Source organism: Dolichospermum sp. LEGE 00240 (genome assembly GCF_015207875.1).
In the GTDB taxonomy this organism is placed as follows: Bacteria; Cyanobacteriota; Cyanobacteriia; order Cyanobacteriales; family Nostocaceae; genus Dolichospermum; species Dolichospermum gracile.
Window position 1 is genome coordinate 1 of record NZ_JADEVZ010000017.1, and the last position, 57671, is coordinate 57671.

The 57671-nt window shown below is 37.7% G+C and carries 57 protein-coding genes and 1 pseudogene (1 of these 58 running past the window's edge); 30 read left to right on the forward strand and 28 right to left on the reverse strand.

All coding sequences use genetic code 11. The features are described from left to right. The 3 genes from IQ226_RS07825 to IQ226_RS07835 form a co-directional block, all read right to left on the reverse strand. On the reverse strand, nucleotides 1-239 hold a 239-nt coding region (locus IQ226_RS07825), incomplete at its 3' end, for a transposase (protein WP_193894234.1). A gap of 100 nt (nucleotides 240-339) precedes the next feature. Then, nucleotides 340-1299: a sulfurtransferase gene (locus tag IQ226_RS07830; protein WP_193894237.1), complete on the reverse strand. Its 960-nt coding sequence runs from the start codon at nucleotides 1297-1299 to the stop codon at nucleotides 340-342. A gap of 92 nt (nucleotides 1300-1391) precedes the next feature. Beyond that, nucleotides 1392-2063 (reverse strand): glutathione S-transferase family protein, encoded by a 672-nt coding sequence (locus IQ226_RS07835; protein WP_193894240.1) that lies wholly within the window; start codon nucleotides 2061-2063, stop codon nucleotides 1392-1394. Nucleotides 2064-2295: 232 nt separating this feature from the next. Between IQ226_RS07835 and IQ226_RS07840 the strand changes: the two genes are divergently transcribed. Together IQ226_RS07840 and IQ226_RS07845 are read left to right on the forward strand one after the other, a co-directional pair. Beyond that, nucleotides 2296-3072: a sulfite exporter TauE/SafE family protein gene (locus tag IQ226_RS07840; protein ID WP_193894243.1), complete on the forward strand. Its 777-nt coding sequence runs from the start codon at nucleotides 2296-2298 to the stop codon at nucleotides 3070-3072. A gap of 103 nt (nucleotides 3073-3175) precedes the next feature. After that, nucleotides 3176-3598, forward strand: a complete 423-nt coding sequence (locus IQ226_RS07845) for a hypothetical protein (protein WP_370567103.1) — start codon at nucleotides 3176-3178, stop codon at nucleotides 3596-3598. 26 nt (nucleotides 3599-3624) lie between these two features. Here the strand turns inward: IQ226_RS07845 and IQ226_RS07850 are convergent, their stop codons facing one another. After that, nucleotides 3625-4611, reverse strand: coding sequence for a site-specific DNA-methyltransferase (locus IQ226_RS07850; RefSeq protein WP_193894246.1), 987 nt, complete (start codon nucleotides 4609-4611; stop codon nucleotides 3625-3627). A gap of 101 nt (nucleotides 4612-4712) precedes the next feature. Here IQ226_RS07850 and IQ226_RS07855 point away from each other — a divergent pair, with 101 nt between their 5' ends. The 3 genes from IQ226_RS07855 to IQ226_RS07865 all read left to right on the forward strand — a co-directional run bounded on the left by IQ226_RS07855 (nucleotide 4713) and on the right by IQ226_RS07865 (nucleotide 5994). Continuing rightward, entirely contained in the window at nucleotides 4713-5027 is a 315-nt protein-coding gene (locus tag IQ226_RS07855) for a helix-turn-helix transcriptional regulator (RefSeq protein WP_193894396.1), read from the forward strand. Between the two features lie 256 nt (nucleotides 5028-5283). Continuing rightward, nucleotides 5284-5583, forward strand: coding sequence for a type II toxin-antitoxin system HigB family toxin (locus tag IQ226_RS07860; protein ID WP_193894248.1), 300 nt, complete (start codon nucleotides 5284-5286; stop codon nucleotides 5581-5583). A 12-nt stretch (nucleotides 5584-5595) separates the two neighbouring features. Further along, entirely contained in the window at nucleotides 5596-5994 is a 399-nt protein-coding gene (locus IQ226_RS07865; RefSeq protein ID WP_193894251.1) for a type II toxin-antitoxin system HigA family antitoxin, read from the forward strand. A 49-nt stretch (nucleotides 5995-6043) separates the two neighbouring features. Here IQ226_RS07865 and IQ226_RS07870 read toward each other — a convergent pair whose 3' ends face one another. From IQ226_RS07870 to IQ226_RS07895, 6 genes and pseudogenes are all read right to left on the reverse strand, one after another. Beyond that, nucleotides 6044-6553, reverse strand: coding sequence for a GNAT family N-acetyltransferase (locus IQ226_RS07870; RefSeq protein WP_193894254.1), 510 nt, complete (start codon nucleotides 6551-6553; stop codon nucleotides 6044-6046). Continuing rightward, nucleotides 6553-6840, reverse strand: a complete 288-nt coding sequence (locus tag IQ226_RS07875) for a DUF1778 domain-containing protein (protein WP_193894257.1) — start codon at nucleotides 6838-6840, stop codon at nucleotides 6553-6555. Before IQ226_RS07875 ends, IQ226_RS07870 begins: the two co-directional genes overlap by 1 nt. Nucleotides 6841-6966: 126 nt before the next feature. Continuing rightward, nucleotides 6967-8799, reverse strand: a complete 1833-nt coding sequence (locus tag IQ226_RS07880) for an ABC transporter ATP-binding protein (protein ID WP_193894261.1) — start codon at nucleotides 8797-8799, stop codon at nucleotides 6967-6969. Nucleotides 8800-9286: 487 nt separating this feature from the next. Continuing rightward, nucleotides 9287-10825: an amidohydrolase family protein gene (locus tag IQ226_RS07885; protein ID WP_193894264.1), complete on the reverse strand. Its 1539-nt coding sequence runs from the start codon at nucleotides 10823-10825 to the stop codon at nucleotides 9287-9289. Nucleotides 10826-11096: 271 nt separating this feature from the next. Then, a pseudogene (locus IQ226_RS07890) lies at nucleotides 11097-11303 on the reverse strand (nitrilotriacetate monooxygenase); the annotation flags it as partial. A gap of 83 nt (nucleotides 11304-11386) precedes the next feature. Continuing rightward, nucleotides 11387-12730, reverse strand: coding sequence for an LLM class flavin-dependent oxidoreductase (locus IQ226_RS07895; protein WP_193894267.1), 1344 nt, complete (start codon nucleotides 12728-12730; stop codon nucleotides 11387-11389). 647 nt (nucleotides 12731-13377) lie between these two features. On the opposite strand from IQ226_RS07895, the gene IQ226_RS07900 reads away from it, so the two are divergent. Then, complete coding sequence (locus tag IQ226_RS07900) at nucleotides 13378-13860, forward strand: Rrf2 family transcriptional regulator (RefSeq protein ID WP_193894270.1); 483 nt, start codon at nucleotides 13378-13380, stop codon at nucleotides 13858-13860. Between the two features lie 18 nt (nucleotides 13861-13878). Next, nucleotides 13879-14841: a cysteine synthase A gene (gene cysK / locus IQ226_RS07905; RefSeq protein ID WP_193894272.1), complete on the forward strand. Its 963-nt coding sequence runs from the start codon at nucleotides 13879-13881 to the stop codon at nucleotides 14839-14841. Nucleotides 14842-15213: 372 nt separating this feature from the next. Here the strand turns inward: cysK and IQ226_RS07910 are convergent, their stop codons facing one another. Beyond that, on the reverse strand, nucleotides 15214-15864 hold the full coding sequence (locus IQ226_RS07910) for a cadmium resistance transporter (RefSeq protein WP_193894275.1): 651 nt from the start codon (nucleotides 15862-15864) through the stop codon (nucleotides 15214-15216). Nucleotides 15865-16171: 307 nt separating this feature from the next. Here IQ226_RS07910 and IQ226_RS07915 point away from each other — a divergent pair, with 307 nt between their 5' ends. Then, nucleotides 16172-16810, forward strand: a complete 639-nt coding sequence (locus IQ226_RS07915) for a cadmium resistance transporter (RefSeq protein ID WP_193894278.1) — start codon at nucleotides 16172-16174, stop codon at nucleotides 16808-16810. Between the two features lie 32 nt (nucleotides 16811-16842). Here the strand turns inward: IQ226_RS07915 and IQ226_RS07920 are convergent, their stop codons facing one another. After that, entirely contained in the window at nucleotides 16843-17640 is a 798-nt protein-coding gene (locus tag IQ226_RS07920; protein WP_027401191.1) for a sulfite exporter TauE/SafE family protein, read from the reverse strand. Between the two features lie 531 nt (nucleotides 17641-18171). Between IQ226_RS07920 and IQ226_RS07925 the strand changes: the two genes are divergently transcribed. After that, nucleotides 18172-18951 (forward strand): phosphatase PAP2 family protein, encoded by a 780-nt coding sequence (locus IQ226_RS07925; RefSeq protein ID WP_193894281.1) that lies wholly within the window; start codon nucleotides 18172-18174, stop codon nucleotides 18949-18951. A 168-nt stretch (nucleotides 18952-19119) separates the two neighbouring features. Here the strand turns inward: IQ226_RS07925 and IQ226_RS07930 are convergent, their stop codons facing one another. Beyond that, a complete protein-coding gene (locus IQ226_RS07930; protein WP_370567104.1) occupies nucleotides 19120-19902 on the reverse strand; it encodes a hypothetical protein in 783 nt (260 codons plus the stop codon). Between the two features lie 692 nt (nucleotides 19903-20594). Between IQ226_RS07930 and IQ226_RS07935 the strand changes: the two genes are divergently transcribed. The 5 genes from IQ226_RS07935 to IQ226_RS07955 all read left to right on the forward strand — a co-directional run bounded on the left by IQ226_RS07935 (nucleotide 20595) and on the right by IQ226_RS07955 (nucleotide 25051). Beyond that, nucleotides 20595-22049 (forward strand): APC family permease, encoded by a 1455-nt coding sequence (locus IQ226_RS07935; protein ID WP_193894284.1) that lies wholly within the window; start codon nucleotides 20595-20597, stop codon nucleotides 22047-22049. Nucleotides 22050-22185: 136 nt separating this feature from the next. After that, complete coding sequence (locus IQ226_RS07940; RefSeq protein ID WP_193894287.1) at nucleotides 22186-22818, forward strand: cadmium resistance transporter; 633 nt, start codon at nucleotides 22186-22188, stop codon at nucleotides 22816-22818. A gap of 314 nt (nucleotides 22819-23132) precedes the next feature. After that, nucleotides 23133-23969, forward strand: coding sequence for a sulfite exporter TauE/SafE family protein (locus tag IQ226_RS07945; RefSeq protein WP_193894290.1), 837 nt, complete (start codon nucleotides 23133-23135; stop codon nucleotides 23967-23969). Between the two features lie 2 nt (nucleotides 23970-23971). Further along, entirely contained in the window at nucleotides 23972-24511 is a 540-nt protein-coding gene (locus IQ226_RS07950) for a DUF1634 domain-containing protein (RefSeq protein WP_193894293.1), read from the forward strand. A gap of 129 nt (nucleotides 24512-24640) precedes the next feature. Beyond that, nucleotides 24641-25051: a hypothetical protein gene (locus tag IQ226_RS07955; RefSeq protein WP_228039319.1), complete on the forward strand. Its 411-nt coding sequence runs from the start codon at nucleotides 24641-24643 to the stop codon at nucleotides 25049-25051. 30 nt (nucleotides 25052-25081) lie between these two features. On the opposite strand, the gene IQ226_RS07960 is transcribed toward IQ226_RS07955, so the two are convergent. Further along, nucleotides 25082-25891 (reverse strand): prohibitin family protein, encoded by an 810-nt coding sequence (locus IQ226_RS07960; protein ID WP_193894296.1) that lies wholly within the window; start codon nucleotides 25889-25891, stop codon nucleotides 25082-25084. Nucleotides 25892-26209: 318 nt separating this feature from the next. On the opposite strand from IQ226_RS07960, the gene IQ226_RS25885 reads away from it, so the two are divergent. Then, nucleotides 26210-26329, forward strand: a complete 120-nt coding sequence (locus tag IQ226_RS25885; protein WP_370567105.1) for a hypothetical protein — start codon at nucleotides 26210-26212, stop codon at nucleotides 26327-26329. Between the two features lie 100 nt (nucleotides 26330-26429). Here the strand turns inward: IQ226_RS25885 and IQ226_RS07970 are convergent, their stop codons facing one another. The 10 genes from IQ226_RS07970 to IQ226_RS08015 form a co-directional block, all read right to left on the reverse strand. Continuing rightward, entirely contained in the window at nucleotides 26430-26675 is a 246-nt protein-coding gene (locus IQ226_RS07970; RefSeq protein ID WP_193894298.1) for a hypothetical protein, read from the reverse strand. Between the two features lie 8 nt (nucleotides 26676-26683). Continuing rightward, nucleotides 26684-27250 carry an NADPH-dependent FMN reductase gene (ssuE, locus tag IQ226_RS07975; RefSeq protein WP_193894301.1) on the reverse strand — a complete coding sequence of 189 codons (567 nt, stop codon included), beginning with the start codon at nucleotides 27248-27250 and terminating at the stop codon, nucleotides 26684-26686. Between the two features lie 34 nt (nucleotides 27251-27284). Further along, on the reverse strand, nucleotides 27285-28442 hold the full coding sequence (ssuD, locus tag IQ226_RS07980) for an FMNH2-dependent alkanesulfonate monooxygenase (protein ID WP_193894304.1): 1158 nt from the start codon (nucleotides 28440-28442) through the stop codon (nucleotides 27285-27287). A 153-nt stretch (nucleotides 28443-28595) separates the two neighbouring features. After that, a complete protein-coding gene (gene ssuC / locus IQ226_RS07985) occupies nucleotides 28596-29396 on the reverse strand; it encodes an aliphatic sulfonate ABC transporter permease SsuC (protein ID WP_193894307.1) in 801 nt (266 codons plus the stop codon). 178 nt (nucleotides 29397-29574) lie between these two features. After that, nucleotides 29575-30612: a sulfonate ABC transporter substrate-binding protein gene (locus IQ226_RS07990; protein ID WP_193894310.1), complete on the reverse strand. Its 1038-nt coding sequence runs from the start codon at nucleotides 30610-30612 to the stop codon at nucleotides 29575-29577. Between the two features lie 49 nt (nucleotides 30613-30661). Then, nucleotides 30662-31525 carry a TauD/TfdA family dioxygenase gene (locus IQ226_RS07995; RefSeq protein ID WP_193894313.1) on the reverse strand — a complete coding sequence of 288 codons (864 nt, stop codon included), beginning with the start codon at nucleotides 31523-31525 and terminating at the stop codon, nucleotides 30662-30664. 106 nt (nucleotides 31526-31631) lie between these two features. Next, complete coding sequence (locus IQ226_RS08000; protein ID WP_193894317.1) at nucleotides 31632-32747, reverse strand: aliphatic sulfonate ABC transporter substrate-binding protein; 1116 nt, start codon at nucleotides 32745-32747, stop codon at nucleotides 31632-31634. A 435-nt stretch (nucleotides 32748-33182) separates the two neighbouring features. Then, nucleotides 33183-33992, reverse strand: coding sequence for an ATP-binding cassette domain-containing protein (locus tag IQ226_RS08005; protein WP_193894320.1), 810 nt, complete (start codon nucleotides 33990-33992; stop codon nucleotides 33183-33185). 519 nt (nucleotides 33993-34511) lie between these two features. Further along, nucleotides 34512-35333, reverse strand: coding sequence for an NADPH-dependent oxidoreductase (locus IQ226_RS08010; protein WP_193894323.1), 822 nt, complete (start codon nucleotides 35331-35333; stop codon nucleotides 34512-34514). Nucleotides 35334-35455: 122 nt separating this feature from the next. Next, nucleotides 35456-37168 (reverse strand): iron uptake porin, encoded by a 1713-nt coding sequence (locus IQ226_RS08015; RefSeq protein WP_193894326.1) that lies wholly within the window; start codon nucleotides 37166-37168, stop codon nucleotides 35456-35458. A 449-nt stretch (nucleotides 37169-37617) separates the two neighbouring features. On the opposite strand from IQ226_RS08015, the gene IQ226_RS08020 reads away from it, so the two are divergent. The 11 genes from IQ226_RS08020 (at nucleotide 37618) to IQ226_RS08070 (ending at nucleotide 47719) form a co-directional block, all read left to right on the forward strand. Continuing rightward, a complete protein-coding gene (locus IQ226_RS08020; RefSeq protein WP_193894329.1) occupies nucleotides 37618-38658 on the forward strand; it encodes an NADP(H)-dependent aldo-keto reductase in 1041 nt (346 codons plus the stop codon). Between the two features lie 216 nt (nucleotides 38659-38874). Further along, the gene (locus tag IQ226_RS08025) at nucleotides 38875-39888 is read left to right on the forward strand and encodes a threo-3-hydroxy-L-aspartate ammonia-lyase (protein ID WP_193894332.1); all 1014 of its coding nucleotides are present in this window, start codon (nucleotides 38875-38877) and stop codon (nucleotides 39886-39888) included. 159 nt (nucleotides 39889-40047) lie between these two features. Then, nucleotides 40048-40704 (forward strand): class I SAM-dependent methyltransferase family protein, encoded by a 657-nt coding sequence (locus IQ226_RS08030; RefSeq protein WP_193894336.1) that lies wholly within the window; start codon nucleotides 40048-40050, stop codon nucleotides 40702-40704. A gap of 3 nt (nucleotides 40705-40707) precedes the next feature. After that, nucleotides 40708-41919, forward strand: a complete 1212-nt coding sequence (locus IQ226_RS08035; RefSeq protein WP_193894339.1) for a glutathione S-transferase family protein — start codon at nucleotides 40708-40710, stop codon at nucleotides 41917-41919. A gap of 27 nt (nucleotides 41920-41946) precedes the next feature. Next, nucleotides 41947-42387, forward strand: a complete 441-nt coding sequence (locus IQ226_RS08040; protein ID WP_193894342.1) for a beta-lactamase hydrolase domain-containing protein — start codon at nucleotides 41947-41949, stop codon at nucleotides 42385-42387. A 210-nt stretch (nucleotides 42388-42597) separates the two neighbouring features. Continuing rightward, on the forward strand, nucleotides 42598-43398 hold the full coding sequence (locus IQ226_RS08045) for an SDR family oxidoreductase (RefSeq protein WP_193894344.1): 801 nt from the start codon (nucleotides 42598-42600) through the stop codon (nucleotides 43396-43398). Nucleotides 43399-43487: 89 nt separating this feature from the next. Continuing rightward, entirely contained in the window at nucleotides 43488-45113 is a 1626-nt protein-coding gene (locus IQ226_RS08050) for an FAD-dependent oxidoreductase (RefSeq protein ID WP_193894346.1), read from the forward strand. Between the two features lie 177 nt (nucleotides 45114-45290). Next, nucleotides 45291-45620, forward strand: a complete 330-nt coding sequence (locus IQ226_RS08055) for a ferredoxin family protein (RefSeq protein ID WP_193894348.1) — start codon at nucleotides 45291-45293, stop codon at nucleotides 45618-45620. Nucleotides 45621-45649: 29 nt separating this feature from the next. Next, a complete protein-coding gene (locus IQ226_RS08060; protein WP_193894350.1) occupies nucleotides 45650-46597 on the forward strand; it encodes a D-2-hydroxyacid dehydrogenase in 948 nt (315 codons plus the stop codon). Between the two features lie 106 nt (nucleotides 46598-46703). Further along, nucleotides 46704-46934 (forward strand): hypothetical protein, encoded by a 231-nt coding sequence (locus IQ226_RS08065; protein ID WP_193894352.1) that lies wholly within the window; start codon nucleotides 46704-46706, stop codon nucleotides 46932-46934. Nucleotides 46935-46942: 8 nt separating this feature from the next. Further along, the gene (locus tag IQ226_RS08070; RefSeq protein ID WP_193894354.1) at nucleotides 46943-47719 is read left to right on the forward strand and encodes a phosphate/phosphite/phosphonate ABC transporter substrate-binding protein; all 777 of its coding nucleotides are present in this window, start codon (nucleotides 46943-46945) and stop codon (nucleotides 47717-47719) included. 58 nt (nucleotides 47720-47777) lie between these two features. Here the strand turns inward: IQ226_RS08070 and IQ226_RS08075 are convergent, their stop codons facing one another. Next, nucleotides 47778-49028, reverse strand: a complete 1251-nt coding sequence (locus IQ226_RS08075) for a tetratricopeptide repeat protein (protein ID WP_193894357.1) — start codon at nucleotides 49026-49028, stop codon at nucleotides 47778-47780. A 582-nt stretch (nucleotides 49029-49610) separates the two neighbouring features. Here IQ226_RS08075 and chrA point away from each other — a divergent pair. Further along, nucleotides 49611-50816: a chromate efflux transporter gene (chrA, locus tag IQ226_RS08080; RefSeq protein ID WP_193894360.1), complete on the forward strand. Its 1206-nt coding sequence runs from the start codon at nucleotides 49611-49613 to the stop codon at nucleotides 50814-50816. A gap of 117 nt (nucleotides 50817-50933) precedes the next feature. Here chrA and IQ226_RS08085 read toward each other — a convergent pair whose 3' ends face one another. From IQ226_RS08085 to IQ226_RS08095, 3 genes are all read right to left on the reverse strand, one after another. Then, a complete protein-coding gene (locus tag IQ226_RS08085) occupies nucleotides 50934-52241 on the reverse strand; it encodes an MFS transporter (RefSeq protein WP_193894363.1) in 1308 nt (435 codons plus the stop codon). A 28-nt stretch (nucleotides 52242-52269) separates the two neighbouring features. Then, nucleotides 52270-53019, reverse strand: coding sequence for an SDR family NAD(P)-dependent oxidoreductase (locus IQ226_RS08090; protein WP_027401224.1), 750 nt, complete (start codon nucleotides 53017-53019; stop codon nucleotides 52270-52272). A 70-nt stretch (nucleotides 53020-53089) separates the two neighbouring features. Beyond that, nucleotides 53090-54160, reverse strand: coding sequence for an Mrp/NBP35 family ATP-binding protein (locus IQ226_RS08095; protein WP_051424233.1), 1071 nt, complete (start codon nucleotides 54158-54160; stop codon nucleotides 53090-53092). Between the two features lie 304 nt (nucleotides 54161-54464). Here IQ226_RS08095 and IQ226_RS08100 point away from each other — a divergent pair, with 304 nt between their 5' ends. The 3 genes from IQ226_RS08100 to IQ226_RS08110 all read left to right on the forward strand — a co-directional run. After that, nucleotides 54465-55481, forward strand: coding sequence for a sulfonate ABC transporter substrate-binding protein (locus IQ226_RS08100; protein ID WP_193894366.1), 1017 nt, complete (start codon nucleotides 54465-54467; stop codon nucleotides 55479-55481). 240 nt (nucleotides 55482-55721) lie between these two features. Further along, the gene (locus tag IQ226_RS08105) at nucleotides 55722-57437 is read left to right on the forward strand and encodes a fumarate reductase/succinate dehydrogenase flavoprotein subunit (RefSeq protein WP_193894369.1); all 1716 of its coding nucleotides are present in this window, start codon (nucleotides 55722-55724) and stop codon (nucleotides 57435-57437) included. 115 nt (nucleotides 57438-57552) lie between these two features. After that, nucleotides 57553-57671, forward strand: the beginning of a protein-coding gene (locus tag IQ226_RS08110) for a dienelactone hydrolase family protein (protein ID WP_193894400.1). It continues 712 nt past the right edge of the window; the window shows 119 of its 831 coding nt (coding positions 1-119); it begins with the start codon at nucleotides 57553-57555; the stop codon falls past the right edge of the window.

Sequence of the window (57671 nt, forward strand, 5' to 3'; positions counted from 1 at the left end):
CTAATCCATGTCCCATCTTGTCGCCAATTGCGGAAATATGTATATACAGTTTGCCATGGGGGAAAGTCTCCGGGTAAGTTTCGCCATGTACATCCTTGAGTTAATACATAAAAGATGGCATTAAGTATGCACCAAATATCTACTTCTCGTTTTCTACCACCAGTTTTAGCTGCTGGAATTAAATGTTCTATTAGTTCCCACTGTTCTCTAGTTAAGTTGCTGGAGTATACTTTACTCATTGCTCTCTACGGTTCTGTATCTTTGTATTTACAGATTATACCCGGAGAGCTTTTTTTACTCAACTTCTAACTTTTCAAACACCCTCTAACCTGTGTTCTTCTAAGTTAGTTTTTCCTCTCCTGTAGCCACTGGCAAATCTTTTTGAGTGCTATATTCTGTCCAAGAACCTTCATAGATTCTGACTTTGGGATAATTAAGCAGATGCTTTAAAACCACATATTGTAATGTAGCTTCTCGTCCTGTACTACAAGAAACAATAATGTCATTTTCAGGAGTAATCTTTTTATCTGCCAGAATTTTCTTAATCTCATCTAATGACTTTAGTTTATGAGGATTTTTAGCATCTGTAAATGTTACCCAAGGAATATTCCGCGCACCAGGAATATGTCCATTGCGTATCCAAATATTTTCCTCACCCCGGAACAATTTTTCTGGTCTAGGATCAATAAAGGTAACTCCTGGCTTACCAATAAATTTTCTCACATCATTTAAACTCACACGCACTGAAGGGTTATCCCGAACTGTGAATTTACTGACTGAGTATTTAGGAAATTCTTTTGTGACAACTTGATCAGTTTTATAACCAGTATAACCACCATCTAATACGGCAATATCTTTCAATCCAGAACGTTCTAGTAAATAAGCAACCATTGTCGCACCTAAAACATCTCTACCATCTGAATATACGAGTACACGACTATTATTTGTTACTCCTGAATTGGCAAATATTTCGCCTAGTTTTTGATTGTCCCAATATTGTACTGGTAATCCTTCTTTTGGTCCTCTAAAAGCCGTATCAGCAATGTTTACAGCATTGGTAAGATGTCCTTCTATATAGTCGAGAGGAAAATTACGTACATCTAAAATTCTGAGGTTGGGATCTTTGGCGTTTTCAGCTACCCAATTTGACGAAACAAACTGAATGTTAGCGCGAGAATCAACTGATAATACTGGCAAAGGTAATAAGGGAATACTTACTACAAAGGCAAAAAACACTGTCACCAAAGCAAATAACTTAGGTTTTTTCAAACTTTTGAAAGAGAAACTTTTAAACGTCATTTTTACCCTTCTTTGTATTTAATCAAACTATTTATTATTAGTGAACTTACTTTAATTAGCAGTAATATTAAAGTAATTTCAAAAACTTTATTTCACGCAGTTATGACTGTTAAACCAAGAATTTTAGCAAATCGCTCTATGTAAAATTCTGTAGGATTAGCAACTTGTTGAATGGATTCCCGTTGACGTAAATTTTCCCACCATTGATGCAAACGGGGTGTTTCTGATGGCAGTGTAAAATTACGGAACTTTTCTAAAACTGGTAATCTTTCAAACCAAGGATAGAAACTAATATCAACTAAACTCAAATTTTCCCCTAACCAGTAAGGACCATTACCAGAAAGTTTACCTAATCCTTCTTCCTCAATATACAAAAGAGACTCTAAAAACTCTCTCCGTCCTTGTTCTTGTTCCTGGGTATCTTTACCCCGCAGCAATTTATTAAAGGCTGGGACTAAACGAGTATTAGCATAATCGCCCCAAATTCTCGCAACTGCTTTTTTAGCAGGATCATGAGGTAACAAAGCGGGTTCAGGAAATACTTCTTCTAAATACTCATTGATAATTGCAGACTCGTATAGTTCTACATCTCCATGCTTAATCGCAGGAACTTTACCGTAACGAGAAATATCGGTAAAACCTTCTGGTTTGTGCTGTAAATCAATTTCAATTGGTGTGAAATCAATTCCTTTTTCTAGTAATACCACACGGGTTCTTTGGGAGAAGGTAGAACCTTTAGCGTAATAAAGTTGAATGTTACTCATTTTGTTGATTAAGATTTGTGGGAATTTTTAGTTAATTGCCAAAATCGGCAGTTGCATGACAAAAACATAGAAGTGAAGCAATTTCACTCCTGTTTTGACAGGTAAACTACCAGGGTTTAGCATTAACTACAGTTTATTGGTCGGATTGTCGTATTATATTAGGAGTATTCCATAGTTTTTACTAAAAAACAAGTCTTTTAGCAAACATTCTTCTCAAAATTTACCAGCCAAAATGCCCAACAATTTAACACTTGTCCATAGCTTGCTTCTCTTTAGTACCGCGTTTATTGCCGGGTCACTTAATGCTGTAGCGGGCGGTGGTAGTTTTATTACATTTCCCACCTTAATATTTACTGGTATATCGCCAATTACCGCCAATGCTACAAATAATACTGCTTTATGGATTGCAGCTATGGCCAGTGCAGGAGCATATCGTCACAATTTGCATATTCCACGACGACAACTGTTGATACTATGTGTTACCAGTTTAATTGGTGGAGGAATTGGCTCTGTTATTTTGCTATATACATCAGCGGATATGTTTAAACAGCTACTTCCTTATCTGTTACTCTCAGCCACGCTGATATTTACATTTAGCGAACCCTTGAAAATGTGGTTACAATTTCAAAGCCAGAAATCATCATCAGAATCTCCACCTTTATTAATTCTCGTGATTGCACAATTAGCAATATCTATTTATGGAGGTTTTTTTGGTGCAGGTTTAGGAATTTTAATGTTAGCAACTTTAAGTTTTTTAGGTATTAAAAATATTCACACCATGAATGCTTTTAAATCCTTTCTTGGTAGTTGTATCAACGGTATCGCTATTTTTCCTTTTATGTTCGCTGGTTTAATTGCTTGGCATCAAGCTATTTTAATGGCTGTGGGTGGTTCTCTTGGTGGTTATTTGTGCGCTCATTATGCCCGGAGATTAGACCCTCGTTTTGTGCGGATATTCGTGATTGTTGTTGGTTTTAGTATGACTACTTACTTTTTTATTCGGGGATAAAATTGATAACTATCTTCAGCTATTTATCCATTCAAGAAAAGAATGCCACAGATGCATAGGTGGCGTTGAATAGAGTGAACTCCAACATATACAAGACTTTCGGGTGTTGGTTTACTCTTTGCTTCACAATGCTACCGCGAACGAGAAGCCGCTTTGCGTCTACGTTCCTCAACCTACCATAGATCCAAGAGGTAATTTCAATAAAAACGTACTTTCAGTTCGTGAATATGAATTAAAAACAATTAATAAACTTTTGAGTAAAAGTGTCACCACAAATCATCATCTTAACCTTGATATCCTAGCTAAATATCGTGCTGTAAAAGCTTGGTACATTGCTGTGTATGAAGGAATAGTGTTAAAAGCTATATACAGAGTTGACCCTACTTCACTTGAGACTAAGTTCAGTTATTGGGAATCTAGAATACGTGGAGGAATGGAATCTATTAATAACCCTAAAATCCCTTTAAGTTTAATAGAAAAAGAAGGTGAATTAGTTTATCCTAAACCAAATGAACAAACACTTTAAGGAAATTTGCCACTTTGAAGTAACCTTCATAATGTTAGAGATAATTGCTTTGAAGTAGTTAAACAAACTGATTCTTTCTGAGTAAGAAGACATTCATAAAGAGTCATAGCATCCTTCGGGTTTTGAGATTTATCTAGAAATCGAAAAGCTGAGGATGCTAAATAAGATGGCTCTTGTTCAAAAGCCATCCAACTTCTTTCTAGCTGTTCAGCGGCAAAACCTGTAGTATTTGATCCTGCAAATATATCTAGAACTTTATCTCCAGTATCAGTCAAAAATTTAATGAAAAACATGGGCAACTTTTGAGGAAATCTCGCTGGATGAGGAGGTATAGAAATAGATTTACATAATTGAATATAACTAGAGTTACTTTCAGTATTTGCAATTTCTAACAAATTTGATGGTATAGCACCACCGTTATCAGTAGCAAAATTCTTACTAATATCATGGACTGAAGGTCTTTCTTTCGGTGTATAGTATTTTTGAGGATTTGCCTGTAGTTTCTTCATTCGCTCAGAGTAAGGCACTAAAACATTACTAACATTTGCTTTAGGATGATCAGTTTTTGAGAGCCACCAGACGGTATTTACAGAGTCCTTTGCCCGAATTTTTCGCTTATTAACCCACTCAATTGGTGAAGGTAGTTTAGCTGGGTTATACCAAAAAAATTCTTCAGCCAGCCTAAATCCCAATTCATCACAAAGTTTAATTAAAACTCGATAGTTATAGAGAGAGCGAACTGGACGTTTACTTTCATAAGCCCCACCTAAATCAAGTACGAAACTACCAGTTGAATTCAGAACCCGATAAACTTTTTTAGAAAACTCAAGCAACCAATCAACATAATCTTCCTGCTCTACGTTACCATAAGATTTCTTGCGTTGTAACGCAAAAGGTGGTGATGTCAGCACTAAATCTATTGAGTCAGATTCTAGTTGATCTAGCAATTGAAGGGAATCACCAAGATAAGCTGCACCGCAGTCTGTAGTATATAGTGGATTTGGAAGAATCATTGTCAGACGCACTAAAAGTTAGTTATATAAATATATAATACTACAGTACCAAAGAGATATATTTTTTATATTAGTCTTTGCAAAGAGTTATGAGTAATGTGATGGATCAAGCTAAGAAAGAACGTTTAGAATCTAAAGGCTGGAAAATTGGCACAGTTTCCGATTTTTTGGAGTTAACAACTGAAGAAAGTATCTTTGTGGAAATTAAACTAGCTCTCAGTAAAAACTTGAAGGAAAGTCGCCAAAAATTGATGACTCAAAGTGAACTTGCTGCTAAAATTAGCTCCAGCCAACCTCGAATTGCTAAAGCTGAAAATGGCGATGCTTCAGTTTCAATTGAATTATTAGTTCGGGCAATTTTAGCCACTGGTGCAACTCCTCAAGATATTGGCCAGGTTATTTCAGGTGTGAAGTAAAAGAAATCATGAAAATGTGTTGGTTTGTGTTTCTTAACTCAAGCAACAAGATGAGCGATCGCCATGTTCAAACTTTTATTTGAAAACAGAAGTAGCGATCGCTCTATCCCTCAACCCCTCTTACCTTTGTGTCCTTTGTTCATAAAACCATGAATTAATACTCAGAAGTCGGGGATTTGGATAATATTGACAAATTGTTCTCATTTAGAGAACATATAGAAAATCAACATTTGTATTTCCAGATGAAAAACAAAATATGCACTTAATCAGCATTCGTAACTTACGTGCTGATGCTGATAAATACCCAGATGCAGTAGAATCGGTTAACTCCTGGTATCGAATGATAAAATCTGCATCATGGCAAAATTTTAATGAACTTAGACAATTTTATCCCACAGCAGATGCAGTAGGCAATTTTATTGTATTCAACATCAAAGGTAATTCTTATCGTTTAATTGTTAGTATTGATTATGCCATCCAAACAGTCTACTACAAATATTTTTTAACCCATGCTGAGTATGATAAAGAAAAATGGAAAAATGATCCTTTCTTTTAACAGGAGTTAACCATGACCATTTCCTTAGATAAAACCACCTACAGTCAATTATTAGTAGAATATCAACCCAAAGTCATCACCACCGAAGCAGAATATGATCAAGCATTAGAAACTGTGGAAAAATTAATGGCTGAACAACAACGTACACCCGAACAAACTGCCATCTTACAATTATTAGTCACTCTCATTGAAGAATTTGAAACTAAACACTACCCTATTGAACCATCATCTCCCCATGCAATGCTAGAACATTTAATGGATGCTAGGGGAATTAAACAATCTGATTTAGTAGGAATTATTGGTTCTAAAGGTGTGGTTTCTGAGATTGTGAATAGGAAAAGAGCAATTAGTAAAGCTCAAGCAAAAGCTTTAGGAGAATTTTTTAATGTTTCTCCAGCATTGTTTATTTAATAGTAAAACTTGCTATTAGCTTCTCCATTTCATAACTTGAATTTAAGTTCTAATCCTGAACAAGCTCTTCAACTGATTGCATCGGCATATAAAGTTTCATCGGATTTTGCTTAAATTGCCCAAAGCCATACTTTATATAAAAATTTACAACCTCCTCATCTAAGGCTTCGGCTACCACAGCTAGAGAACCAACCTGTCTAGAGGCATTAAACGCCCTTTTCAGAGCATCCACCAACATTAGCTCACCAAATCCCTGCCCTTTTTGTCTATTATCAACAGCAAGACGACCTAACAGCGTAGCTGGTAGATAAGGATAACGAGGCAATCGTTTCGCAGAAGCTTCATGCAGAACTGTAATATCAACAGTATATGCAGAGAGCGTGTAGTAAGCTAAAACATGGGAATCAGGCTCATCAATCAAAACAAATACAGTTGCAACTCTTTTTTTGAGATCCTGAGATGCTTGTTTATATAGATAATTATCTAAACTATCTTGCCCACAGCAAAATTCAGTGCGGATATGCCTACGACTATCTAAAACTTCGATCTTGAGAACCATTACACTGAAATTACTTGCTTATATCTTAGTGCCGCTGCTTTTAGGGCATCATTCGGCTTGGGAGGATTGAGTAAAGCATCAACAAAAGCTTCAGCATCACCCATACTCAGCTTGAGGGTTTGGTGTCGTTCGATGACTCGCAAAGCCTCTGCCTGAACACTGGCAATCACAAAATCCGTTAGGGTACGTCCTTCTAAATCGGCTGCTTTCTGCAACAAAGCTTTAGTTTCTGGAGTGATACGAGCTTCAAGTCTCGCTATCTGTTTTGGAATAGGTGCAACATCCATATCAATCTAGTTTTAGATGGACTCTTAAACTATAATTATATACGGCAATATGCCGTAGGTCAAACCATTAGGAAATCCATATTTTTGTATTCTAAAAAGCCTTACACTAAAATCTTTTTAACTCTGTCAACTGTCACCTGCTATAGCTGCTACTGGTAAAAATCCACCAGCTTGCATTTGCCATAATCTGTGATAAGCACCACCCTTAGCCAATAACTTAGAGTGAGTACCATCTTCAATAATGCGACCGTGATCAAACACCAAAATCCTGTCTAAATGAGCGATAGTAGATAAACGATGGGCTACCACAATGACTGTTTTTCCATTCATTGCTGTGTCTAGAGTATCTTGAATGGCTTTTTCAGTAATGGAATCGAGGCTAGAAGTGGCTTCATCTAAAATTAAGATGGGTGCATTTTTGAGGATAACACGGGCGATAGCAATTCGTTGTCTTTGTCCCCCAGAAAGTTTAACACCACGTTCTCCCACCAAAGAATCATAACCTTCCTTTATCTGGGTAATAAAATCGTCAGCATAAGCTTTTCGTGATGCTTCTATCAATTCTGCTTCTGAAGCTTCTAAACGTCCATAGAGAATATTTTCTAACAAAGTTCGATGGAATAGAGAAGGATCTTGAGGAATCAAGCTAATTTGCGAATGTAGGGCTTCCTGAGTCATATCTTTAATATCCAACCCATCAATTAATATTTGTCCTGATTGGGGGTCAAATAAACGCAAAATCAGATTAACAAAAGTAGATTTCCCAGAACCAGAAAAACCCACCAATCCGACTCTTTCACCTGGTTGAATAGTGACAGAAAGATTATTAAATACAGTCTTTTCTAATGAGTAGCCAAAATGCACCTGCCGAAACTCAATGCTACCCTTCGTGATGGCGTGATCTATAGCATTATCCCGATCAATAATTTCATGGGGTTGAATAATAGTATGAACACCATTAGCGACATTACCGATATGTTCAAACAATTCCAGAAACCGTTTGCTTAAATTGCGGGCTTCACTAATGATTAACAACGATAAACTAGTAGCAACAACGAAGTCAGCCGCAGTAATCTTTCCTTGACTCCACAGAGAGAGTGAGTAATATAGAGTACCGATTTTCAGAATTGCTGCTGAGATAAACTGAAACCAGCGAATTCGTTCAGAATACCAGTTAGACTTTCTCACCTCTTTGAGTTCGCGCTTTAATTGGTCATTCAAATAGCGGCGTTCAAAACCCAAACGGGCAAACAGTCGGCTACTGGTGAGATTTGTCACCGAATCTACAATAATGCCAGTGGTTTCACTTCTAGCCGCTGCGGCTTTCCGGGCATAAATTCGGCAACGAGTCGCCAACCAGAAGGAAATACTGATAAATAAAACTGCCCAAATGCCCACAAATGCAGCCAGAGGAGGATAGGCGCGATAGAGTAAAATTGTAGAGACGATATAAACGATAATTACTGGCATAAATTCAGTAATCGTCATTTGCATGGTTTGGGTGACACCCAGGGAAGTTTCCGCAATGCGATGGGCTAATGCGCCAGCAAAACTACTGCTGAGATAACGATGGGAATGTTGCTGTAAATACGCATATAGCGATCGCACAATATGCTGTCGGTGGATAGGATGGAGGATAGTCTGTAACAGTCCAGCAGAACGCCCGAATACTACCTCACCTATACTCAAGGACGTGAACAGGATTAGAGGTTGCCTCAAGCTATCAAAAATGAGTTTGCTGTCTCCTGTGGAGCGTGTGACACTGCGGATCATCTCACCGATAGCATAAGGTAACATAATTCCACAAGTGGCGTGTATGATCTCCAGAGACACCATTAACACATACCACCAGCGGAACTGATTAACGAAATAACAAATAAATTGAAAAGGAGTATCTGGTAATTCTGGCGCATTGGGAGCGCGTTGAAAAGATTTAGAAAGTTTGATTTTTTTCATCATTTTATCTACTGTAAAAAATAAAAATAGACGGCTGGAACAACCGTCCGGTAAAGTTTAATAAAATCATCGAAAAGCCACCTAACGCAGAGAATCTCCCCGACGATATTCTGCGGTGATATCGTCTAATTTTTGTTTCAAATTGTCATCAAGTGTTACTTCCAAAGCCTTGAGACTTTCAAAAAGTTGTTCTGGACGACTAGCACCAATGATGGGGGCTGTAATAATCGGATTAGCCAGAACCCAAGTTTGGTTGTTGGTAATGTCATATTAGTTGTAGAATTTTTGTCTCACGCAGAGGCGCAAAGGAATAGAGATGCAAGAGTATGGTCTAAATATATTAGAGTTACTCATAATTCACTAATCTTCTCTTTTCTTAATTTCTCTGCGTCCTCTGCGCCTCTGCGGTTCATTTTCTTCATTATTTGATGTAGAGACGTTATGTATAACGTCTCTATGGGATTTATTTGGCGTAACCTCACAAGGTCATTTACACACCTACCAAGGTTTTGTTCTCTACTTGAGATTCGGTTTTAGGTAGTTTGGATTCTACTGCCGTACCTTTGAAGAAATCGGGGTTGGCTTCGGTGTAGAATTTATAAGGATTACCGAACACATAGGCTTTGAAGTCAGCTTCAGAAATCACGCCTTCTCTGACCAAATCCCAGCTTTCCGCTAAAGGTGCGGTAAGATCCGGTACATCCCAGTGACCAACATCAGAGGAGTAAATGGCGTTGAGTTTGACTCCCAAGGGGTTGGCTTTGTCGTTGAATGCGGCTGCAATGGTGCGATCATCGGACTCAGAACCAAAGAAGAAACTGTTCACCCAGCGATCGCGGATATCTTCAATTGATTGAATCCCTGCTGCACCAAAATCTTCTAGTTCCCTACCCACTGGTGAACGGCTATGACGGTTGAAGGAAGAACCCAATACACTCTTGGTTAACTCTTCTTTGCTGAGGGAATGTCCTTGAGTAATGTCACCACCGTACTGTTCAAACAACTCAAACAACTCATCAGGATTAGCTAAATCTGGGTTGTAGTTTTGCAGCCCTTCTAAACTCCGTTTGGAGAAACGGTCTACTAAATGAATGTAAACATGAGCGCCCCAGTCTGCACCACCTTCAAGCATCCCCACACGCAATTGTGGGAAACGTCTAGTTACACCACCGAAGAATAAGGCTTTGGCAAAGGCTTGAGAACCATCGGCAAAGTGACCGATATGGTTGTTCATGTAGTTACTAATGGAAGAGCGTCCTGTCCATCCTTGACTACCGTAATGGGTGGTGAGAGGTACACCTAATTCGACGGCTTTAGCCCAAAAGGGATCATAGTCGTATTCACTATCTAGTCCGAAAAAGTCAATGTAAGAGGCATATTTGCCGATTTCGGGGAATTGATCGGCTGGGTATTTATCTGTGATCGCCTTAATTGGCCGTCTCACACCACCAGGAATATTTGCAACTTTCAACCCTAGTGTATTTACTGCAAATTCTAACTCTTCAATCGCTTCTTGGGGAGTAGTCATGGGGATACCAGCTACCACAGTTAAGCGATCGCTATATTTGCGGTAAATATCGGCATGATAGTGATTAATTGCCCGTTGCAATAATTGCCGATTCTCCTTACTTGCACCAGCCGCAGCTAAGGCATTATTGGGAAATAATACCGAATAATCTGATCCTTGCTCCCCTTGACGTTCATAGAGTAATGCGGGGAGGGTATAGGTAGCCAAATCTAAAGTATTACGGGTAACTCTAGCCCACCAAGGCGATCGCAATGTCCGATTATATTGGCGTTCTTCTGGAGTTTGTTGATACCAGTCTTTATTTTCACTCTTAGGATTAAGACGAGAAGATTCAGCCTTGCGTAATTCATCTACCAGTTTCACACCGCCGTAGTCAGCAATATAATCCTCAAGGGCAGGAGTAAAGTCATTAGTGTGAACATCAGTATCAATGACAGGATAATCGAGATTGGCTCTAACTGCGGCGGAGGGGAAGCTCTTCAATTTGCTATATTTACTCATATTTTCCTTAGAAAAGTTACAAGACGTTTTAGAAACCAGACTTCTCAAACAATTGCAGAATCTAAAAGTTATGAATTTTCAAGAAATCGGGGATCTGTGGGAGATCGTGCTGTTGATTTTGACTTGAGTTTGATACATGAGATTAAGGATTCTTGTTTTTTGGACAAGCCTAACTTTCCGATAGTTTGAAATCCCGGTAGGCTTTTAACGTCTGTGCTGACGGGATGGTTTAGATACCCGACTTCTTTGAGAAGTCGGGTATCTGTATAAATCACGCAAATGCCAATATTTTTTCCTGTTGTTTAGCAGCAAAACGATTAACTGGACGACGTAAACCAAGGTTTTCACGCAACGTACTACCCTCGTATTCACTACGAAATAGTCCGCGTTTTTGCAGAACAGGAACAACTAAATTCACAAACTCATCCAACCCTGTCGGTAGTATCGGTGGCATAATATTAAAACCATCCGCCGCACCACAGAGGCACAGAGTTCACAGAGACATGAGGTTTTGAGAGATATTTTGCGTAAGTCCTGAAATTTTTGTGTAATGGCAATTATTTAAACTGCCGCTAATACCTTTTGATATTGATTAACTGGACGAGATAAGCCCAAATTTTCCCGCAGAGTCTTTCCTTCATACTCAGTACGGAACAATCCCCGCCGCTGTAATTCAGGAATTACTAAATCCACAAAATCATCTAGTCCACCGGGAAGATAAGGAGGCATAATATTGAAGCCGTCAGCAGCATGGTTAAGAAACCAGCTTTCTAGTTGATCTGCTATTTGTACCGGTGAGCCGATAATTGTCCAGTGGCCACGCGCTCCCGCAATCCATTGATAAAGTTCTCTAATGGTAAAATTGTGTCTACGAGCAATATCAATTAATAATGCTTGGCGGCTTTTGTTATCATTGGTTTCTGGTAAATCTGGTAGTGGTCCATCGAGAGGATAACTGGAAAGATCCGTGCCTATGAGTCCCTGTAATAGAGCCAAACCAACCTGGGGATGTATTAGGTCTTGCAGTTCTTGATATTTGGCTTTTGCGTCTGCTTCTGTTAGTCCCACGACTGGAAAAACACCGGGCATAACCTTGAGTTGATCCGGGGTGCGTCCATATTTTGCTAATCTACCTTTAACATCTGCATAGAAGGCTTGACCATCTTCTAGGGTTTGTTGAGCAGTAAATATAACTTCCGCAGTTCTACCAGCCAGTTCTTTACCATCTTCAGAAGAACCTGCTTGGACAATTACAGGATAACCTTGGGGTGGACGGGCAATATTCAATGGTCCGCGCACGGAGAAGAATCTACCTTTATGGTTCAGTTCATGTATTTTATTGGGGTCGTAATAAAAAGCTGTTTCCTTATCACGGACAAAAGCGTCGTCTTCCCAGCTATCCCAAAGACCTTTGGCTACATCAATAAATTCATGGGCGCGGATGTAGCGTTCGGCGTGAATAGGATGGGCTTCTAGACCGAAATTTCCGGCGGCTTCACTACTACCAGTTGTGACGACATTCCAACCTGCTCTTCCCCCGGAAATATGATCTAAGGAAGCAAATTTGCGTGCCAGAATATACGGATCTTCATAAGTAGTAGAGGCGGTGGCGATAAAACCAATTCTTTCTGTCACCGCAGACAAGGCTGAAAATAGAGTAACGGGTTCAAAGTCTCCACCGAAGGCAGTCCGGCCTTCAGCACCAGGACGATGTTGTAAGGCTAAACCGTCAGCGAGAAAAAATGCGTCGAATTTACCGCGCTCGGCTGTCTGGGCTATCTGCTGATAATGCTCAAAGTTAAGAGCGCCATTACTCCGTGCTTGGGGATGTCGCCAAGCTGCAACGTGCTGACCTGCACCAGGTAAAAATGCACCAAGTCTTAGTTGTTTTTTTTGTTTGCTCATATCAGACTCCTGGTAATATTTTTTACTAAATGAATATAAGATAATGAAAATTTTCTGGTATGGCAGTTGTCGCATATATCAATGTGATCACCGCATAAGGCATTAGGGTTAGTGGTAGGTTTTCGATAAAACTACTGTATCTCGACTGATTTATTGTAGATTAATAGTAGAATCTCACAACTCTCATGAAAAAGCAAGTACCTTTTTGTGGAAAATATGGTGAACTAAATTTATTGTCAGCTAATTGTTAGATATTCTAAATATTTGATGACTCTAGAGTGTGCAAATTGGGCGATCGCCCACTCTAACCTGAGTTCGGTGTTAGGAGTTTCTCCTTCGGAGACGCTACGCGAACGGAGTTATGATTTTTTCAACGAGATCATAAGGGTTTGAGACTCATGGCGAGGTTTCCACAAATTATCTTATGTCGAACTCAGGTACTCTACACAGAATGTATGGAACAAATGTACTTACATTTGCCACAGTATTGGGTAATTTCTAGAAAATATTCAGCAATTTTAAGAATCTTGCATACAATCACTCTAAAGCCGATAGAGTTATGGTATTTTACTTATTGTAGGTGTGGTACTATCACATCTGACACCCAAAATTAAAATAATTGCGGTTAACAGCCGATAAATCTATCAATGTACAGTAGTATTCTGAATACAGATCCGAATAGTCAAAACTACGCCCTTCTGGATCTTTCTGCGAAAGTGGAATACGCGCTCCTAGCACTGTTAGAACTAGCCAGACATCACGATAAGAAAGTGCCTTTGACCATGAACGAGATTGCGGTCAAGCAACCCATACCGGAACGCTATCTCGAACAGATTCTCACTCAAGTGCGGCGTGCGGGTTTGGTACAGAGTCAACGTGGCTCAAAAGGCGGTTTCGTGTTAGTGCGTGAGCCTTGGCAAATTACTTTGCTAGAAATTGTCACCTTGGTGGAAGGTGAACGGAAAGAGAAAGAAAGCTCTGAGACTCCGACGATAGAAAAAACTTTAGTTGTAGAAATCTGGGAACAAGCTAACGCGGCTGCAATTGAGGTTTTGCGTAGCTATACACTCCAAGATTTGTGTCAGGAAAGAGAGACTCGCGCTCAAAATAATCCCATGTATTACATTTAGTTACTAGGAGGTCTAGCAATGCGAATAGCGAAAAATATCACTGAATTAGTGGGTAAAACGCCCTTAGTGCAGTTAAACAAAATTCCTCAAGATTCAGGAGCATTGGCGCAAATTGTTGTCAAACTAGAAAGTATGAATCCGGCAGCTTCTGTAAAAGATAGAATTGGCGTGAGTATGATTCAAACGGCAGAGGAACAAGGCTTAATTATTCCCGGTCAAACTACTTTAGTTGAGGCAACTTCTGGAAATACAGGCATTGCTTTAGCAATGGTTGCAGCCGCTAAAGGCTATAGGCTGATTTTGACGATGCCGGATACGATGAGCCAGGAAAGAAGACTTATGCTAAGAGCCTATGGGGCGCAATTAGAGTTAACACCAGGGGTAGAGGGAATGCGGGGAGCGATCGCTAAAGCTACAGAAATAGTCGCCATCACCCCTAATGCTTATATGTTGCAACAATTCAGCAATCCTGCTAACCCCCAAATTCACGCTCGCACCACCGCTGAAGAAATTTGGCATGATACGGATGGGGAAGTTGACATCCTCGTATCAGGAGTAGGAACTGGAGGAACAATTACGGGCGTATCCAAAGTAATTAAACAGCGCAAATCCAGTTTTCAAGCAGTTGCAGTTGAACCAGTTAATAGCCCAGTGTTATCAGGAGGAAAAGCCGGTCCACACAAGATTCAAGGTATCGGACCCGGATTTATTCCCGCCATTTACCGTTCTGAACTGATAGATGAAGTCATTCCAGTCTCAGATGACCAAGCGATTATCTACAGTCGGCGGTTAGCAAAAGAAGAAGGACTGCTATCAGGAATTTCTGCTGGTGCGGCTTTATATGCAGCGTTGCAACTAGCTAAACGTCCAGAGAATGCCAATAAATTGATAGTTATGGTCCAGCCTAGCTTTGGTGAACGCTACCTCAGTACCTCGTTGTTTAAAGATGCGGATGAGAATGAATGGTTAACTAAACTTTGAAAATTTAATCATTGGTGATAGAAATAATTATTTTTTTATCTCCTGTCTTTCCTGTTAATTAACCCTCTTCTGTCATTCTCGCCAAATCAAAATCTGAAACCATTATTTATAAAGGCTTTTGGTGATTTATTAATCTTTCAAAATACTCGCCATATTTTGTTAGTAATAACCGGTTCAAACCTTTAAGATATATGGATTTTAAAATTAGGAAATTATTTTTTGATTCCCAGTTTGACAGAAGAGAGTTAAGTAGGTTGGCGTTGAGAATCGTCGTTATAGCAAGGCAAGAGACAAGAGGCAAGAGTAAAGAATTTTTCAGAGATTTTACGTTTCTTTACACAGTTTGGTTTTATTGTGTTCACCTACTTACTATCATTTTTTCACCAAAAAAAATAAACAAATACAACTACCAAAAAGTTTTAACGGACTTAAAGCTTGACCTTTCCAGACAATTACAACCCCTAAACCTATCAGTACAAATGGCACAAAATAATTACCATATTTGGTAAAAAAATTAGCTATTTTTTGTTGATGGGTTAACTGATATGCTGCATAACACCAAATTGCTAACAGGAGAAAAAATAACCCGATAATTATGAAAAAACTCTCTAATCTAACACTAGAAAATAACGGTATATAAATGCTAATATTATCACTACCATTAGCCACCGTTATCGCTGCCACAGTGTAAATTTTTGGTGTTAAAAAAGATGGTGTTATCTCCTGGGTTCCATCAGCTAATTGTTCTGTTTCCTTATTCACTAAACTACTAATACCAATAGCAATAGGAATTAAGCCTAGTAAACCAATCCATGATTGAGGCAAAATCAGTCCACCAAATAAACCAGGTAAACTGAAGATGACGAGAATCGTAAAACCTAAATATTGACCAACAACAATTTGCCAAGGGCGAAAATTCTCATTTACTTGAGCAAAAAACACTAACAAAATTAAAATATCATCAATATTAGTGGCTATGAAAGCAACTAACCCGGTAATAATTGCTGTCAATAAATTATTCATTTTGGATGATTTCAACAGTAATTACTTAAATCATGTAGGTTGGGTTGACGTAAGGAAACCCAACATTTTCAATATTTCCCACATTTTCGGTATTTTGTTGGGTTGCGCTGTCGCTTAACCCAACCTACTTTTTTTTACTTTATTTATGACATTTTCAGTATTTCCCACATTTCCGATATTTTGTTGGGTTGTGCTGTCGCTTAACCCAACCTACTTTTTTTTAATTGAACCTGAAACATATTAGATTGAATTTAGTGTTCCAAATATTGCTATCTTGATAAATAGTGTTATATTATGCAATTTTACAATGAATCAGGTTGCTACTGCTTTTACAGAAGGCATAATTGCCTTTGCTGCCACTAATATTGACGACATTATTATTCTATTGCTATTTTTTTCGCAAATAGATAGAAATTTTCGGCGTAGACATATTTTTATCGGTCAGTATCTTGGCTTTACAGCCATTATTATTCTCAGCTTACCAGGTTTTTTCGGTGGCTTAGTTATCCAACGAGAATGGATTGGATTGCTAGGAATATTACCAATTGCTATTGGGATTAAACAATTAGTCAATCGGGAAGAAGAAGGTGGAGAAGTTCAGACAGTGAATACTGAAAATAATAGCCCTCCATCTTCTTTTTTATTAAGCATTTTACATCCCAACACTTATAAAGTTGCGGCTGTGACAGTTGCTAATGGTGGTGATAATATTAGTATTTACATACCCCTATTTGCAGGTCAAAATATTGTGGGTTTAGGAATAATTTTGGCGGTATTTTTTGTCATGGTAGGGGTTTGGTGTGGTATCGCTGATTTATTAAATCGTCAAGGTAACATTAGTTATATTTTAAGTCGCTATGGTCAAGCTATTGTTCCTTTTGTATTAATTGGTTTGGGGTTATTTATTATGTATGAAAGAGGAACATTTAATTTATTATTTGGATAAGTAAATTAAAACCCGGAGAGATATAGAGTTAATTATGCTTGTCCGACTAATTTCCAACTTACCATCATTAAGATGCTGTAGATAATAAATCTGAGTGGACGTTGAGGGGTAATTTCGCAAAGTTTCGCACCAATGAGAACTCCGGGAACAGAACCTATCCAAATAGGTATGACTAAACTCCAATCAACAGTTCCTAAAGTCAGATGTCCCAGGGATGTAAATATTAGTAAAATGGCGGCTTGTGTAATATCTGTACCTACTAATTTTCGGGCATCTAACCGAAAAAAAGCGATTAATGCTAGGGCGAACATAGAACCTGATGAAACACTTGTCATTCCCACACAAAAGCCTAAAATTGCGCCAATAAGTAAGGATAAAAAACGTCCTTCATTCGTTTTTAAATTTAATTTTGGCAATTCGGGTAAATTAATTTTGGGGAAAAATGTCATCAACAACATTTGGATTAATGCTGCTAATGTAACTATCAAAATCATTATTCCTAGTAACCGCAGTAAAAGGTTATCTAGGTTATGTTCTCCACTTTGTCTGAGTTGGTGTAAAACCCCTACTCCCAATAGCGAACCAGAAACACTACCCATTGACAACCATTTAACTACTTCTAAATCAAGGGTTTTCTGTTGCCAGTGTTTTACTCCCCCTACTACTTTCATTAATGTAGCTGCAACCACATCAGAACTAATAGCAATAGAAGGTGGTACTTGAAACACAAAAATCAACATAGGAGTGATCAAAGATGCACCACCTATACCTGTTAAACCCACAATGATGCCAATAAAAAAGCTGAAAGCTGGTAGTAATAAGTAGTCCATACTGGTGTTAGTGTAAGTTAATTGAGAATTGAGAAAGATAAGCTCGAATAGACTCAATTTTATGAATACAAAAAATCGCTGTCTAAGTTTGTTCAGGATGATTTTTTATAAATCTTGTAAGTAGACTTTTATTACTCCTGAAGGGTAATTTTTTAGCTTAAGTGTTGAAAGATACCCTAGTTTTGGCAATTTTTCATAAAACTACATCATCTCTATCAACTTACTGTATTATAAACTTATAAATAATAAAATGTCTAGTAAGTAGTGAGACAGAATTAATTACACAATGTCATTGCGTTAGCCATATGGAACGAAGTGAAATGAAGCAATCGCAAGGGTTGTGATTGCTTCCCTTCGCTCGCAATGACTGTAAATATTTTTGTCCAATTACTTACCAGTATCTATATGTCTTAGTGAGAATTTCCTGATTTTCAGGACTCCGCAGGCAATTATTTCTCTTGTCTGGACTACGATAGTTGATTTATTCTCAGTATTTTGATAGAAAATGATACTTGTATACTGGATGGAATTATGAAAAAACTAAAAAAAAGTCGGGGTGAAAGCAAGTCACCGCTTAATTTTCTGAAAAACCTGTTACTTTCCCATTGGCGTTCTTTGTTGCTGATATTTATGGGTGTGTATTTGCCTTTGCAGGTTGTGGAAATCCTGGCGGTGAGGATTTGGCAAAATGACGGTGGTTTTCTCTGGGATATGCCAATTTTGTTGGCAATTCACTCTACAGCTAATCCACAACTGGATATTTTTGCCGTATTGCTGACTAAATGGGGATCATTCTGGACTGTATTACCTGTATTAAGTGCGATCGCTCTAATATTATGGAAGCAAAGAAAATGGAGAGCTCTTGCTTACTTACTGACTACAGCTTGCGGGAATCTGCTTATTAACCGCACAGCCAAAGAATTTGTGCACCGAATACGTCCCCATTTATGGGTATCAAAAGCACCTGAATTTGATTATGGTTTTCCCAGTGGTCACGCCATGACAAGCATGACACTAGTAGCAATTGTAGTAATTTTAACTTGGCATCGTCCTTGGCGTTGGTTAGTCCTAACTATTAGTAGTTTGTACCTGTTAGCTATTGCTTGGACACGCCTTTATCTTGGGGTTCACTTTCCTAGCGATATTCTCGCCGGTTGGATGGTTGCATTAGCTTGGGCTATTGGTGTCAGTCTAATTATTCAGCCTAATTTGCATAGAGTTACCGCTATTAATAGCAGTATAGAGACTGAAACTACTCTGCTGTCTGAAGAAACCCGGTTAATTAAAAATGAGTTGAGTCGGTTGGGTTAAATAGATATCTCCAAAAATTAAAGATACTTGACCTGAAAACCCTCTAGAGACGTTCCATGGAACGTCTTTACAATCTTTTTTGGAGATGTCTAATGACAGCGCAACCTAACCAAGTCTTGATGATGTTGGGTTTCCTTGCGTCAACCCAACCTACTCAACTAATGACTATTAAGCTTTTTTAGTAGGTGCGTTAGTAATTTTGGCATCTATAACTGCTTGGGTAACATTAGGAACAAACCAGTTAATCTCACCAGCTTTAGGAATTTGTGTTCCCACTTGGTTAAATTCAATTGCACTTGTATCTGGGTTGGTTTTCAATACCACTTTAGTGCCATTAAAAACTTTAATGACAACACCATCAGTTAATTCTTCCTTCTCCCCATTCAACCCTAAAGCTACAGCTTTAACATCTGTGGGTAGATAGATTCCTTTGCAATTCCATTTATCTTTTGTCGTTTGACCATCAGCTAAAAAATATAATGCTGCACCATTGGAATAATCATCATCTTCCAAATTTGGTTCTGTGCCATATATAGCTAGAGTTTTTCCTGTTTGATTACTACATTGTCCCCAGTCAATTCCTGACTCAAAAGCAGATTTTTGAAATTCTAAATCATGGATTTTTTGGTCAATTTCCTCTGGTGTATAACCAGTTAACGGGGTTTGTGTAGCTTTCGCCGTTTGTAATTGTTGTAGTTTTTGATTCAGTGTGATGTAATCAGGATTTTTCTTGTATTTTGGCGGATCAGCTAATGCAGAGTCAGCAAATACTAAACTCAGACATAACAATGCAAGAACTAATATGGACTTCCAGCTTTTCATGGTAGTAGTTTCCGGTTTGAGAATATTTAGCTGATAACTATGAGAAAAAGTAGTCAAGATGATAATCAGATGTAAAGATTGATGTTCTTTAAAAAAAATCTGTGAAATTTGAGTTTTTTTTCTGATCATAAATTAATTTCGTATTCCAAGTTACCATTATTAGATTACGTTGGCAACAATATCATACTATTTATTTTTATACTCGTATTTTTGGAGGTGAATAAATACATAGGCTATGAAAACTTTGTAAAGCAAGGCTTAATGGTAATCTTCTCCTAAATCACCTTTAAAATCTGTGCAATTTGGGAGTATTATATACAACTTAAAGTTTAAAATATAAAAAAGTAATTTATCAAAATCAAATGGCACTAACTCCGATGTACTTTTCGGAATTTGTCAATGATGTATAAAATCTTAAAAAATATTTTTTATCTAACACTTGCTTACTAGGAACACATAAGGTAGTATTTAATTTGTCAAGATAAATACAGTTCGTGACCTCAAATGTATTCATGAATGCAAAAGTTATTGAAACTCGGCATTTCAAGGACATAGGTTACAGAATAGCGATTATCATGACTTCCCAAAATTGGTGTTGATAGTCTCAAATATTTAACCAAAAATAGCCAGATTGTCATAGATATGCGAAGTTAATTACTGTACAATCTGATTTTAAATTACCACATAAAAGGAAAAAATTTAGATGGGGTTTATCCACAATCAACATAAACAAATGTGCCTTATATATTCATCATATAAACATGAATAATTCCCCATAGTCTATCGAGTTATGTGTCATTTACCACTATAAAAACATAAAAATGAGTAAAGAAATATCTTCTTGTCAAAGTATTCATGGATTACGGGCAAATTGCCTGTCTTTTTCGGAAGTATTAGCGCAATCATTTGCTGTAATTGCACCCACAACTGTACCAGCATCTAATATTGGTTTAATTGTGGCACTTTCAGGAAATGGTACTTGGCTAAGTTTTGTGATTGGGTTGATTGGACTAATGTTAGTCAGCATTAACATTAACCAATTTGCTAGTCGTTCCGCATCTCCTGGTTCTCTCTATTCCTACATCACCCAAGGCTTAGGACCAACAGCAGGAGTAATTTGTGGTTGGAGTTTAGTGCTGGCTTATTTATTTACAGGAATGTCCGTTTTGTGCGGATTCGCTAATTTTAGTGGAATGCTAATTGGTCATTTGGGTATTCATCCTTCTAGCATCACACTGTTAGCTATTGGTGCAGGAATTTCCTGGTATGCAGCTTACAAAGATATCCAACTTTCGGCTGTAGCCATGCTTTGGTTAGAAGGTGCTTCCCTTGTTTTGATAAGTATCTTATGTATGATTATTTGGGCGCATAAAGGTTTTGCTGTGGATATGTCCCAAATCACCCTTTCTCGAGTTACTCCCGGTAGTGTAGCTACGGGACTGGTATTGGTGATGTTTGGTTTTTCCGGCTTTGAAAGTGCGACTAGCTTAGGTGATGAAGCCAAAAAGCCATTACGCACCATACCTAGAGCCGTTATGGGTAGTGTTATCCTTGCAGGGCTATTTTTTATTTCCACCACCTATATAGAAATTCTAGGTTTTCAAGGTACGGGAATTTCAATTAAAGACACCGAAGAACCTTTGGGTTTTCTTTCCCGACAAGCAGGAGTGGGTTTTTTGGGAGAAATGGTGGCTTTAGGAACGTTGTTTAGTTTCTTTGCTTGCATTCTTGGCAGTATCAATCCTGCGGCTAGAGTAGCTTTTTTAATGGCTCGTCATGGTTTGTTTCCTGCCTCTTTAGGTAATGCTCACGCAGCCAATAGAACTCCTCATGTTGCCGTCACGATATGCTCGCTATTGACATTTTTCATCCCGGCAATAATGTCCTTCTTTCATATCAAACTATTCGATTGTATGGGCTATTTAGGGGCTATTTGTAGTTATGGATTTTTAACTGTTTATATTCTGATTTCTGTTGCTGCTCCAGTCTATCTATACAAAATCAGAAACCTCCGTTCGATAGATGTGGTGTTTGCGGTTTTAGCTGTGGCGTTCATGATGATCCCAGTAGTCGGTAGTGTGGGGATTCCTGGTAGTAGCCTGTTTCCCATGCCGGAAGCTCCTTATAATACCTTTCCTTACTTGTTCTTGTTGTATCTTTCTGTTACTTGTGGCTGGTTTTTTATTAAAAAACAACGTTCTCCTCACTTAGCAGCAGGAATTATTCAAAGAGTTGATGATATTCATGCTCGATTCGCAGAGAGAAATAACTATTAAGGGCTGGTAATGGGTAATGGGTGATTGGTAATTGGTGATGGAGAAGAATCAACGTCAATTGTTACTTAATAATCCTCAATCAATATCTCTTGATAGTCAAAAATTCAAAATCTAAAATCTAAAATCTAACAACATTATGAGTATAGTAACTGCAATTAGTACCGGAGCAATGGCTTTTAGTGCCACGAACATTGATGATTTAGTCATTTTGACCTTGTTTTTTTCTCAGGTAAATGCTAAGTTTCGCCGTTGGCATATTATTATCGGTCAGTATCTAGGTTTCACCGCTTTAATTTTGGCTAGTTTGCCAGGTTTTTTTGGCGGTTTAATCTTACCCCGTCCTTGGATTGGGTTATTCGGTTTAGTCCCAATCATCATGGGGATCAGAAGTTTAATGAATCAAGAAGAGGATGAATCAGAGGATGTGGAGACAGATACAGAAGTTTCAGAGCGATCGCTATGGGCGAAGTTTTTCAATTTGCAAACTTATAGTGTTGCGGCTGTGACATTTGCCAATGGAACGGATAACATTAGTATTTATGTGCCGATATTTGCCAGCAGTAATTGGCAAAGTCTATTAGTAATTTTGGGTGTTTTCTTTTCATTAGTGGGGGTGTTGTGTTACGTAGCACATAAGTTAACTCATAATCAGGCCTTGGCTAACCTTTTTACCAGATATGGTAATCGGTTCATGCCATTTGTCTTAATCGGATTAGGTACTTTTATCTTCCTTGATAGTCATAGTTTTAGTCTTCTCAATCTTATCTAGGACTTACGCATTGACAGGATCAACCAAATATGAAGTATGGGTTTTGGGCATTTTAACGTGATTTTTTGATTATTTTTGAGCGATAGCGAAGCGCTGCTGCAAGCAGTTCGCTATTGAACAGAAGTTAATCGCCTAAAGCCTGAAACGACGGATTTTCGTTCATTCACATCATGGTTAATTTGTATAGTGCGTAAGTCCTATTATCCATAAATAAATTCTTTTCTTGTGTTTACCTCCTGACGGGATGACAAAAATTATCAAGGCTCATAAATTCAACGCTCATAAATATAGATTAAACAAAAGGGGAATTTAAATTGAGCATACTAGCATTTTCTTTACTGGTTTGGTTGGGATCATTTAGTGCCGGGTTAGTCGGAGCATTAACTGGGTTAGGCGGTGGAGTCGTGATAGTTCCGTTATTAACTTCCGTCTTTAGTGTTGATATTCGCTATGCCGTTGGGGCATCATTAGTATCAGTTATTGCGACATCATTAGGTTCAGCATCTACATATATTAAAAAAGGCTACGCTAATCTGCGCTTGGGAATGTTTCTGGAAGTAGCCACCACCATTGGCGCTCTCATTGGGGCTTTAATTGCCACTCATGTAACTGTAAAAATACTTTCCTTGATTTTGGCAATTGTGCTAATTTATTCAGCATACCTGTCTCAACGACCCAGACCAGAACAAACAGAAATTGCTCCACCAGATCCTTTAGCAGAATATCTCCAACTTAATGGTACTTACCCCACTCCTGATGGTGTAATCCCTTACCAAGTTCATGCTTTACCTGCTGGGTTCAGTATTATGTTAGTAGCAGGAGTGCTTTCTGGTTTATTGGGAATTGGTTCGGGAGCATTCAAAGTATTGGCTATGGATCAAGCTATGCGTCTCCCTTTTAAAGTTTCCACTACTACCAGTAATTTTATGATTGGTGTCACAGCCGCAGCCTCAGCAGGTGTTTATTTAACACAGGGATATATAGATCCAGGTTTATCTATGCCAGTAATGTTGGGAGTGTTACCAGGTGCTTTTTTGGGAGCCAGAATTTTAATCGGTGCTAAAACTCAAATTCTCAGAATTATCTTCAGTTTTGTATTGGTAGTAATGGCATTAAAAATGGTCTATAACAGTCTAATAGGAGGGCTGTAATTATGTATAAACTAAATTCTGGTTTTCGCTGGACTTGCACAACACAGATAGAAAGAAAAATTGAAACTTTCACTTTTGAATTAGAAGGGCGAGATTGTGATATTCAAGAGTTAGAAGAACAACACCTCAATGATCATGATGAAAATGTTAATCATCAAAAACTCACAAAATCAGTTAGTGAAAAACAATTAGAATCTTTACTTAGTAACCTCCTTAAATATGGAGTTTTAATTGCTAGTTCTGTAGTATTATTTGGGGGTATTTTGTACTTAATTAATCATGGTTCTGAGCCTGCTGAATATCAAATATTTCGAGGCACACCATCTGAGTTTCATTCCCCAACAGGCGTAGTAAATGCTGTTTTGGCAGGTAGCCGCCGGGGAATTATTCAACTAGGGCTGTTAATACTCATTGCTATCCCTATTTTGCGGGTGATCATTTCTTTCTGCACTTTTCTTCTACAGCGAAATTTTATCTATGTCGTCATTACATCATTAGTGCTTGCTAGTCTAACTTATAGCCTGGTTGGCGCATATTACTAATATTTTCTACAACTCGTGACTATTTCTCAATGTTGGACATTTTCTCGTTTTCTAAGTTAAACTACACTAAGACGATAGAATTAGTGTAGTTTTATGATCAACATCCAAGTAGAAAGTCCAAAAGTTACCATGAATAGCGAAAACACACAAATCTCTTTAGCGCAGCCAAGCATGAATATTTGGAAGAAACTCAGAGGTGGATTCTTGTTAGTGTTGGGATACTTGCTTTCTCCTCTATGTTGGTGGAATGATTTATTATTTAATCTACCCATTGCTTACTTTTTTGGGTATTTATGTAGTTTATTATCGCCAAAATTACTTTTCCCTTGTACTATTCTTGGCTACTGGCTATCAAATATTATAGGTATCCTGTTGATGCAATATGGTTCAGTAGATATGTTTCAACAAGAAAGCAAAGAACGTAATTTGAAAAAAGAGTTATTTAACAGTCTCATTTCTTCAACCGCATATACATTAGTGATTGTACTTTTAATTCAATTGAAGATCATTGATACTCCTATTTTATTTACTAATGGGTAATTGAAAAATTACTTCCATATCCCAGAGAAGTTAATTTTCACTAGCTGTAATTAACTCCTGAATATTCCAAAGGTTTGGGCTATCTTTACCCATAATTAGCGGTAGTTTTCCATTCCATTTTTCTATAGCTTGCCTTTGCAGTAATTCCGGTGTCAAACTCTCTCTGAGTAAGCTTTGAGATTCTGCTTCCCCTTTGGCTAAATTGACTTTCACTTCTGCTTCTTTCACTGCTTTTAAGGCAATAAATTCAGCCCGTTTTGCTTCCTGTGCGGCAATTTGTTTGGACTCTACTGCTGCTCTGAATTGGTCAGAAAAGCGAATATGAACTAAGGAAATATCATCAACTGCTATATTATAATTTTCCAATCTTGCCGTTAGGGCTTGATCTAACTCTCTCTTAACATCCCCGCGTTTTGTAATTACTTCTTCAGCAGTATATTGGGCTACGACTGCTTTTAATACTTCTTCAATTGCTGGATTTATAATAGATTCGATAACCTGATTTTCATCACCAATTTGTTGAAATATTCTATTAACTTTATCTGGTAAAAAATGCCAATTAAGAGCTACATCCATAAAAACATTTTGTAAATCTTTAGAAGCTGCTTCAGTTGATATTTCCTGCTTGTGAATTCTGATACTTAATTTTTTGACTGTATTAACTATAGGTATGATTAAGTGGATACCTTCTCCTAATATTTGTTCTTGGATTTGACCAAATTTCATTAATACACCACGTTCACCAGCATTAACTATCACACAAGGTGTGAGCAAAATAGTCAGCAAACATAGTAAAGCAGTCAGTTTACCAGCATTATTTAGCCGATTATATTTTTTCATCCCTAATTTCCATAACTAAGAGAATTTTGATTAGTGAGCTAGAATTTTATGCAGTTAAATAGAAATTACCAGAATTTATGGCTAATTAGCAATTATAATAGGCTGTTTTCTCACAAATAGACGGTGTAGAAAATATTGAATTTGATCAGAAAAAACAGTATTGCTTTTGGAGAAACAAATGGACAAAAAAAGGCTAGGTATTACCCTAGCCAAAAATCCACATCAACCGCAAACTGTTATTGCTACCTTTAACCAACCAGTTACCGCTAAACAATTACCATAGGTTTAAAACCATTTTATAATCCCACCAAGGAAGGTATTTATCAATTTCGAGTCCAGATTGTTTTCTCTGGAGAAAAGGTAAATAATTTAGTTGTGGGAACTGTTCACTTGCAATACTACGACAATTTTGATGATAAAATATGCAAACGATGGTAATTTTTTTGGGTTCATTAGTTGGGGTAAGATCCCCGACTTCTTATTTGATGATGTCAATTAAATTATTAACCAATGATAGAAGTCGGGGATCTACTTTTTTTTAGCAAATTAATATTTTTTTCTTGGTCATTTTTAACTGTTTCCAGAGAATATGTATTTGTTTATAAGCCTCTTCTGAGGAAAGTTTACCACCAGTTTGTAGACCAGAAATATAGTTCACTCGTTGCGAAAAATCTTGAAGTTGAGCATTAAATTCTAAATGTTCTGACTTCAAATCTCCATAATAAGGACTACGAGGATAAAGAAAATCAGAGAGTTCCGATAGCAAATCAGAGTATTGATTCATAGATACCTTTAGTTACTATATGCTAATTCTTTGACATCAGGTTGAGACTTATTAACAGCTTGGATAAATTCTGTTAAAACTTCTTTGAGACGTTGATCAATTTCTTCATCTAATTGCAAACTACCATCAGCTTGAATTTGAATTTGCTTATCTACTGCGTAAACTGTACTTAAAATATGCCTTGCACCTAATTCACCTAAAACTGGTTTTAAGGCATATTCTATTGATAATAAATGAGCGATTGTACCACCAGTAGCTAAAGGTAATAAAACCTTACCATTTAAAGCTTGTTGTGGTAATAAATCTAAAAAAGATTTGAGTAACCCTGTGTAGGCAGCTTTATAAATTGGGGTGGCAATAATTATACCACTTGCTTGTTCCAGTAATGCTTTTGGTTTTTCTAAGGCTGGACTCTTATAACGTCCATAAACTAGATCCTCAGCAGGTAAATCCCGCACAGAAATAATATCTGTTTCTAGGCCTTGTTGGGAAAGAATTTGAGTTGCATATTCTAAAATTCCATAGGTTCTAGAAGGATGAGAAGGACTACCAGCGATCGCTAAAATATAAGTCATCTGACAAAAACCTCTTGATTTAATTAATTTTCAACTAATCTACGGTGGCTACTGTTGTTTCTCTAAGTTGTTGAGGAAATTCCCGGTTAGCAACAATTTCACCAAAAGGACTTAATAATTGTGGTTCTATTGTTGGTAAATTATCCAAAGGTAAACGAGGAAAAAGCAATTCTGCTACCCGATAAGCTTCCTCTAAATGGGGATAACCAGAGAAAATAAAAGTATCAATTCCTATGTCCGCATATTCCTGCATTCTTTTAGCAACAGTATCGGGATCACCTACTAATGCAGTTCCCGCACCACCCCGAACTAAACCAATTCCTGCCCATAAATTAGGGCTAATTTCTAATGCTTCCCGACTGCCATTATGTAATTCCTTCATGCGGTTTTGTCCAACTGAATCCATTCTGGCATAAGCTTGTTGGGATTTTTTAATAGCCTCATCATCTACATAACGAATCAAATCATTAGCCGCATCCCAAGCTTGACTCTCAGTTTCTCTGACAATCACATGAAGACGAATACCAAAGCTTAATGTTCTTCCTTGTGCTGCAGCCAAACGTCTCACAGAAGCAATTTTTTCTGCTACTTGTTGAGGTGGTTCACCCCAAGTTAAATAAACATCAACGTGCTTGGCAGCAATTACTTGAGCAATCGGAGAGGAACCACCAAACCACAAAGGAGGATGAGGTTTCTGGATATTAGGAAATAGAATTTTCCCCTCTTTAATATTCAGATAATCACCTTCAAAGTTAGAAATTTCACCTCCAGCAATTTCTCGCCAAACTGTTAAAAATTCATCGGTTAATTGATAGCGATCATCATGACTAAGATGCAAACCATCACCAGCCAATTCAACAGGATCACCACCAGTTACGACATTAATTAATAATCGTCCGCCAGAAATTCTATCAAAAGTTGCTGCCATTCTTGCTGCTACTCCTGGCGACATTAACCCCGGACGGATTGCTACTAAAAACCGCATTTTTTTAGTGTGCGTTACCAAAGTTGAAGCTAAAATCCAGGCATCTTCACAAGAACGACCTGTGGGTAATAAAGCCCCTGTAAATCCTAATTGATCAACCGCTTGGGCAATTTGTCGCCAATAATCAAAGTTAACTGAACGACCACCTGTAGCAGTTCCTAAATAACGTCCATCGCCATGTGTGGGAATAAACCAAAGAACTTGCATGATACTTAAGTGTAAAATTTTTCAATCAAAAACTACGTTAAATTTATCGGTTTACCGTATTATTTGAGTAATGCTTAAGAGTATTACACAAATAAATCAAGAAAAGCAAGACCTTTACAAAAAAATACTGTAACCCTATCGGGTATAAGTAGATTATCCCTTCAAATAACTAGGATTCCATTGCAACCAGTAGTTTTCTAAAGTTTTAGCAACTATATCAGCCAGCTTGCCGAACAAGGCATATATTAAAATACTTAAAACTACAACGTCAGTTTGCATAAATTCTCTAGCATTTGTTGCCATATAACCAATCCCAGAATCCGCAGCAATTGTTTCTGCGACAATCAGTGTTAACCACATAATCCCTAAAGAGAACCGCACACCAACTAAAATTGAAGACATTGCCCCTGGGAGAATAATTCGCCAAAATAAACCCCAAGTATTTAAACCGTAAATTTTACCCATTTCAATTAATCCCCTATCAACACTACGAATGCCATGAAAAGTGTTTAAATAAATGGGAAACATTACACCCAAAGATACTAGAAATAGTCTAGCTTCATCACCAATGCCAAACCATAAAATTACCAATGGAATTAATGCTAAATTAGGAATATTTCGCAACATTTGCAATGATGTATCTAGTAACTTTTCCGCAATGGGAGAAATACCATTGAGTAAACCTAAAGTAAATCCAATACTTCCCCCAACTAAAAACCCAGATATTGCCCTTATGGCACTAATACCAATATTTCTAAAAAGTTCACCTGTCTGAGCCAATTTAATAGCAGCAGTAACAACTGACAAAGGTGCTGGTAATATTCTGGTGGGAATAACCCCAATAGAAGACAAGAATTGCCACAAGATAATTATTGTTATTGGCACAAGCCAAGGTATAAATGATTGAATATAGCGATTATTGATAAATTTAAAATGTAATTTATTTTTTTTCATTGTATATTTGGATGAAAAATCAGTTGAAGAAGAAAGTTTCATGACAATTTCTTAAGAGATAAAAAGGATAATTATGAGCAGAATTGAGGTGGTTAAATCAGTGGCTAAGATCCCCGACTTCTTTCTTTAATTAACAAATTATGATTTCTTCTCAGAAATCGGGGATTTGAATTCTTATTTATTTTTTACTAATTCTTCGGGGGGTAATAGCAGCATATTGTTGAGAACTAAGAACTGAATCTTTGATAGCAACTTGTTTAGGAATAACTCCTTCCTTATAAAACAAATCTGCAATCCGTTGTTGTTCAGCAATCAGAGATGAGTTAATTGGGCGTATACGGAATGTACGTCTACGAACTACTACTCCTAATAGTGCAGGATCAAGTTTTAGTTCAGGTGCAAGAATTTTCACAACTTCGTCAGGATTAGATTCTGCCCATTCTCCTAATTTATCTACCTCTTCTAAAACTATGCGGACAACTTCTGGATTTTCCACAGCAAAACTCCGTCTAGCCATATAAAATCCACCTTGAGTAGCAATTCTGGAAGCATTTCTCAAAACACGAGCATTAGCAGTTTTTTGAACAACCGCAATAAAGGGGTCCCAAGCAACCCAAGCATCAATTTTCTTTTGAATAAAAGCATCACGAGCTTCTGCTGGAGTTAAACTAACTGCTTGAATATCGCTATATTTTAAACCTGCTTCAGCCAAGGCTCTTAGTAGTAAATAATGTGATGCTGAACCCTTTTGAAAAACAACTTTCTTACCTTTAAGATCCTTAACTGTCTTAATAGGAGAATCTGGCTGGACAACAATAGCACTACCTTCACCACTACTAGGTTTACGTCCAGCAATATAGACAAGTTGAGCGCCAGCAGCTTGAGCAAAAATTGGTGGTGTTTCTCCTACAGAACCAATATCAACCCTATTTGCATTCATCGCTTCCATTAATTGCGGTCCAGCAGGAAATGGAGACCATTCTACCTTGATACCTAAAGGCTCAAGACGCTTATCTACCACCCCTTTGATTTTCACAATATCTCCAGATGTTTGATAGGCAAGTCGGACTACTTTTGTCTTAATTCCTGCTTTATTAGTTGTATTTTGGGCTTCGACTATATTACTAGCAATGGGAGTAGAAAGAAAAACCAAAGCTAATGCTGAATATTGAATAAATTTCTGTAAAACTGTGCGGCGTTGTAGATTAAAGTTCATAATTATGTCTCCTCACTTAATTTCAATTCAAATCGTTTTATTCCAGAACCTAAAATGGGCGACTACCCGCTAAACTAATGCGTTTCATGACCCGACGTTGATGAGGATCAAAAGCTTGACGATAATGTAATGTAGATTGATTATCCCAGTAGACAATATCGCCAACAGACCATTTATGCTGATAATAAAATTGAGGTTGATGCAGATGATTTCTCAACTGTTCAATTAATTCCTTACCCTCTTGGGGTTCTAAACCAACAACTTCAACCTCTGTGGTGTAATCTAAATACAAAATCTTTTTACCACTCTCTGGATGAGTTCTCACCAATGGGTGGGGAAAGACAGGACTAATGAGAGTAATATTCTTATCCTCACGATACTTTCGGCGAGGTTCTCCTGGCTTATTTAAAAATGGATTATAAGTAATCAACTGCAAATCTGCAATTTGTTGTTTGGTTGATTCATCCAAAGTTTCATAAGCTAAATTGAGATTTAACCAAGAAGTATCTCCACCTTCAGATGGTACTTCTAGAGCATAGAGTAGAGAACCACTAGAAGGATAGGGTGTCCATTTATGATCAGAATGAAAAGCTAATTCCCCCGTACCTGTATAGCCACCATCAACATTAGAAACGGGAATTATAACTGGCGTTACTCCTGGTTGAGAAGCGAGAACTGGAACATTATCTGGCGGGACAAATAATGAACCAAAATTAAAACTAAAGTTCAAAAATTGCTCATCATTAAGATGTTGATTTTTGAAGATGAGAATATGGTAATCTCTAAGTGCTTGTTTTAATTGTAAAATAATTTCAGGTAGAATTTTTTGACTACCATCTAGTCCAGTAATAACTGCACCTAATGGAGCATCAAGAGGAGTAATTTGAAAATTAGTTAAAGTAAGTGTCGGCATGATAAAAAATCAAATTCATTCAAGTTATGTAATTATGTAAAAATCAATTTTAGTTTTATTCTTCTCCGTATTTTTGGTAAAAAAAGAATAAAAAAACTACAAATTGCTATTTTTCGGCAAGCACTTCCTTCGGAGTAATTGCCGCATATTGTTGAGGAGTTAAAAACCCATCTCTAACATTTACTTTTTTAGGTATAAGTCCTAAGCTATACCATTTATCTGCAACTTCTTGTTGTTTCCTGATAACTTTTTCGTTAATTGGCACTAATGAAAACTGATATTTGCTGTGCATTTTTTCTAAAGTTGGTGCATCAAGCTGAGTTGCACCAGTTAGTAACTGAGCAATTTGTTTAGGATTGTTTTTAGACCAGACTTGTGCTTTTTGTAATTCCTCTAGAAAAATTTTAATGACTTGAGGATTTTCTTGATAAAATTTGCGATTGGTAGAATAAAAGTTGTTAGTATCTCTTAAACCATTACCACCATCTAATAAAACACGACCCACTTTATTTTGGACATTTCTGGTTACAAATGGCTCCCAAATAAACCAAGCATCTACTTTACCTTGGCTAAAGGCAACGTTGGCATCTGGAGGTGCTAAAAAAACTGACTTTATATCAGTGAGTTTTAAACCTTCTCTTTCTGCTGCTCTAACTGTCAGGTAATGTCCAATAGATGCTTTTTGGAAGGCAATTTTTTTACCTTTCAAATCCCTGAAACGTTTAGCAGGTGAATTGGAAGGAACTAAAAGTGAAACTGCTCTACCATCGGAGGAGTTAGCTGCTAAATATACGAGAGGAACTCCGGCTGCTTGAGAAAAAACTGGAGGTGATTCGGCTGTAGATGCAACATCAAGTCCACCTGCATTTAAAGCTTCTAACTGTTGTGGACCAGCAGCAAATTCAGGCCATTCAACTTTATATCCTAAAGCTCCTAATCGTTTTTCTAAAGTGCCTTTTTTCTCTAAAACTGCTAAGGCTGTAAGTTGTTTAGAACGAACAATTCGGACTACTTTTTTGTCATTACTGGCAATTAGTTTACTATTTGTGTTAGTTGTACTGCCAGTAGATGAAATTGCTTGCTGTTGAGCGCTATTTTGGGGTGTGTTCCAAGTGAATAATGCAGCAGATAAGACACAGGTATAGCCAAAGGTGGATAAAACAGAGCGACGAGTAATCTGTTTGTCTTTCCAGGATTTAAATTTATTTTTCCAATTCAGCATGGTTGAATCCCCTTTTTTTATGAACATTTTTTAGTTTTGTTAAATATTTAAGAAAGTGAGGTAGAAAAAATAATCTACCTCAACACGGTATGAAGAAACCTAAAGATAACTGACATTAATGCTTGGTAAGCCATGTAGAGAATATCAGTTATCAGTCAAATACCAAGATTATTTAAGCTCTAAGATTAGAAAAGAGAAGTTGAGAAAAGTTGGCTTTCTCTATTTTCACCAATATCACCTACTAACTCTATATAACCTCAGAAGTATCTGGAAAATTTCTGGGTATGAACTGCGGTGTTGATCTAAATCTAAGGATAGCCTAGACAACACCACAGGTTGACTAATTGAACGCCTATCTGTGCGAATTTGACTTTTTGTAGACTTTCTATGGCGATAGTCATAATTTTTGCTCCAAACAGTTTCTAGTAATGGCATTTAGGCAGACACAGAACTCAATAAATAAGAAGACGATGATGCAGATTCAGTTTGTGGTGATTCTTGTTTACCCATGACTCTATCTAAAATTCTCTCTACAGTCTTCGCAAACTCTGCGTCTCCTCTAGCGCGTGGACGGGGAAGATCAATTTTTACATTCATACTAATTTGACCATTTTCAATCAAAATTACTCGGTCTGCTAATACCACTGCTTCTTCTACATCATGGGTAATTAACAATGCTGTAAATCCTTGTTCTTGCCACAAACGTTCTAATAATTGTTGCATTTCAATTCTAGTTAGGGCATCTAACGCCCCCAAAGGTTCATCTAGTAGTAATAAAGAAGGTTTACTGGCCAAGGCTCTGGCTAAAGCTACCCGTTGTCTTTGTCCACCGGAAAGTACGGAAGGCCATTCTTGAGCGCGGTCTTCTAACCCTACTTCACGCAGCACTTGTAAAGCCGTTTGCTTGGCATAAACTTTGGAATTAGCACCTATTAAACCTAATTCTACATTTGCCAATACTCGCTGCCAAGGTAACAAACGAGCATCTTGGAACATCATGCGGATAGCAGGATTAATGGGTTTATCAGAATATCTACCATTTAACAAAACATCGCCACTATTGGGAGCATCTAGCCCAGCTATTAGACGCAACATGGTACTTTTACCACAGCCACTGCGACCAACAATAGCCACGAATTCTCCTGGCTGAATTTCTAAATCAATTCCTTGTAAAACAGTTTTATTTCCAAAAGACTTTCTCAGTCCTTCAAGATTTAATTGCATTCCTTTTACTTTATTAGTCATGATCAAAACCTCTTAATTGTGGATGTTTGATGGTTTATTTGGAGTAAGTATGTCAAATAAAAATAGACAATGCTTGTGGAGAATTTTTCTGAGCCGAACTTCTGAGAAAATTAATATATTTATTTTTCGGCTTGAGGAAATTTTAAGATTGACACAAATTACTCTCTTTGTATTTGCTTGAATCTGCCTGGACAGAGAGCTTTAGTAAACAAGCATCTGGCATTACTACCAATATGCTTGTTGTGCCAATCTGTGTCTCCCAGATAAATCCACTGTAATTCGGTAGGAATACCGTAGCTTTAATTTAGTGTGGCATAACTAGATAAAAAATGCAAGTATCTTTGAGAAGAATTTTATGAAAAATACCCATAAAAAAATCCCCACTTGTTGATGAGGATTTATTTCATAAAAAACTTGGCAATTAATGTATTAATTGCTGACATCAAAAAATAGGAAAAATTTATTTTTGACTATTTGTTCACAAATTCTTATGATTTATATTCTTGTTACAAAAGTTAATTATTGTAATTTAAACCCCAAATTATTCAGAATTTCTTTTAATCTATGCCGACCAGATAATGATTCAGCCGATGCTACTCTTTTACTAGAATGTTCCGACCAATCACCAGGAATATTCATGTGTTGTGAATTGTAAAAGTTTGCCATGATTTGGTTATATTCTGATATTCCTTGCTCTTGTTCTGCAAGTTGATATGTTTCTCGATGTAACACCACTGATTGTGGTAAACGTGGTTTAATTGTCACCTTGACAACCGGATCTGCATAACCTACACATAAACCAAAAACAGCAACTACATGACATGATAAATTCAAAATTTTGGCTACATCTTCTGGTTTATTTCGTAATGCACCGATATACACAGTTCCCAACCCAATAGATTCTGCTGCGACTACCGCATTTTGTGCTGCTAATGCGGCATCTATGGCCGCCATCAAAAACATTTCTAGATAATCTAAACCTTCATGAGGTAGTCCAAGATTTTCGGCAATGTTTGTGAGTCTGGCTAAATCTGCTAACCATACTAAAAAGAGAGGACACTGGCGAATATGTGCTTGATTATTAGTTAGTTTTGATAATTCTTCTTTGCGATTTGCATCTTCAACTGCTACTACACTCCAAGTCTGGAGATTGGAAGAAGTAGAAGCAGATTGAGCAGCAGCAATTAAAACTTCTAAAGTTCCTGGTGGTAAAGCATCAGGTAAATAAGCACGAATTGAACGATGGGATAACAGAGTTTCTAAGGTGTCACTCCAAGGAATATCTGGATTGAAGTTACTATTACCATAACGATAATTAAGTAATTCAGTTGGGTTAGTCATAACTTGCAGAAAAATGATTATGAAAATGTCAGAATCAGGATGTCCAGGATTAAAGGATTGACAGGATGAAAGATTTTTGATCAATACGAAATCCTGCAAATCCTCAAATCCTGATTTATGCGTCAAAATCTGAAGGTGGTACGCAACCAACCAACTACACTAGCAGGATTACTGGCATCTGAATCCGGTGCAGTAATCCAAATGACTCCTGGTGTAATTTCGATATTGTTACTAAGTTTATATTGATACCATCCTTCAACGTGCAGTGATAGATCTTTGTCAGCTTGACCTTTACCTGCTCCCAAATCTACATTTTTACTCAGTCCAGTTAAAGTTGGGGCTCGACCGACAAAAATAGCTCCTAAGCTACCTTTTTTTCCTAAGTCGGGAAATGTTAGTCCTGCTCCCCAGTTCCATGCTTGACCATCTCCATTTCCTAAATAACGATGGGCTGAATAGCCTACATAAGTATTAGCTGTTATCTTTGGACTAAGTTTATATAATGCACCCAATCCGTAAAGATTTCCCACAGTTCCCGCACCAGCTACGGTACTGTTTGCTAAGTTACTACCAGCGGCAGGTCCAAAATTGGTGCCACCTAGACCTATCGCATTTGGTGGACTGTAGGTGTTAGCGTAACTTAAGCCAACTCGAAAATTTTTCTTGGGGCTAAAGTATGTTACTTGTCCAAAGGCGACATACCTACCTGCAAATAAGCCATTATTAGGTGTGGGATTCTCACCATTAGGCGCACTGTATGATGCCCCTAATTGCCACTGCTTGCTGAGATCATGGAGGATAGCGATTCCTGGACCTGCATCTCCATAGTTATAGACCATATTCCGTCGGGAAAATCGTGTTATCCCATTACTGAAAGAGCCTTCAAATGGGTTGGTTGGACCACTTAAACCAATTTCATTAGCTCCATCTGACTGAGCAAAAATGTTAAATTGTGTCTTTTTACCAATGGGAAAACGATAACGGATACCACCAACACGAATCTGATTGGGTTGAAGGCTAGGGACTCGATTATCGGCAGTTCTACCATCAAATGTTCCAAGAACCCCAGATCTAAGTTGTCCTAAGGACTCAATATTTCCACCTGAGAGGACTAGTCGCAGTTGGTCTTTACCAGTGAAACTGGTGTTTAAGACTAATTGAACCGCATCTTGAAAGGTGATGGTACGAGGTGCGGGTTTTTTGGTGAGGACGTTGTTACCAGCGAGGACTCCGCCCAGAACGAACTGAACTTGACCTGTGAGTTTGGTTGTTGTTGAAAATTGATCAGCTTCTAATTGTGTTGTTCGTGCTTCTATTGCGTCTAATCTTCCGCGTAATACAGTAAGTTCGGCATTAAATTCTTCATTTAGTCGCTGTATGGTTTCCAAATCTGTTTTTACAGCTAAATTAGACGTGGTTGAGGCAATAAGTTTATTGACTTGATCTAAACAAGCATTTAACCCTGCGGCAAATTCATAGCGAGTCAAAGCTCGATTACCACGATATTTAGTATCAGAACCCACTAAGCAATCATAACGTTCTATAAGAGATTTTAAGGCCTCATAAGCCCAGTCAGAGGGTTGGACATCTGAAAGCTGGGATACAGATGTAACTTGTGATTCATCTGATAAAGAGGAAGGTTCTTTTTGGGCAATTATTTGAGTAATTTTGTTAAAGTCAGGAGTATTGATATTGACTGGTGATAAAGTCTCTTTGTTTGTTGTTTCATTTTCTCCTCTTATTTCACTAGCAGAAGTTTTTGTACTAGCTGCTAAGACTAATAGGAATACAGACATTGGGAAAGTTAGCAATAAATTACAAGCAGTTTTTTTCATTTTGATAACCTCACACACACAAAATTTAAGGCAGTCCGAAATCATCAATAATTTCGGACTTACCATAGGAAAGATCAAGGAACTTCTCAGATAGAAATTTTCGGTAATAGGTCTATTGAGACTGGTTTTGTATTCTTACTGACACGAAAGCCTATAGTAGCAACTAAATTACCCTATGTTATATAATCCGGTAATTTGGTCAAGTTACTGTAGTTAATCTGTTATAGATAGCAGTATTTCACAAAAAATCTAGAATTTGAGTATTGGTGGATACATTTTTGATAATTTTAAATTAATTGCTACAAAGGGTTGTATATCTAAAATTTATATGATAGTATGCCTTTTCAGGTATTAACTCCGTTAAATCAGTAGATTTAGTGTAGTTTGATGAAATAGTGATATTTTTAGTTTTTGTAGGAAAATGGAATCAGGAGAATCATTTAAACATTATGAAATACAACCAACTTGGTGCAAGCGACCTCAATGTTTCAGAAATTTGCTTGGGAACTATGACCTATGGGCATCAAAATACTATTGAGGATGCACATGAGCAACTTGACTATGCTGTTACCCAAGGGATAAATTTCCTAGATGCGGCAGAAATGTATCCGGTCCCTCCTCGTGGTGAAACCCAAGGGAAAACTGAGGCTTATATTGGTGAATGGTTGAAGAAACAGCAACGAGATAAATTAATTGTAGCTACTAAGATTGCTGGTCCGGGTCGTCCTTTTTCTTGGTTGAGGGGTGGAAATAATAAAGTTGACCGTGATAATATTACACAGGCAGTAAATGATAGTTTGCAGAGATTACAAACCGATTATATAGATTTGTATCAAATTCATTGGCCTGATCGTTATGTTCCGACATTTGGACAAACAAGTTATAATCCAGAATCAGAAAGGGAAACTGTGCCTATTGCGGAACAGTTACAGGCTTTTGCTGATGTGATTAAAGCTGGGAAGATTCGCTATTTGGGTTTAAGTAATGAAACGCCTTGGGGAGTAAGTGAGTTTGTTCGCATTGCTAATGATTTGGGATTACCTAAAGTTGTGACAACTCAAAATGCTTACAATTTATTAAATCGTAATTTTGAATCAGGTTTAGCTGAGGTTTACCGTTATACAGATGTGGGTTTATTGGCTTATAGTCCCTTGGGTTTTGGGTTTTTGACTGGTAAATACATAGAGAATCAACAGTTAGAAAATACGAGAATAACTCTATTTCCAGGTTTTGGACAACGGTATTTGAAACCTAATGTCCAAGAAGCAGTTAAGGCTTATGTGGAGATTGCTAAGAAGTATAATCTCTCACCTGCTCAATTAGCGATCGCCTTTGTTAAAAGTCGCTGGTTTGTGAAAAGTACAATTATTGGCGCAACAACTTTGGCACAATTGCAGGAAAATATAGATAGTGTCAATGTGGTTTTAGATAAAGAGATTTTTGCAGAAATAGATGCAATTCACACTCGTTATCCTAATCCAGCACCTTAACCAGGTTTTGTAAAAAAATATAAAGAGGGTGTTTTAAAAGTTTCCGGCGATTATAAATCGCTACTACACAAACAAATTCCACCTGCGTGGACTAACGAAAAATTAAGAGTTTGAAACCCATGTTCGCGTAGCGTTCCGCAGGAATAGATGGGTTTTGTCTGTGTAGCCGCGACTTCTAGTCGCCAAAGCTTTTCAAACATCCTCTTAGAAAAAACAATGTTATTATCTGATTCTGTTACTATTACTGATGTAGAAGCAGCACAAAAAAGGCTTTTAGGTATTGCTCATCAAACACCAGTAATTACCTCGAATACCGTCAATGAACTGACTCAAAGCCAAGTATTTTTTAAATGCGAAAACTTTCAACGGACAGGAGCATTTAAGTTTCGTGGTGCTTATAATGCCTTAGTCCAATTATCAGCCAAGCAGAAAATCAAAGGGGTAATTACCTATTCTTCAGGAAATCATGGACAAGCGATAGCGAAGCGCTGCTGCTTTCAGCAGGTCGCTCTTGCTGGCAAATTACTCAATATTCCCACTATTGTAGTTATGCCTGATGATGCACCGATAGTCAAACAAACTGCAACTCGCGCTTATGGTGCTGAAGTCATTTTGTATAACCGTGACACAACTAACCGGGCAAAATTAACCAAAACTCTTGCAGCAGAACGCGAATTAACTTTAATTCCACCCTATGATCATCCTCATATAATTGCTGGACAAGGTACAACTGCACTAGAACTAGTTCAAGAAGTGGGACAACTAGACTACTTATTAGTATGTTGCGGTGGTGGTGGATTAATTTCTGGTTGTGCAGTTGCGACAAAAGCAGTCTTACCTAATTGTAAAATAATCGGTGTAGAACCGGAACTAGCTGATGATGCTACTCGTTCCTTTTATACCAAAACCCTGCAAATTGTCCATAATCCCCATACCATTGCTGATGGTGTACGAACTCCCAGTTTGGGTAAAATCACCTTTCCCCTAGTCTTGCGATACGTGGATGATATGGTGACAGTATCGGATGCAGGCATAATTCGCATTATGTTCTTGATTTGGGAACGCTTAAAAATCGTTGTTGAACCTACCGGAGTTATAGCTGCAACAGCATTATTAGAAGGTGTATTTAAAGCGCCGGGTGCGAGAATTGGCGTAATTATTAGTGGTGGAAATGTAGATTTATTGCAAGTTAGTCAATTAAAGCAACTTAATCATCTTTTGCATTACTAGATAAATAATTATCTAACTACTTGATCTTTTCCAAATTGACATGGTAGTCTGTGTTTATATTTAATCTACGGTTTTTCAATAAGCTTACCGTAGTTTTAGTTATAGTGATAAAAGACACTGTTGAGAATCTGAATTTTTAGCAATCGGGAATCTTCTTTTATGCCAAAAGATTGGTTAGAATGGCACGATCTTTACAATAGCGAACCAAAATTACAGCAGCGTCTAGAAATCGTGCGGGAATATATTTCCTATAGTTTAGATAACTCCCCAACAGGGGCTATTCGGGTAGTTAGTGCTTGCGCTGGTGATGGGCGAGATTTATTAGGAACTTTAGCAAATCATCCCCGTACTAAAGATGTATATGCAAGATTAGTAGAAATCAATCCTGAGTTAGTTGAACGTGGACGTGCAACTATAGAATCATTGGGTCTAACAAAACAAATTGAGTTTATCAATGGTGATGCTACTGCTACTGATAATTATGTAGGAGCAGTACCAGCAGATATTGTGATTGTTTGTGGTATTTTTGGCAATTTAGCTGATGAAAATGAACTCAATCGTTTATTAGGGAATTTGAGCTTTCTGAGTAAAAAACGTGCTTTTGTTCTCTGGACTCGTGGAAATTCTAACGGTATTGCTTACTCAGAAACCGTGCGTAAATACTTCCGTGATTTTGGATTTGAGGAAGTTAACTTTAAACTCACAGCAACAGGAGATATGGGAGTAGGGATTCATCGTTATTTAGGTGAAAATCTACCTACACCCAAAGAAGAAAAACTATTTGTATTTTCTGGCGTTCCAAATAAGGCGAGGTAAGAAATGGCCATTGCAAGCACTACCATATCCAGTTGGGATCAATTATTAGAAACTGCTCGACAAAATACCCCCGCCCGTCGAGTTAAAAGACCAGGACAAGCACCTTCTACTGCTCCTATTCCTAGCAGTTTACATAAACTTTCCCCGGAGAAAAAACCGCCAGTATTGTTATATAGAGATAGTAACTCTTGGTGTCCTTTTTGTGAAAGAGTTTGGTTTGCCTTAGAAGAAAAACAAATTCCCTTTGAAACAGAATTTATTGATCTGAGTAATAAACCGAAATGGTACACAGATTTAGTGCCAACAACCCTTGTCCCCGCAGCAAATATTGAGGGCAAATTCGTTTATGAATCAAAAGATATTCTTTTAGAATTGGAAGAACACTTTGGCGAAACGTTGTTACCAGAAGATCCAGAAGAAAATGCTCTGGCTAGACAATGGGTTGAAGATGCAGAAACTAACGGTTTTCGGGATATTGCCTATAAATTCTTGAGACAACCTCCAGAAGATGCCAAAGAATTAGCAAATTTACAGGCAGAATTTGAAGCTAAATTAGATGAAATTGAAAAAACTTTAGGGAGATATCCAAAACCCTATTTTTTATCAACATTTAGCCTGGTAGATATTATGTATAGTCCCCATTTAGATAGATTGGCGGCTAATTTACCAGTATATAGAGGATATCACATCAAAGGAAATCCTCGTTTTCCTCTCATTAATGTTTGGTTTGCAGCACTTAAAAAACGTCCTGCTTACAACAGAGTTAAATCAGACAATATTACTAATAATTTACTTTTACGCCGTAGATTTGGCGTAGAACCTATTGGTAATCCCTTGCCTTTAGATTTATTTGATGCTGAATTTATTGAATATCGGGCTGAAGCAGCAGAAAGATTAAGTGATAATCGAGAAGTTGCTATTGGCGATATTCTCAAAAATTCTGGAGTTCAATCTTTAGGTGATATCTCAATAATCAAAGAAATTGTTGATTTTCACCTCAGACTATTAGCTGATTATCTTCTGAATGGTAATAACGAACTATTACTGGGAGGAAGAACAGGTGGAAAAGAAAGTATAGATCCCATTATCGCGGCTACTGGGGCTATTACGCTGGCTTATGTAAGAAATAGAATTTGTGCGCCACGAGATATGAGTGCTGGTGCTGCAACTGCATTACGAGCCGCAGCAGATAAGGTTTTGGCATCTATTTATTGATTTTATTTCACCCAAAGAGGAATTAAAATGACTGATTTAAAAAAGGTTAATGATAATTTGAGTATTGCTGGACAAATTTCTGCTGAGGAATTAAGAAAATTAGCAATTGAGGGTTTTAAATCAGTTTTGAATTTACGTGATCCTGATGAAAATGGTTTTTTCCATGATGAAAAGCAAGAAGCACAAATTGTAGGCTTAGAATATACAAATATTCCCTTAAATTCTCAAGCACCAAATCAGAAATTAACAGCACAAGCCATTCAAGCTGTGGAGAACTTACCTAAACCAATTTTAATTCACTGTGCTGGTGGTGCAAGAGCGGGGGGAATAGCCTTAATTGCAGAAGCAATTCAAGCAGGTTTAACTTATGAACAAATTGCTCAAAAAGCTAATGAATTGGGCATTAATTTAGAACAGCCACATCTCAAGCAATTTCTATTAGAAAAATTTGCAGCTAGACAAAATTAAGTTGTAGGCTTTGGCGCATATAGCAATTCCCATTCAAGTCAGGTACAAGCGTTAATAATCAAACGCAGATGGACGCAGATAAACGCAGATAATTTTGTACTTCATTAGACTAGGAAATGCTATTAATAAAAATTAAAAATCTACAACCTTGCTTCTTTCCTCGAAATACATTAATCAATCCCCTGGGTAAATTTATCAAGTACAATTTCTATGAGTTTAGAACTAAATCTATCAGGTAAAACAGCAATTGTTACAGGTGGTAGTGCCGGAATTGGATTAGCTACCGCCAAAGGTTTATATAGTGAAGGTGTGAATGTAGTTATTGCTGCTCGCAACCAAAAAAGACTTGATCAAGCAGTAATTGATATTCAATCCTTAGATGATACAAATGCTAAAGTTATTGGTGTGAGTGCCGATTTAACTAAAGCAGAAGATATTGAAAAAGTTGTTTCTACAACATTAGAACAATTTGGAAAAATTGATATCTTGATTAATAATGCTGGTTCAGCCCGTGCAGGGTCATTTTTAGAATTAAGTGATGAAGCATTTTTAGATGCTTGGAATTTAAAACTTTTGGGTTACATTCGCTTTGTGAGAGCCGTTGTACCTCATCTAAAAAAACAGGGTGATGGACGCATTGTTAATATTATCGGTGGTGCTGGACGGACACCCCGCCCTAATTTCCTACCAGGAGGAACAACAAATGCTGCATTGCTAAACTTTACACGAGGCATTTCTAAAGAATTAGCCCAAGATAATATTAGAATTAATGCCATTTCTCCAGGATTAACAGACACAGAAAGAGCCAAAACTTTAGCTGTGCAAAATGCCGAAAGTTTGGGTATTACTGTGGATGAATATAAAGCCCAAGCAGTGAAATCAATCCCTTTAAGAAAAATCGTCAAACCTGAAGAAATTGCAGCTTTAGCATTGTTTTTAGTTTCTGATTTAGCTGCTTCTATCACTGGTGCAGAAATTCAAGTTGATGGAGGCAGTACACCAGGAGTTTAAGGAGTTTAAAAAGATGTTTGTAAAACTAAAATCTTTTAAAACATCCTCATTTTCAGAAAATATCAACCTTACAAAAAAGAGGAATTTCTATGACTCAAAAACAATTATTTTCCCAAGATAGCGATGTTGATCAAACTTTATTAGCTGATGTATTAGTAATTGGTGGTGGACCGGCTGGTACTTGGTCTGCGTGGAGTGCTGCTAACTGTGGTGCAAAAGTGGTCTTAGTAGATAAAGGCTATTGTGGCACAAGTGGCTGTGCTGCTGCATCAGGTAACGGTGTGTGGTATGTTCCACCAGAACCCGACAGTCGAGAAGCAGCAATGGCTTCTAGGGAAGCTTTAGGAGGATTTTTATCTAGCCGTGATTGGATGCAACGGGTACTAGATCAAACTTATGCGAACGTCAACCAACTAGCTGACTGGGGTTATCCCTTTCCTACGGATGAAGAAGGTAGACCCTATCGGCGCAGTCTGCAAGGTCCAGAATATATGCGTTTGATGCGGCAACAAATAAAACGGGCAGGAGTGAAAATTTTAGATCACAGTCCGGCTTTGCAGTTGTTGGTAGATGCCGAAGGTGCTGTAGCTGGGGCGACAGGGGTTAACCGGCAGACTGGTAAAAAGTGGGTTGTGCGATCGCATTCAGTGATCATTGCTACCGGAGGCTGTGCTTTCTTGAGTAAGGCCTTGGGTTGCAATGTGCTAACAGGGGATGGATATCTCATGGCAGCCGAAGCGGGTGCAGATATGTCGGGAATGGAGTTTTCCAACGCCTATGGCATCGCACCTGCTTTTTCTTCTGTAACTAAAACCCTATTCTATAATTGGGCAACTTTCACTTACGAAGATGGTACACCTATCCCCGGTGCTGGTTCGCAAAAAGGGCGTTCTGTCATTGCCGAAACCTTGATAACTCAGCCTGTTTATTGCATCATAGACAAAGCCTCAGAAGAACTGCGGGTGACAATGCGTTTATCTCAACCCAATTTCTTCCTACCTTTTGATCGTGCAGGTATTGATCCCTTTACTCAACGTTTCCCTGTAACTCTGCGTTTAGAAGGAACAGTCCGGGGTACAGGTGGCATCAGAATCACTGATTATACTTGTGCTACTTCAGTCAGTGGACTTTATGCTGCTGGTGATGCAGCCACAAGAGAATTAATTTGTGGTGGTTTTACTGGTGGCGGTAGTCATAACGCAGCTTGGGCGCTATCTTCAGGGTATTGGGCAGGACAGTCTGCCGCTACATACTCCCATAATTTAGGTGTGCAAGCCAACCAAAGACCAGTTCAAGCTGTAGGTGGTGTAGGATTTATCTCTGGTAGTGAAAAACAAATTCACAGTGAAGACATCATCAAAGCCACTCAAGCGGAAGTTTTTCCATACAATCGCAATTATTTCCGTAATGAACAAACTTTAACAGAATCATTGCACAGATTACATTCTCTCTGGGATGAAATTCGCAATAGTCAAGTTGCAGATAATAGTAATATTATCCGTACAAGGGAAGCTGCGGGAATGGTAGCTACCGCCAGATGGATGTATAGCAGTGCCTTGGAACGCAAAGAAACACGCGGAATGCACAAACATTTAGATTATCCACAACAGGATACTAACCAACAACATCATTTAATTAGTGGTGGTTTGGATCAAGTTTGGGTAAAAGTTGCACCTATCCAGGATACAAAAGCAAAAGAACTTGTAACTGTTTAATTGTAGGTTGGGTTGACGCAAGGAAACCCAACATGATTACAACTTGAATTGAACGCAGATGGACACAGATAAAGATGGATTAATCAAGGGATTTCAGGATTATGTGCAGCCTCACATAAAATTGGTATAACCCAACCTACATCAATATAAATTTTGGATCAATTTTGGTTTTTTATTATGATTGAATTAGTTAGTGAATCCCGGTGCATTCAATGTAATATCTGTGTTAAAGTTTGCCCGACAAATGTTTTTGATAAAGTACCAGATGCACCTCCGAAAATTGCTAGACAAAGTGACTGTCAAACCTGTTTTATGTGTGAATTATACTGTCCGGTAGATGCGCTTTATGTTGCACCCGATGTAGAACCATTAACAGGAATTAACGAACAATCATTAGCAGAAGCTCAACTTTTAGGAAGTTATCGCAAAAATATTGCTTGGGGAAAATCTCTCACAACTACAGCTAAAGAAGATTCAACATATCAATTATTGCAGAAGATGAAATAGAACATCAAAAATAATCGAAGTTATCAATTATGAAACTGATTTTACCTGTAGAAATTGCTGATGAAATTGAGCCATATTTACCTGAAAATACTATTGTAGTGCGTGTAGATAGTGAAGGTAATATAGATGGTGATGCCACAGATGCAGAAGTTTATTTTAGTTGGTTTTATCTCAAACCTACCACTTTACATCGAGTATTAGATGCTGCGCCTTCATTACGTTGGCATCATGCCCCAAATGCAGGTGTAAATCATATTTTGACACCAAAATATTTAGAAAGAGATTTAATTTTAACTAATGGTTCTGGAGTACATGGTATTCCCATTGCTGAATTTGTGATTGCTTATTTATTGGCTTATTCTAAGCGATTACCAAGTTTATATAAACTACAAAATGAGCATGATTGGCAAAGAGGTTTACCAATTCAAGAATTATTCGAGAAAACTTTATTAATTATCGGTGCAGGTGGAATTGGTCAAGAAATTGCGGTTCGTGCTAAAGCATTTGGAATGCGTATTTTTGGCAGTTCTCGTCATCCAAAACCGTTGCCAAATTTTGATAAAGTAGTGGGTGCAAATGAATGGAAACAACTACTTCCAGAATCAGAATTTGTGGTAATTGCTACTCCTTTAACGCCAGAAACAAAGGGCTTAATTGATTTGGAAACTCTGCGTTTATTCCGTCCAGATGCCTATTTAATTAATATTGCACGGGGAGCAATTGTTGATGAATCAGCACTGACTACAGCTTTACAGGAAGGCTGGATTGCTGGTGCGGCTTTAGATACAGTATTTACTGAACCATTACCAGCAGAAAGTCCCTTGTGGACATTGCCAAATGTGCTTATTACTCCCCATTGTTCTGGAAATTCTCCTAGAGTAAAAGAGAGAACACTTGCCCTATTTCTGGATAACTTCAACCGCTATCATCAAGGTAAGCATTTACGTAATATGGTAGATAAAACTGCTGGTTATTAGGAATTTTTATTCGTCAAAATAGGAAAACAAGATTTTTTTTGATATAGTCCACGAAAAGCCTATCGAGTTGCTGTGCTTTAGTTTTTTATTGACAAGAGAATTTATCATGACATTAGCCCAAGACATTAATATTCAGATCCATCAAAAAGCATATCCTCATTTTTTACGAAAGGTATCAGAACTAGGAGTATCCTTATTTAAGGGGACATGGTGGTATATTCATCCTTATATAATAGTTTTCAAAATCATGCTGCTTGCTTTTGCTAGTCTCAGTTTTTTATATATTCATTATTCTAGGCAAAAGCTAATTAAAATTTTCCAAAATAGCAGTGTTTAAAAAAAAGAATGACTAAGATTACAAAATTACAGGCTGTATCTTATTTAGCTCCTAATTATTTTGGATTATATCAGGAGATTACAGCTTATTTAGGTCGTGTTTTACAAGTAGAAATTGCACTACATCAAAGTAAATACGACCCCTTAAAAGACACTCTATTATTTAAAGACCAAATAGATTTGGCTTTTATTTGTGGATTACCACTAATTCGTTATAGTCAAATAGCACCAAATCAATTACAGACATTAGTTGCGCCTGTGATGCAATCATCTCGATATGGTGATTGTCCTGTATACTATGCAGATGTGATTGTTAAGACTGATAGCAATATTCAGAAGTTTGCTGATTTATCAGGGAAAACTTTTTGCTATAACGACTCTGGTTCTAATAGTGGTTATCATTTACTTTGGCAGTGGTTGAGTCAAGAAAAATATTCACCCAATTTCTGGGGAAAATCTTTAGAATCAGGTTCTCATCAACGTTCTATTCGTTGGGTAGTTGAAGGACTGGCTGATTGTGCAGCCATTGATAGTGTTGTATTAGAACAAGAATTACGGGATTTTCCTGAATTATCACACCATTTACGTGTGGTGCAAATAATTGGACCTTCTCCGATGCCACCATTGGTAACAGCGCGGCATTTAGGTATCTCTTTGATTCAGCAAATGCAATTGGCTCTACTCCAACCAGATGCTCAGTTGCAAGAAATTATGAAACAATTTAGTGTTAAGCGTTTTGATGCAGTGAAGTTAGAGGATTATCTGGTACTTAATCAGTGCCAATAATATAGGGACGGGCAAGACTTGTACTGAGCTTGCCGTAGTATGCCCATCCCATAAGATTCTAAGCACTAATAAGATAAATTCGATGCTGCTTTTGTTCGCACAAGAGAGCATCTTGATAAATTTCTGCAAATAATACTCGCTGTGCATGACTTCCCCCAATCTCATGCAACCGCGATAATACAAATTTGAGTTCGTTAACAGTTGTCTGGAAATCACCTTGAGCATGAGCTACCATGCCCTTAGCTGCGGGAATTGCTATCTTTACCCAACTCCTGCCAAGAAAGGGATTAATACTCAAGGCGTGATGTTCCATACTTTGAAGCATTTCTTTTACCCAGTTATTGTGTCCAGCTTTGGCAAGGGCATAGACATAATGCAAATCCTGGAATGGTAATGCGTGTTCATCAATGCGACTGTAAAGATAAGGACTGATATCTTGCCAACGGTTGCCTACATCTACCCCACGTAATTCTAGCCGTAATAACATGGAAATTGCCCCTACTTGGTCTTTGGGAGATTGTTTGTTAGCACGTTGCCAAATATGCTCATCGTAGATTTTCAGAACCTTTTCGTAGTTTTCTAATTGCCAATAATACAGTGCTATATGCCACCAGTTGTGGGTATAAAGCATAGAGTTACAGTTGTCCCAGGTATATGCAAAATTCTCCATCCAAATTATTCCCTCCTGGGTTCTTCCTTGGGTTTCCATTACATGACCAATAGCATGATGCGCCCAAGGATCATATCTATTTAACGCTATTGCCTCAAGTGCCATTTTTTCTGCTGCTGGTAATTGGTGACATTGTTCTAAGCCAAAAGCCACCATCCCATATAGATAATCTTGTTGGGGATTGTTAGGTAAAACTTTTTGGGCAATTTCTAGTAATTTTTCTTTATTACCTGTATAAAAATAGTGATATTGCCCCTGCCGCACGGAAATTAAATCAGTGGGAAATTGATTGGTAATCTCTTCATGAAGGGCTATTGCTACATCAATCTCTTGATTTGCCCAAGCTAAAATTGCTTCTACGTATAACTGTTCTCTGGCAGTAATTTTGCCTAAATTTCTTTGTGCGACTTGCAAATATGGTTGTGCCTGTTGCCAATCTTTTGTACTTTCTTGACTCAGATGATAAGCGGCTGCATAAGCATTAGCTAAAGCACAATTTGGATCAGCCTCAACTGCTTCTAAAATCGCTGTTTTTGCATCTTTACCATAAGCAAGGGATTGATCAATAAAACGGTTAATAGCAGCGATCGCTTCGGCTGAACCTGTTGTCACTAAGAGCCCTTGTCCATCTTTAAGCATGATGAATTCCTTACAGCAAAATTTAAATTCTTAAACTACGGTAACTTGGTCGAAATACCGGGGTTATTGACTAGATTATGCCACAGCCTCTCCCAATCCGCAAGTAAAAACTACGGTAAGTTGATAGAGTTACTGGATAAACATACATTTTTGCAAGGCTTTATTTCCGAGAACTACCTCGATGAATGAATGCTGTCGATTGGGTTTAATCTAAATAAATACAAAATTACGGTATAATAGTTAAGTCACTTACTCGTAGTGTGTTAATTTTGACAGACAAACCAGAAATTTCCTTCATGCAGAAAGTGTGATAGAAAAAAGAATCCCTGAAAGCCTGAAACCTTAAATCCGCAAATATTTCTGACACGGAACTTGCATGAAGTCTTACGGGTAAAGGATTCACAGAATTAACACACTACACTCTGTGTACCTCGTTGCACTTATTTTCCTCTGTTACCCCTATTTATTGAGCCGATACGTTAATTCTTTCTTCTTGTACCTCACTTGAATGGTAATTGCTATAAAACAAGTAGAGGTCAACGTAAGTTGACCTTTACATTTTCAATGTAGATTACGCAGGCTATGCAGTATAACTTATTTAGTCGGTTGGGTGAAATAGCTACACTATTTTTTAAATTGGGTGTTATTGGCTTTGGTGGACCAGTTGCCCATATTGCCATGATTGAAGATGAAGTAGTGAAGCGTCGTCGGTGGTTGACACAAGACCATTTTCTGGATTTACTAGGTGCAACTAATTTGATTCCTGGTCCCAATTCCACTGAAATGGCAATTCATGTCGGATATATTTATGCAGGATGGCCAGGGTTAATTGTCTCAGGTGTTTGTTTTATATTACCTGCGGTTTTAATAACAGGGATATTTGCCTGGATTTATGTTAATTATGGTAGTTTACCTCAAATTTCACCTTTACTTTATGGTATCAAACCTGCTGTTTTAGCGGTTATTGTAAATTCCCTTTGGGGTTTAGCAAAAAAAGCGGTTAAAAACCGTCAATTACTGATTATTGCTATAGCTGTAGGATTATTGGTATTAATTCGGCAAGTGAATGAAGTAATTGCCTTATTGTTTGGAGGATTACTAGGTATGATTTGGTTACATCCTAGAAATCAAGACAAACCACCAGGAAATAAACCTAACTTATTGATTGCTGTCTTAACTACAGGGGCAACTTTACAGACAACATCTACAATTAGCACTGTGGCAGGTACATCTATTCCTTTATGGCAATTAGGTTGGTTTTTTCTGAAAGTTGGTAGTGTTTTGTTTGGTGGTGGCTATGTGCTAATTGCATTTTTGCAGGGGGGATTAGTTCAAGAATATGGCTGGTTAACACAACAGCAGCTACTAGATGCGATCGCTATTGGTCAATTTACCCCTGGTCCAGTGCTGTCTACTGCCACCTTTATCGGCTATGTCTTAGCTGGTGTACCTGGTGCGATAGTAGCTACCATTGGTATTTTTCTACCATCTTTTCTCTTCGTTGCTGCCTTAAATCCGGTTATTCCCCGTTTACGCAGTTCTGCTTGGACAAGATCATTTTTAGATGCTGTGAATGCCAGCGCTGTAGCACTGATGGTAGTAGCTACCTTGCAACTGGGAATAGCTACTTTAAAAATAGCAAAACCACCCTATGTAGATATTCTGGGGATAGCGATCGCACTCATCTCCACAGTTTTGATTACTCGCTACCGCATCAATGCTGCTTGGCTAGTTTTAGGTAGTAGTTTAATTGGTTATGGTGCTATGGCTTTAGGTTATATCAAATAAAATACCTGTTATGGCAAGGCAAAAGGCAAGAGGAAAGAGTGAAGAGGGTTTGGGCGATTTTACGTTTCTTTACACAGTTTGGTTTTATTGTGTTCACCTACTTAATGGCTAGCCTCATTAAGAAAGTAATCCCATTCTTTGATATATTGGGTTTACCACTTTTCTAATATTTGATATTTGTCTAGCAAAAAAATACGTTCCCAAAATACAACAAACACCACCAAATGATAAGGAATTAGCAACGCCAATATAATTTGCTAATCCTCCGAAAAATAAATTACCAAAAGGCAATATTCCCAAAAAAGTAGTCATAAATATACTGGTTACTCGTCCTCTTTTATCTTCTTCCACTAAAATTACTTGCAGAAAATTACTAATTGAAGCTAGAGTTAGTGTGTTAGTTAATCCCACAATAAAGATTAATGCTAAACAAATTTCTAGCTGTGTTGAACGAGAAAATAATATTAAAGATACTCCCAGCACTAGAGTAGAAATTACCATAACCTTCTCTAGTCCTATGACTTGTTTACGCTGCATGAGATAAATCCCAGAAAAGATAGAACCAAAAGCTGTAGAAGTCATCAAAAAACCCATCGTTTCTGCATTGCCTTTTAAGACTTCTTTGGCAAATATTGGCATGAGATTTACATAAGTCATTGCCATAAAGCAAACTATAATTTGCAATATTAAAATAGATTTAATAGGCACAAAATTATAGACAAAAATAAATCCTTCTTTTAAGTTATGCCAAATTTTTGGAGATTTTGATGTAGATAAATTATTGATATTTGGTTTTATCCGCATGATGAAGATAGCTAATATAAAAGGCAAATAGCTAATAGCATCTACTAAAAAACATAAACCTGCTCCATTTCTAGCAATTATCAAACCCCCAATCATAGGACTAACAAATTTAGCTGTATTAATTAAAAATGAATGCACAGCCATTGCACTATAAGTATCACTTCTGTTTTCTAGCAATCTGGGGATAGTTACTTGACGTGCTGGTAAATCAAAAGCTTTGACTATGCCCTGAAGGATACCAATGATTATAATATCTGTAAAATTTATCTGATTACTAACAGTTAAAAAAGTTAGTAATGAAGATAGAAAAACAGATACTATCTGAGTAGTTAATAAGACATACTTTAAATTCCATCTATCTAGTAATACTCCTACCAATGGTGTAATAACTAAACCCATAGCTTGATTGCTAAAGCCAGCTATACCAACTAACATGGCTGAATTTGTCAATTGATAAACCAGCCATACTAAGGCAATTTGTGTCATCCAAGAGCCGAAAAAAGACACGCTTTCCCCAATGAGAAAACCAGATAAATTGGGTGATCTAATTGCAGGTGAAATTCTCAAAAAAGCAAATATCTTGTTGCTTTTCTTTAATGATGTTCTATTTTCTTCTAACATTAATATTACCTATTTTCAGGTATAGTCATTACCGTTCTTGTTGAGTTGGACGAATCAAGATTTCATTCACATTAACGTGCTGTGGTTGGGTAACAGCATAAATTATTGCTGCTGCTATATCTTCACTTTGTAATGGTGTAATTGCTTTCCGTCTGGCTGCAATTTCTTGCTTTGCTACTACATCGGTAATATGCTGATCAATTTCTGTTTCTACTAAACCAGGCTCGATGATAGTAACGCGGATATTATCTTGATATACTTCCTGTCTTAATGCTTCCGAAAAGGCATTTACACCCCATTTAGTGACATTGTAAGCCGCCATTCCTGCACGGGCAATGCGGCCTGCTACAGAAGAAATATTCACAATATGTCCTGATTTTTGCGCTTTGAAAATAGGTAATATAGTGTGAGTTGTGTACATTAACGCTAAAACATTAATATCAATCATTTTTCGCCAGTTTGACGGATCTGCATTTTCAATCCTGCCAGGAAATGATATACCTGCATTGTTTACTAAAATATCTACACGCCCAAATTCTGCATTAGCTTTTTGGATTAGGTTTCTAGTTTGAGCTTCATCGGTAATATCTGTAATAACGGATAATGCTTGTCCACCATTGTCAGTAATATGTTTTGCTACAGCCTGCAACCTATCTCCCCTTCTGGCTGCAATTACTACTTTTGCCCCTGCTGCTGCGAGTAAAATAGCCGTAGCTTCCCCAATTCCCGAAGAAGCCCCGGTAATAATAGCAACTTTTCCTTCTAATTTATCTGCCATAGTGAACACCCATTGGTTGATTTAAAGTACGGTATTTACATCGATATACTGTAGATTAAAACTAAGCGTATCATAAATAACTAGAAAAAGCAAGAAAAGTAGCCTCTAATGCCGTAGCAATGTGTATAAATACTTGACTTGTAATTGTGCTAGAGTCAACAAGGGTAAGAGGTTGTCCAGTATCACCACCATTACAGATACGAGGATCAAGGGGAATTTTGCCTAAAAGTGGTGCTTGGAGTTCATTTGACAATTTTTCACCGCCACCACTCCCAAAAATCGCAGTTTCTTCCCCATTTACGCCGATAAAATAGCTCATATTCTCGATAATACCGAGAACAGGAACACCCACTTGGCGAAACATATAGATACTGCGACGCACATCAGCAACAGCGACCTGTTGAGGTGTTGTTACCAATATCACCCCACAAATCGGGCTTTCTTGCACAATCGTAATTTGAGCATCACCAGTACCGGGAGGCAAATCTATTAACAGATAGTCCAATTCTCCCCATTCAACATCATGTATAAATTGAGTAATGATTTTATGTAAGACGGGTCCACGCCATGCTAGAGGATGATCCGGTTCTGCCAACAATCCTACAGACATAACTTTGATACCATGAGCTTCTAATGGTAAAAATTTCTGCCCATTAGCAGTATCAATAACCGTAACTTCAGATTGTCCTAATCCAAGCATCTGAGGAACGTTGGGACCATAAACATCAGCATCCAATAAACCCACTTTTGCTCCCGTTAATTTCAACGCTGCGGCTAAATTAACTGCGGTTGTGGATTTACCTACACCCCCTTTACCGCTAGATATGGCTAATGTCGTTTTTACCCCTGGAATTGTACAAACTTGAATGTAGGTTTTTTTACACCAACCTAATGATGATAATACCGCTTTAATCTCTGCTTCTAAGTGCTGCTGACGAGAACCTATATACAAGCGCAAATAAATATATTGATCAACTATCCGCAGATTTCGCACCATTCCCAAACTAATGATGTCGTTTTTTAGAGTGGGTTCAATTACTTGTTTCAGGAGTTGGATAACTTCTTCTTGTTGAAGATTGGCAGGATCTATTTGTACTTCCTCGCCCACAACACTTTTGTTCAAATCTAATTTTTCTGGCATTTTACGGCAAATAAGGGTATACGACTACACGCACGGTTAATATTTTTCCATAGACCTCTTGCATTCAAATCACTTTTATGTGATTATTTAAGAATAAAATACGGTAACTTGATTGATATACTGTAGTTTTATCATAAATTCACCTAAAGATAGCCCTCAAACTAGAAGTCTGGGGCTATAAGAACGAAGTCCGCCTACGCGGACTCTTTGAACCCACTCAGGTGAGTTTTGCCTGTGTAGCAGTGATTTCCGATCGCCATCTGTTTCTAGATTCTCTTTACTCCGATTAGTTGAAGTTGGGATTATGTTTCTTAAAAAATCAAACATTCGCACTTTTTCTTTACTATTTACAGTTGGATTAGGTTCAACATTAGCTGGTTCTGTTTTTTCTCCCAATGTTGGGACAATTCAGAAAGCTAATGCAAATACAATCGCTCAAAATAATAGTAGCAAAACAGTAATTCGTATTGGCTATCAAAAAGCAGCAACTATCCTATACGCACTCAAAGCAAAAGGCGAATTAGAAAAAACCTTAAAAGCCTCTGGTGCTTCTGTTACTTGGACTGAATTTCCTGCTGGACCACCAATGTTAGAAGCTTTAAACGTTGGCAGTATTGATTTTGGCTACACAGGAGAAGCACCCCCTGTATTTGCTCAAGCGGCTGGAGTTCCTCTAGTTTATGTTGCCTATGATCCTTATGGTACTAAATCGGAAGCAATTCTTGTTCATAAGGACTCACCAATTAAAAGTGTAGCTGACCTCAAAGGCAAAAAAGTGGCTTTTGCGAAAGGATCAAATACTAACTATTTGGTAGTCAAAGCACTGCAAAAAGCCGGATTAAAATACACTGATATTAAGCCAACTTTCCTCGCACCTGCTGATGGTCGTGCTGCTTTTGAAGGGAAAAATGTTGATGCTTGGGCAGTTTGGGACCCTTATTTAGCTGCTGCTCAAAAAGCCACAGGCGCACGTATTCTTACCGATGCCACTGGACTAGCTCCCAATCGAGGTTATTATTTGGCTGCTAAATCCTTTGCCCAGAAAAATCCAGCAGGTTTAAAAACAGTTTTGGCTGGGGTAAGTAAAGTCAGTGATTGGGCAAAGGGTAATCCTAAAGATGTGGCAAAGTTACTTTCTCCTGTATTGGGTATAGATGCGGCTGTATTAGAGGTAGCAGAAAAAAGACGCAAGTATGGCGTTCTGCCATTAACCAATGATGTAATTGCCAAACAACAAGAAATTGCTGATACTTTCTATAAAATCAACTTAATTCCTAAACAAATTAAGGTCAAAGAAATAGTTTGGCAAGGTAAGAAATAATTTAGTAAGTAGGTTGGCGTTGAAAATTGTCGTTATTGCAAGGCAAAAGGCAAGAGGCAAGAGGCAAGAGTGAAGAGGGGTTGGGCGATTTTACGTTTCTTTACACAGTTTGGTTTTATTGTGTTCACCTACTTAATTGGTAATTGGCAATAAAAAAATTGCTAATTATCAATTATTTCTAGAAATCTTCGTTGACTTTCTCTGCGTGAGAAAAAATTTAAATTCTTGAAAGAGTTTTATATGGTAACAAACATCAATACACAGTGGCTAAAAACCGATGTTTTAGTAATTGGAGGTGGGACTGCGGGAACAATGGCAGGGATTAAAGCCAAACAGGCAAATCCTGATGCTGAGGTATTAATTTTAGAGAAAGCAAATATACGCCGGAGTGGGGCGATCGCTATGGGAATGGATGGAGTTAATACAGCCGTCATTCCTGGCAATTCTACCCCGGAACAATACGTCCGCGAAATCACAATTTCTAATGATGGTATTCTGCACCAAAAAGCCGTTTATCAAACAGGTAAATTAGGTTTTGAAACCATTCAAGAATTAGAAAGTTGGGGCGTTAAATTCCAAAAAGATCCCCAAGGAAATTACGATGTTAAACAAGTACATCGGGTAGGTAAATATGTCTTACCCATGCCAGAAGGTAAAGACTTAAAAACCATTCTTACCCGCCAAGTAAAACGTCATAAAGTGAAAGTCACAAACCGCGTCATGGCAACTAGAATACTAGTAAAAGATGGTAAAGCTATTGGTGCAGTTGGATTTGATGTGCGCGGTGGTGATTTTGTAGTTATTCAAGCCAAAGCAGTTATTCTTTCTACAGGTGCTTGTGGACGTTTAGGATTACCTGCATCTGGCTATCTTTATGGAACTTATGAAAATCCCACAAATGCCGGAGATGGTTATTCAATGGCTTATCATGCAGGAGCAGAATTAAGCAACATTGAATGCTTCCAAATCAACCCATTAATCAAAGATTATAATGGTCCAGCCTGTGCTTATGTTGCAGGTCCCTATGGAGCATATACCGCCAATGCCGAAGGAAACCGCTTCATTAATTGCGATTATTGGAGTGGTCAAATGATGTTAGAGATTTGGAAAGAATTAAACTCTGGTAAAGGACCAATTCAAATGAAAATGACTCATTTGGATGAAGATACAATTTCGGAAATTGAGTCTGTTTTATGGGCAAATGAAAGACCGAGTAGAGAACGTTTTCATGAGGGTAGAGGGGAAAATTACCGCACTCATGGGGTAGAAATGAACATCTCAGAAATTGGATTATGCAGTGGACATAGTGCTTCTGGTGTGTGGGTGAATGAAAAAGCAGAAACTACAGTACCTGGACTCTATGCAGCCGGAGATATGGCCAGTGTTCCTCATAATTATATGATTGGTGCATTTGTCTTTGGTCGGTTAGCAGGAGAAAATGCCATTGATTATATTGAAAATTTGGAACATATAGAACCTGATACTGATTTTCTGGAAACAGAAAAAGCCAGAATTTACGCGCCATTAAATCAACCAAATGGTATTCCCCATACCCAAGTAGAATATAAATTACGCCGACTGGTGAATGATTATTTACAACCACCAAAATCCGGTAATAAAATGGAAATTGGGTTAAATAATTTTGTGCGTTATCACGAAATATTAGCCCAAATGGGAGCGCGTGATCCTCATGAATTGATGCGATGTATGGAAGTACATTTTATTCGTGATTGTGCAGAAATGGCAGCACGAGCATCTTTATATCGTCGGGAAAGTCGTTGGGGTTTATATCATTATCGGTTGGATTATCCAAATAAGAATAATGAAGAGTGGTTTTGTCATGTGAATTTGAAAAAAGATGAAGCAGAAGAAATGATCTTATTTAAGCGTCCAGTTGAGCCTTATGTTGTGGAGGTTGATTTACAGCAAGAAGTTTATAACGTTGCTGTTAGATAAATGGAATGATTAAGTTAATACGGTTCAGTCAAGAAAAAGTAGGTTGGGTTAAGCAACAGCACCACTCAACAAAAAAATTGATAATGTTAGGTTTCTTTTAAGGTAATTAAAGATGATTCAAGAAATAACACGCCGTGAATTTATCGCTACTGCTGCTTTAACAACTGGTTTTGCTTTAGCAGTACAACCTGTTTCCGCTAAAGTGATTACCACAGATACTAAAGGATTAATTGC

Coding starts and splice junctions, on each gene's coding strand:
- IQ226_RS07830 (WP_193894237.1), bottom strand. CDS start 1,299: ATGACGTTTAAAAGTTTCTCTTTCAAAAGTTTGAAAAAACCTAAGTTA.
- IQ226_RS07835 (WP_193894240.1), bottom strand. CDS start 2,063: ATGAGTAACATTCAACTTTATTACGCTAAAGGTTCTACCTTCTCCCAA.
- IQ226_RS07840 (WP_193894243.1), top strand. CDS start 2,296: ATGCCCAACAATTTAACACTTGTCCATAGCTTGCTTCTCTTTAGTACC.
- IQ226_RS07850 (WP_193894246.1), bottom strand. CDS start 4,611: ATGATTCTTCCAAATCCACTATATACTACAGACTGCGGTGCAGCTTAT.
- IQ226_RS07855 (WP_193894396.1), top strand. CDS start 4,713: ATGGATCAAGCTAAGAAAGAACGTTTAGAATCTAAAGGCTGGAAAATT.
- IQ226_RS07860 (WP_193894248.1), top strand. CDS start 5,284: ATGCACTTAATCAGCATTCGTAACTTACGTGCTGATGCTGATAAATAC.
- IQ226_RS07865 (WP_193894251.1), top strand. CDS start 5,596: ATGACCATTTCCTTAGATAAAACCACCTACAGTCAATTATTAGTAGAA.
- IQ226_RS07870 (WP_193894254.1), bottom strand. CDS start 6,553: ATGGTTCTCAAGATCGAAGTTTTAGATAGTCGTAGGCATATCCGCACT.
- IQ226_RS07875 (WP_193894257.1), bottom strand. CDS start 6,840: ATGGATGTTGCACCTATTCCAAAACAGATAGCGAGACTTGAAGCTCGT.
- IQ226_RS07880 (WP_193894261.1), bottom strand. CDS start 8,799: ATGATGAAAAAAATCAAACTTTCTAAATCTTTTCAACGCGCTCCCAAT.
- IQ226_RS07885 (WP_193894264.1), bottom strand. CDS start 10,825: ATGAGTAAATATAGCAAATTGAAGAGCTTCCCCTCCGCCGCAGTTAGA.
- IQ226_RS07895 (WP_193894267.1), bottom strand. CDS start 12,730: ATGAGCAAACAAAAAAAACAACTAAGACTTGGTGCATTTTTACCTGGT.
- IQ226_RS07900 (WP_193894270.1), top strand. CDS start 13,378: ATGTACAGTAGTATTCTGAATACAGATCCGAATAGTCAAAACTACGCC.
- cysK (WP_193894272.1), top strand. CDS start 13,879: ATGCGAATAGCGAAAAATATCACTGAATTAGTGGGTAAAACGCCCTTA.
- IQ226_RS07910 (WP_193894275.1), bottom strand. CDS start 15,864: ATGAATAATTTATTGACAGCAATTATTACCGGGTTAGTTGCTTTCATA.
- IQ226_RS07915 (WP_193894278.1), top strand. CDS start 16,172: ATGAATCAGGTTGCTACTGCTTTTACAGAAGGCATAATTGCCTTTGCT.
- IQ226_RS07920 (WP_027401191.1), bottom strand. CDS start 17,640: ATGGACTACTTATTACTACCAGCTTTCAGCTTTTTTATTGGCATCATT.
- IQ226_RS07925 (WP_193894281.1), top strand. CDS start 18,172: ATGAAAAAACTAAAAAAAAGTCGGGGTGAAAGCAAGTCACCGCTTAAT.
- IQ226_RS07930 (WP_370567104.1), bottom strand. CDS start 19,902: ATGATCAGAAAAAAAACTCAAATTTCACAGATTTTTTTTAAAGAACAT.
- IQ226_RS07935 (WP_193894284.1), top strand. CDS start 20,595: ATGAGTAAAGAAATATCTTCTTGTCAAAGTATTCATGGATTACGGGCA.
- IQ226_RS07940 (WP_193894287.1), top strand. CDS start 22,186: ATGAGTATAGTAACTGCAATTAGTACCGGAGCAATGGCTTTTAGTGCC.
- IQ226_RS07950 (WP_193894293.1), top strand. CDS start 23,972: ATGTATAAACTAAATTCTGGTTTTCGCTGGACTTGCACAACACAGATA.
- IQ226_RS07955 (WP_228039319.1), top strand. CDS start 24,641: ATGAATAGCGAAAACACACAAATCTCTTTAGCGCAGCCAAGCATGAAT.
- IQ226_RS07960 (WP_193894296.1), bottom strand. CDS start 25,891: ATGAAAAAATATAATCGGCTAAATAATGCTGGTAAACTGACTGCTTTA.
- IQ226_RS07970 (WP_193894298.1), bottom strand. CDS start 26,675: ATGAATCAATACTCTGATTTGCTATCGGAACTCTCTGATTTTCTTTAT.
- ssuE (WP_193894301.1), bottom strand. CDS start 27,250: ATGACTTATATTTTAGCGATCGCTGGTAGTCCTTCTCATCCTTCTAGA.
- ssuD (WP_193894304.1), bottom strand. CDS start 28,442: ATGCAAGTTCTTTGGTTTATTCCCACACATGGCGATGGACGTTATTTA.
- ssuC (WP_193894307.1), bottom strand. CDS start 29,396: ATGAAAAAAAATAAATTACATTTTAAATTTATCAATAATCGCTATATT.
- IQ226_RS07990 (WP_193894310.1), bottom strand. CDS start 30,612: ATGAACTTTAATCTACAACGCCGCACAGTTTTACAGAAATTTATTCAA.
- IQ226_RS07995 (WP_193894313.1), bottom strand. CDS start 31,525: ATGCCGACACTTACTTTAACTAATTTTCAAATTACTCCTCTTGATGCT.
- IQ226_RS08000 (WP_193894317.1), bottom strand. CDS start 32,747: ATGCTGAATTGGAAAAATAAATTTAAATCCTGGAAAGACAAACAGATT.
- IQ226_RS08005 (WP_193894320.1), bottom strand. CDS start 33,992: ATGACTAATAAAGTAAAAGGAATGCAATTAAATCTTGAAGGACTGAGA.
- IQ226_RS08010 (WP_193894323.1), bottom strand. CDS start 35,333: ATGACTAACCCAACTGAATTACTTAATTATCGTTATGGTAATAGTAAC.
- IQ226_RS08015 (WP_193894326.1), bottom strand. CDS start 37,168: ATGAAAAAAACTGCTTGTAATTTATTGCTAACTTTCCCAATGTCTGTA.
- IQ226_RS08020 (WP_193894329.1), top strand. CDS start 37,618: ATGAAATACAACCAACTTGGTGCAAGCGACCTCAATGTTTCAGAAATT.
- IQ226_RS08025 (WP_193894332.1), top strand. CDS start 38,875: ATGTTATTATCTGATTCTGTTACTATTACTGATGTAGAAGCAGCACAA.
- IQ226_RS08030 (WP_193894336.1), top strand. CDS start 40,048: ATGCCAAAAGATTGGTTAGAATGGCACGATCTTTACAATAGCGAACCA.
- IQ226_RS08035 (WP_193894339.1), top strand. CDS start 40,708: ATGGCCATTGCAAGCACTACCATATCCAGTTGGGATCAATTATTAGAA.
- IQ226_RS08040 (WP_193894342.1), top strand. CDS start 41,947: ATGACTGATTTAAAAAAGGTTAATGATAATTTGAGTATTGCTGGACAA.
- IQ226_RS08045 (WP_193894344.1), top strand. CDS start 42,598: ATGAGTTTAGAACTAAATCTATCAGGTAAAACAGCAATTGTTACAGGT.
- IQ226_RS08050 (WP_193894346.1), top strand. CDS start 43,488: ATGACTCAAAAACAATTATTTTCCCAAGATAGCGATGTTGATCAAACT.
- IQ226_RS08055 (WP_193894348.1), top strand. CDS start 45,291: ATGATTGAATTAGTTAGTGAATCCCGGTGCATTCAATGTAATATCTGT.
- IQ226_RS08060 (WP_193894350.1), top strand. CDS start 45,650: ATGAAACTGATTTTACCTGTAGAAATTGCTGATGAAATTGAGCCATAT.
- IQ226_RS08065 (WP_193894352.1), top strand. CDS start 46,704: ATGACATTAGCCCAAGACATTAATATTCAGATCCATCAAAAAGCATAT.
- IQ226_RS08070 (WP_193894354.1), top strand. CDS start 46,943: ATGACTAAGATTACAAAATTACAGGCTGTATCTTATTTAGCTCCTAAT.
- IQ226_RS08075 (WP_193894357.1), bottom strand. CDS start 49,028: ATGCTTAAAGATGGACAAGGGCTCTTAGTGACAACAGGTTCAGCCGAA.
- chrA (WP_193894360.1), top strand. CDS start 49,611: ATGCAGTATAACTTATTTAGTCGGTTGGGTGAAATAGCTACACTATTT.
- IQ226_RS08085 (WP_193894363.1), bottom strand. CDS start 52,241: ATGTTAGAAGAAAATAGAACATCATTAAAGAAAAGCAACAAGATATTT.
- IQ226_RS08090 (WP_027401224.1), bottom strand. CDS start 53,019: ATGGCAGATAAATTAGAAGGAAAAGTTGCTATTATTACCGGGGCTTCT.
- IQ226_RS08095 (WP_051424233.1), bottom strand. CDS start 54,160: ATGCCAGAAAAATTAGATTTGAACAAAAGTGTTGTGGGCGAGGAAGTA.
- IQ226_RS08100 (WP_193894366.1), top strand. CDS start 54,465: ATGTTTCTTAAAAAATCAAACATTCGCACTTTTTCTTTACTATTTACA.
- IQ226_RS08105 (WP_193894369.1), top strand. CDS start 55,722: ATGGTAACAAACATCAATACACAGTGGCTAAAAACCGATGTTTTAGTA.